Origin of the sequence: Lutibacter sp. HS1-25 (assembly GCF_004121075.1) — a bacterium.
In the GTDB taxonomy this organism is placed as follows: domain Bacteria; phylum Bacteroidota; class Bacteroidia; order Flavobacteriales; family Flavobacteriaceae; genus Lutibacter.
Genome location: NZ_RHLN01000135.1, coordinates 1 through 57,671, shown reverse-complemented (window position 1 = coordinate 57,671; position 57,671 = coordinate 1). Strand labels below are relative to the sequence as shown.

Below are 57,671 nucleotides of genomic sequence, written 5' to 3'. Positions count from 1 at the left end.
ATCTTCCTTTAAATGCGTTAAATAGTTTCTTAATTGCATAGCACCTACAGAAAAACTATCCGTTTGGTTGTTGATATGTTCTTTACCAAATAAAACTTTTGCGCCAATAACTTCAGCAATTTCTTTTACTGAAGGATTTTTTAGCGAGTTGATCATTGGAATGATACCTACATATACATCAGCAGGTAAATTGGCTTTTAAATCTTCTTTGGCAATTGAAATGTTGTGTTCTTGAATTTTATTACCAATAACGGCTAAAACTTCAACTTCTCTTTCTTTAAAAGCATCATAAACAATTTGCAATCCACCTGTAAATTCGTCTAAAGTTTTACCTACACCGCTTGATACAATAACAACAGGAATTCCTAAATTTTTAGCAATTTCAACATTGTAATTTAATTCGATAGCGCTTCCTTCACCAGAGAAATCACTTCCTTCAACCAATACAAAATCATTTTTTTCTTCTAAGGCTTTGTATTTGTCTATAATAACATCAAACATTTCACCTTCTTTACCTTTGTTTCTTTTACTAAGATATTTCTTATTTGTAAAAGCATAGCATTCTTCTGGCTTAATGTCTAACTGAAAATGAGAAATAATGGTGTTGATATGGTTATCTTGTTCACCTTCTTCCAGGTCTTTGATTATAGGTCTAAAATATCCTACTTTGGCAGTTTTGCCTAACAGCATACGCATCAAACCCAAAGCAACGATAGATTTACCACTATCGGCTTCGCTTGTTGCAATATAAATTGCTTTGTTCATTTTTTTATAAATTTTTTTGCAAATATAAACCAAACAGGTAGGTTAATTTTTAAATCTGACTAAAAATTTAGTGATTTTTGTCACGTTTTTCGAAAAAAATTGAATATTATCTTCCTAAAACGCTGATCTTATAAATAATCCATATTGAAATTGAAAATAGGATTCATTTATTTAAGTTGAAAAAGCCTAAGATTTTTTAAATTTATTAACTATTTTTTGAAGAAAAGTGCTGTTTTGATTCTCGTGATATCCGTTTGCATATTTTCCGTAACCATATCCGTAACCATAACCGTATCCATAACCATACCTAGTTTTGATTTTGAAATCGTTTAAGACCACACTGATATTTGAAACTTCATTTTTCTTGTATTTTTCGTGTATCATTTTAAGCATTCCTTTTTCAGAATAATTTTGACGTACCACATAAATAGAAGCATTTACATATTTTAACAAATCTAAAGGATCACTAACCAATCCTAATGGTGGTGTATCTAAAATAATGTAATCGTATTTTTCTTTTAAAGTAGCGATTAAAAAATCGGTTTCATTACTTATTAACAATTCAGATGGATTTGGAGGCACTGGACCAGAAGTAATGATGTCTAAATTTTCGATGTGTGTTTTTTGGATAATATTTTCAACCGTTGTTTCGCCTATTAAATAATTTACCACACCTATTTTATTTGTGAGTCCAAAATCGTCAAATATTTTTGGTTTTCTTAAATCCAAGCCTACTAAAACCGTTTTTTTACCACTCAATGCAAAAACAGTTGCCAAGTTGATAGAAATAAAAGTTTTTCCTTCGCCACTTACCGACGAGGTTACCAATATTGTTTTAGAATTGTCTTTAATACTTCTGTTGAATAAAAACTGGACATTTGAACGCAAGGCTCTAAACGATTCAGCAACGGTAGATTTGGGATTGTTAAAAACCGCCAAATTGTTTTCAGAAGTACTATTTCCTACAACGCCTAAAATTGGAATTGGAGAAATACGCTCAATATCTTCAACAGCGTGTATTTTGGTATCTAAAATTTCTAAAATAACAATTACAAAAAGCGGTAAAATAAGTCCTAAAAGTAAGGCTATCATATAATTAAACTGCACTCTTGGCAGTATAAAACCTTGACCCGTATCTTTTGCCGAGTCTAAAACGGTAATGTCAGACACGGTAGCTGCTATTGCTATTTCAGCTTCATAACGTTTTTGCATTAAAAACACAAAATTTGACTCGGTTAACGAGTACTTACGTTGGTAGTTTAATAATTTTTGCTCTTTATTAGGCAATTTAGCCAATTCGTAATTGTAATTGTTTAATCTTCTTTCGCTGTTATTTAAAGTAACCTGTGTTGCTTGTTTTAATGATGAAAGGTTTTCTAACAATACCGTTCGGGCAGTTTCAATTTCATCATTAATTAATTTTATTGAAGGGTGACTTGTAGTTACTTTATTTGATAATTTTTCTTTTTCAATAGACAAACGGGTTAACTCGCCCACCATTTTTGAAATAGATCCATCTTCAATATTGATAATTGCAGGTGCTGGTATTTTAGAATAATCGGAATTAGACTGAATGTAGTCTTCTAAGTTTTCAAAATAAGCAATTCTATCCGTAAGTTGTTTTTGCATTTGATCCAAACCTGTAGTTTGAGAAAAAATTACACCACCTTCAGCAGATAAATTATAAATGGAATTTTCTTGTTTAAATTTACTGATATGATTTTCAATTAACTTTAAACTATCTGAAGTATTTCTAAATTGTGCATCAATAAAAGCCTTGGTATTGTAAGCATAGTCTGTTTTTTGCTCCAATTCACTTGCAGCCAAAACCTCAATAGTTTTATTCAAATAATCTACAATTCTGTTTTTATTTGCACCCGACAAAGAGAGTTCAACCAGTGAAGTTCCTGCCAAACCATTGGCTCTTACACTTTGGTAACTGCTAGCAACCTGACTAACGGTGTTTAATTGTATATAATAAGTGCTGCCTTTTGCCTGACTTAATGTATCGGTTCTAACTATTTGCGCTTTTAAAAATGGCAAATTGATGTATTCATTGACAGAAAATTCCTGATAAAAAGTTTGAGCAGGCGTTGTAAATGCAGTTGTTTTTTCGTTTTTATAATTGATTAGGTTGTAATTTACATCGGCTAGAAAATCTACCGTAAGCCCAAAACTTTCTTCATCAATAAAATCAATTTTAATTAAAGTGTTTAGCAATTGAAACTGATTAGGCTGTAACTCAATTTTAAAAGGTGTTTTACCGTAAACATCTTCTTTTCTAAACCTTCCATCTTTTAAATAGTTGATATAAAATGCCAGTTCTCTTACAACTGTTTCGTTGTGAGAACGAGATGTCAATGCTTTTCTAATAGATTCAACTTTATCACTAACACCACCCCAGTTAAATGCAATATTTGTACCTGTTGAAAATAGTGGATTTTGTTTTTCTTTAACCGCAATGGTAGCAGTTAAACCATATTGTTTTAGCGCAGATAAGTTATAATAATAAGCAATACCCAAAGCTATTAAAACGGTTAAAACAAACCATTTCCAGTTTGCCAGTATGCGCAATAAATAGTCCTTTATATCAGAAACATGCTCTTTTGAATTTTCAATAAATTTGAATTGATTATCCATATTTTTTTATAATGATTTAACCAATAAGTAAGTTGTAACGCCCAAAGTAAAAACAGAAATAATGGTAGTAAAGGTTTGCAAACCTGTAGTACCTACCCCCCAAGTTTTTTGTTTTAAAGGAGCTACATAAATAATATCGTTGGGTTGTATGTAGTAATTATCAGATTCAAACACATCCATTTCTAACAGGTTTACCCTATATTTTTTTACACCATCCAGTGTTTTTCTAATAATTACAACATTTGCTCTGTCTCCATATACTGTAAAATCTCCTGCACTTGCAATGGCATCAACAATGGTAACTTCATTTTGCGATAGGTTAACCGTTCCTGGTGATCCAATTTCACCCGTAATAACAAAATTAATACCCGCTAATTTAACCGTAACAAAAACCGAATCTACATTTTTTAAATACTTTGTCAATTCCGATTCAATTTTTTCGCGTACTTCTTTGGTGGTATAACCCAATACATTTAAATCACCTATGTACGGAATTCTAATATTACCGTGATTATCTACCGAATACCCTGTGTAATAAAGTTGTCCACCACTGGCCGAAGTTGAATTGCTAGATTGGCTGTTTTTAAAAAGTGCAACTATTTCAGGATTTTCAGCTTTGATATCTATGTATAAAATATCATTAACCTGTAAGCGATATGGCTCATTGTTTAGTTTATACAATTCGGATTTACTTGCTGGTTCACCTTGAAAATAGGTCAATTTTTTTGATGAAATACACGACGATAAGAAAATAAATATAAATAGGTATAAAAATAAATTCTTCATAAATAACAATGAGGTAAGCGCAAATATAATTTTTAATGGTGTATTAAAATAATTTTTCTATTATTTTCGCCGTAAATATAACCTTATGTGGTTTAAAATAAAATCATATTTTCACTTTTTAATAAAATCCACCAATCAACATGGGGTGCACTCCCCTTTTGTGTATCATTTAGTAACCAATTGTTTTTACAAAAAAACAAATACAAGCCACCTAAAAATATTTAAAAAAGTTAAAAACTGGCTACATTTAAACAAAACAACAATAACAGTTTCAGATTTTGGCAAAGGTTCTAAGGTGTTTAAAAGCAATCAACGAAAAGTAGCTGAAATAGCAAAAATAGCAGGTATCTCAAACAAAAAAGCGTTTTTATTAATGCGAATTTGCACCTATTTTAATTTTGAAAACATATTAGAAATTGGTACTTCTGTTGGTCTTGGCACTGCAGCCATAAGCATTGGCAACAACACAGCTAAAATAACAACACTTGAAGGTTGTAAAAATACAGCAGCAGTTGCTCAAAAAGTATTTGAGCAATTTAATTTTAACAATATAAAATGTATTGTGGGCAATTTTGATAATACACTGCCTTTAATTACAAAAAACAAGCAATTAGATTTGGTTTATTTTGATGGCAATCATCAAAAAGAACCTACATTAAATTATTTTAATGAATGTTTAAAAGCGGCTCATAACAATACCGTTTTTATTTTTGATGATATTAACTGGACAAAGGAAATGCAGGAAACTTGGGAAATAATTAAAAACCACCCCAAAGTATCGGTTACCATTGATACCTATTTTTGGGGATTTGTATTTTTTAGAAAAGAACAAAAAAAAGAACATTTTACCATTAGAATTTAGGATTAAATTGAATTCGGTTTTTTATAGCTCCTAAATTTTTAAACTTTGTATCTTTGCGACTTTGATAAAAGACACTTAAATTTTTACTATGAAAATATATACCAAAACAGGTGACAAAGGACAAACTTCTTTATTTGGCGGTACAAGAGTTCCAAAATACAATATTAGAATAGAAGCTTACGGAACTACAGACGAGCTAAACGCTTATATTGGCTTACTTAGAGATCAGGATATAAACAACCATATAAAAGAAATACTACTTAAAATTCAGCACGATTTATTTACACTGGGTGCCATGTTGGCAACACCTCCAGAAAAGGAATTGTTAAAAAGTGGCAAAGAGCGTTTGAAAATTGAAAAAATTAATGAAGCAAAAATTGAATTGCTAGAAAATGAAATAGATGCAATGAATGAAGAATTACCTCCTATGACTCATTTTGTTTTACCTGGCGGAAATCCAATTGTGTCATATTGTCATATTGCACGTTGTATTTGTAGAAGAGCAGAACGTATTACCACCCAATTGAGTGATGAAAGTACTGTAAACCCACAAATTTTAATGTATTTAAACAGACTCTCAGATTATTTATTTGTATTGGCACGAAAATTGACATATGATACTAAATCTTTGGAAATTAAGTGGATTCCAGAGAAAGAAAACTAAGTTCTTTTATATTTTAGAAAAAAATCAAAAACTTCTTGTTTTTGTGCTTAAAAAAATTATTTTTGCAGAAACATTAAAATAACCAGATTATGTATTGGACATTAGAATTAGCGTCGTATTTAGCAGATGCGCCTTGGCCAGCGACAAAAGATGAATTAATTGATTATGCAATTAGAACTGGAGCTCCTTTAGAGGTTGTTGAAAACCTTCAAGAAATTGAGGATGCTGAAGAAAATTTCGACTCAATTCTTGAAATTTGGCCAGACTATCCATCTGAAGAAGATTATCTTTGGAATGAAGATGAATACTAACAAAAATTAAAATTTTAAAGTCTCTAATGAGGCTTTTTTTTTGCTTTTAAAACTTTAAAAAAAATATAGAATTTAAACTATTTACGTTAAATTCGCACACATTAATAACGCACCTTATTACACAACAATTCGTGTAATTTAGATTTATATAAAAAACCATGAGTATCCTAAATTCTATCCTTAAAGCATTTGTAGGTGACAAATATAAACAAGATTTAAAATTACTTCAACCTATTGTAAAAGAAGTAAAAGCTTTTGAAAGCGAAATATCTGCCCTAACAAATGACCAATTACGTGAAAAAACAGCCTATTTTAAACAAAAAATACAAGAGGCAACACACCCATTTACTTCTCAAATTAAAATTCTAAAAGAGGAAGCCGCAGCTGCCAACATTGATAGAAAAGAAGAAATATATACAGAAATTGATCAATTAGAGCAAAATTCATATGAAGCTTCTGAAATTGTTCTGAAAAAAATTATGGCTGAAGCTTTTGCAGTTATTAAAGAAACTGCAAAACGTTTTACCGAAAACAAATCAGTAACCGTTACTGCAACTGCATTTGACAGAGAACTTTCTTCAAGAAAAAGCCATATTACTTTAGATGGCGAAAAAGCCATATGGGCAAATTCTTGGGATGCACAAGGAAAAGAAGTTACCTGGGATATGATACATTACGATGTACAGTTAATTGGTGGAGCTGTTTTACACAGTGGTAAAATTGCCGAAATGATGACTGGAGAAGGTAAAACCCTGGTTTCAACTTTGCCTGTTTATTTAAATGCATTAACAGGAAATGGGGTTCACGTTGTAACAGTAAACGATTATTTGGCTAAACGTGATGCTGCCTGGATGGCTCCTATGTTTGAATTTCACGGCTTAAGTGTTGATTGTATTGACCACCACCAACCAAATTCTGACGCAAGAAGAAAAGCATACAACTCAGATATTACTTACGGTACAAATAACGAATTTGGTTTTGATTATTTACGTGATAATATGGCACACTCGCCAAACGAATTGGTACAAAGACCTCATAATTACGCAATTGTAGATGAGGTGGATTCTGTGTTGGTTGATGATGCGCGTACACCGTTAATTATTTCAGGTGCTACTGCAAATGCTGACCGTCACGAATTTAACGAACTAAAACCAATGGTAGACAAAATTGTTTCTACGCAACGTAATTTACTTACAGGTGTTTTAGCTGAAGCCAAAAAATTAATTAGTGAAGGAGACACCAAAGAAGGTGGTTTTTTATTGTATCGTGTATACAGAGGTTTGCCAAAAAGCAAAGCATTGATAAAATATTTAAGTCAGGAAGGTATCAAGCAATTGTTACAAAAAACTGAAAATTATTATATGCAAGATAACAATCGTGAAATGCCAAAGATTGATGAAGCTTTGTATTTTGTGATTGATGAAAAAAACAATTCTATTGAATTAACAGACAAAGGAATTACGTTTTTATCGGGTGATGGTGGTGATGAAAACTTCTTTATTTTACCAGATTTAAGTACAGGTCTGGCTCAAATTGAAAAAGAAAATTTAAGTACCGAAGAAACAACGGTAAAAAAAGAATCATTGTATGAAGATTTTAGCATAAAAAGCGAAAGAATTCACACAATGAATCAACTTTTAAAAGCATACACTTTATTTGAAAAGGATATTGAGTATGTAATTATGGATGATAAAATTAAAATTGTTGATGAGCAAACAGGCCGTATTATGGAAGGCCGTCGTTACTCAGACGGTTTACATCAGGCCATTGAAGCAAAAGAAAATGTAAAAATTGAAGCAGCTACACAAACATATGCTACGGTAACATTGCAAAATTACTTTAGAATGTACCGCAAACTTTCGGGTATGACAGGTACTGCCATTACTGAAGCTGGTGAATTTTGGGATATTTATAAATTAGATGTTGTTGAAATACCTACAAATGTACCATTGGTACGTAAAGATCGTGAAGATTTGGTATTTAAAACCAAACGCGAAAAATACAATGCGGTTATAGACGAAATTGAAAAATTAGTAAAACAAGGTCGCCCTGTATTGGTGGGTACAACTTCTGTTGAAATTTCAGAATTGTTAGGAAGAATGCTTTCAATCAGAAAAATCAATCACAATGTATTAAATGCCAAATTACATAAAAAAGAAGCTGATATTGTTGCACAAGCAGGTCAACCAGGTGTTGTAACCATTGCAACAAATATGGCTGGTCGTGGTACAGATATTAAATTAACTGAAGCTGTAAAAGCTGCAGGAGGTTTGGCAATTATTGGTACAGAGCGTCATGATTCTCGACGCGTTGACCGTCAGTTACGTGGTCGTGCTGGTCGTCAGGGAGATCCTGGTTCTTCTCAATTTTATGTTTCGTTAGAAGACAATTTAATGCGTTTATTTGGTTCAGAACGTATTGCAAAAATGATGGATAGAATGGGATTGGAAGAAGGCGAAGTTATTCAGCATTCTATGATTACCAAATCTATTGAAAGAGCCCAACGCAAAGTTGAAGAAAATAACTTTGGTGTTCGTAAACGTTTATTAGAATATGATGATGTGATGAACTCTCAACGTGAGGTTGTTTATAAACGTCGTCGTCATGCATTGTACGGAGATCGTTTACAGGTTGATATTGTAAATATGATTTTTGACACTTGCCTTTCTCTTGTTCGTGAAAACAAACCTTCAAATGATTTTCAAAATTTCGAATTCGAATTGATTCGTTTTTCATCAACAAGTTCACCTTTTACTGAAGAAGAATTCAAATCTAAAACAGAACAGGAAATTACAGATGGATTGTTTGATGTAGTTTATAAACATTACAAAGAAAAATTAGAGCGCAGTGCCAAAGCTGCATACCCTGTTATTAAAGATGTTTATGAAACGCAAGGCGACAAATACGAACGAATTGTTGTGCCTTTTACCGATGGAACAAAAGAATTAAAAGTTGTTACCAATTTAAAAGAAGCTTACGAAAGTGAGGGTAAAGTATTGGTTACAGATTTTGAGAAAAACATAACTTTGGCCATTATTGATGATACTTGGAAAGACCATTTACGTCAAATGGATGAATTAAAACAATCGGTTCAAAATGCAACTTATGAGCAAAAAGATCCGTTGTTGATTTACAAATTTGAATCTTTTGAGTTATTTAACAGTATGTTAGATAAGGTAAATAAAGAAGTTTTATCTTTCTTATTTAAAGGAAAATTACCATCACAAGATGCAAATCAGGTTTCACAAGCACGTGAGCAAAAACGCGAGAAAGTTCAGTTGAGCAAAGCAGAATTTAATAGTCCAACGCAACAAGCACAAACCAATCAAACACAACAACCTCAAGTAGTTGAAACCATTGTACGCAATGAACGTAAAATTGGTAGAAATGAACACGTTACACTTAAAAATGTAATGACTGGCGAAAATAAATCAATGAAATTTAAACAAGCTATTCCTATGTTACAAAAAGGTGACTGGGTACTTGTTGAAGAATAAATAATAATAACGATATGAAAATACTTGCAATTGGAAAAAACTATGTAGCCAATAAAGATGAAATTAGTGGCTTAAAAAATGGACAACAAATTATCTTTTCTAAACCTGAGTCTAGTTTGGTAAAAGACAATAAAGATGTTGTTTATCCATCATTCACCAAAGAATTAATTTACGAAGCTGAGTTGGTGTTGAAAATTGGTAAAACTGGCAAAGAAATTTCTGAAGCTGATGCGCCATCTTATATTTCTGAAATAGGAATTGGGATAGATTATACTGCTAAAGATGTATTTAATGCAATTAGAGAGTTTAAAGGACCTTGGGATTTAGCAAAAGGTTTTGATGGTGCTGCACCAATTTCTTCATTTAAACCAGTATCAAATTTTGCCGATTTAGACAATATTAATTTTGATTTGGTTATCAATGGTGAACAAAAACAAGTTGGAAACACCAGTTTAATGATTTATAATTTTGCTGAAATTATTGCTTATGTTTCTAAATTTATGACACTTGAGCCAGGTGATTTGATTTTTACAGGAACACCAGCAAGTGGCACAGGTCCTATATTTAAAGGTGACCATTTACAAGTATCTATTGAAAATGAATTGTTGTTAGATTTTAAAATGATCTAAAATACCATATCAAACAAAAAAAACCAGCTAAATTTAGCTGGTTTTTTTTTAAATTTCTTTTTTCCTGTCGTACGGAATGCTTTTTAAAATATGCTTAATAGCAGCAACACGTGCGTATGTTTTTTTATTGGCTCTAATTATTCTCCAAGGCATACCGCCTTGTTTGGTATTTTCAAACATTTTGCTTTTATAGGCTGTATAAATATCCCATAATTCTTGTGCTTTCCCATCAACATCTGTCATTTTCCATTGTTTCAACGGGTTGTCTTTGATATCTTCAAAACGTTTTGCCTGTTCTTTTTTTGAAATAGACATATAGATTTTAACCAGTCGTATTCCTGAAGCAGCAATCATACGTTCAAAATCATTTACCTGATCCATAAATATTTCATACTGAGCAGGCGTACAAAAACCATTTACAGGTTCAACTACTGCCCTATTGTACCAGCTTCTGTCAAAAAAAACAATTTCACCCGCTTTTGGAAACTGAATTACATACCGTTGAAAATACCATTGGGTTTTTTCATCTTCAGAAGGTTTTGGTAAGGCAACAATTCTTAAATGACGAGGATTCATTCTTTCAGTAATACGTCTAATAGCCCCACCTTTACCTGCGGCATCTCTTCCTTCAAAAATTACAATAATGCGCTCACCTTCATCAATTGCCCAAGACTGCAAACGAATTAATTCGACTTGTAATTTTTTTAATTTTTTTTCATAATCAACAAATCTAATGGCCTTTTCTAAATTATAAGGTTCTTTACACAATATTGCTTTAAGACCTTTATAAGTGTTAAGTAGATTAACATCCTTTTGATTTAAAATAAATTTTTCTTCCATAGCTAGTCTAATTGTCTTGATGAACGGTAATATCTCATTATAATGTTAGGATCGGGTAAAATATCGGTCAGAGCTTCATCTTTACCATCGTAATTAAACTGAGATAAAACATAGCGAATACTTTCTAATCTTGCTAATTTTTTATCATTTGCTTTAACTATAATCCACGGGCTGTAACTTGTGTGAGTTTTACTAAACATTTGTTCTTTATAATGTGTGTAAACATCCCACAATTCTTGTCCTTTTTTATCTACAGGACTAAATTTCCATCTTTTTAAAGGTGTAGACAATCTGGCATTAAAACGCGTCAATTGTTCTTCTTTTGATATTGAAAACCACAATTTAATAATAACAGCACCATCTTCATAAAGCATATGCTCAAATTCAGACACCTGTACCATAAAATTTTGATATTGAGGTTCTGTACAAAATCCCATAACAGGCTCTACAACAGCCCTATTATACCAACTTCTGTCAAAAAATACAATTTCACCAGTATTTGGTAATTCTTTAATATACCTTCTAAAATACCACTGCCCACGCTCTATTTCTGTAGGTTTTGTTAAAGCTACAACGCGCATAGCTCGTGGATTTAAATGTTCTGTAAATCTTCTTATATTTCCTCCTTTTCCGGCAGCATCACGACCTTCAAAAATAACAACTACACGCTTTTTGTGTTTAACAACCCATCTTTGCAACTTCACCAGTTCTATTTGTAACTTTTGCAATTCGCTTTCATAAAACATTGCGTTACTAAGTTTTTCTAGTGGTATGTTTTTTTGTTTTAAGACTTTTAAAAGTTCTTGATTAGAATTTATTTTCTCAAATTCTTCTTTTGTTATTTTTTGAGTTTGATCCATATTATCAATCTTTTTCAATAGTTATACATTCTGTAGGATTGTTTGAAATTTGTAATTTCGCATCGGATGGAGAAATATAAGGAATTCCCAATCCTAATCCTCGCAAAATAAACAATAATCCTATAATTACAATAAAAACAGGTATTGCTTTTTGAATTTTTGCTCTAATTGATAAATTTATAAAATTTCCCAACAAAACAGCTGCAGTCATCATTGGAACAGTTCCCAAACCAAAAAGTGTCATATAAAAGGCACCTTGAATGGCATTTCCTGTTGAAATTGAGCCAATTAAAGCCATATAAACCAAACCACAAGGTAAAAATCCGTTAAAAAAACCTATTAAAAACAAGGCTTTATTTGATTTTTTGGTTAAATAAGAACCTAATTTTTGTTTTACCTTTCCAATAATTTTGTACAAAGGTTTAGAAAAATTGAATTTGTTAAAAGTACTGGCAGGAATTAGTACCAAAGCAATCATAATAGCACCCATTAAAATGGATAAACGCTGCTGAAAACCTGCTAAATAAAGACCTTTACCTATAAATCCAAATAGCAAACCAATTATTGAATAACTCAATAAACGTGCGAAATGATATAAAAATATTTGAAAAAATGCAACTGATTTGGAACTTCTATTTACTGGAATCACAAATGCGATTGGTCCACACATACCAATACAATGAAAACTTCCGGCCAATCCTAGCACAAATGCCGTCCATAGCATATTAATAAATTATTTTTTCTTTATAGAGATAAGCAGTATTATTAACAAACCAATCAATTTTAACATCCCACCTACCTTTTACCAAATTGGCATCTTTTATCAATAAAGTGTTTGAACTTAATTCAATAGGCAGTGTAAAATCTATTTTGTTATTTGACAGTCTTTGAAATGAAATAGTTCCTGTAATTATTTTTGGATCAAATTCTGAAGGAAAAGTAATAACAATGCCTTCAGACGTATTTTGAATAGAAATATTTTCTTTTAAGGCAGCTCCTTCATTTTGCTTGTCTATCTCTTGCTGATAGTTTAACTCATCTTTATAATAATTTTCAGAAACCAAATGGTGGTCATATTCAGGTAAAAAAGTTACCTTATAAACAAATGAAAGTATAAAAATTACAAAAGATGCAATTGCAATAATAATACCTGTTGGCCAACTTATTTTAAATTTCATGGTATATTTTTTTAACTTCTTTTAGTAAAAACTTATTTTATAATAATAGGTCCTGAAAAATTAGTTTTGGTTTTATCTATTAGTTTACCTCCTGAATAAATTCCAATTTTTAAGTTTTCTTTTGACGAATTTAAATCTTTTTTATCTATTTCAATAAATAAAGTTCCTTCTTTCAAACCTTGCTTCGGAATATTTAAATGTCCGCCAACCATATCAACAGTTCCTTTGTGTGAAATTAATTCAATAGAAACATCATTGATGTCCTCTGTAGTTTTGTTGATCAGCTTTACAGTATACACATTTTTAATAGTTGTTGCAGTAGATTGAAATGTTTGCCCTGGTAATCTTAATACAGTTGCTTCTACATCGTTTCTTAAAAACAGCATTGTAATTAAAACGCCAACCAATATGGTTAAAATTACTGAATAGGCAATTAAACGTGCGTTGAACTTGAATTTTTCTTTTTTCTCAATATCATCTTCAGAAGCATAACGAATCAAACCTTGTTCAAAACCAGATTTATCCATAATTTCATTACAAGCATCGATACAAGCGGTACAATTGATACATTCTAATTGAGTTCCGTTTCTAATATCTATTCCTGTAGGACAAACTTGCACACACTGTTTACAGTCTATACAATCACCATGACCAAGTTCATCTCTATTTTCTTCTTTTCTTAATTTTTTTCTTCCATTTTCACCTTCTCCTCTAACAAAATCGTAAGCTACATTGATGGATTTATTGTCTAACAAAACACCTTGTAAGCGTCCGTACGGACAAACAATAATACAAACCTGTTCTCTAAACCACGCAAAAACAAAATAAAACACAGCTGTAAACGCCAATAATTTTACAAGCATCCCAATATTTGCTGAAGGACCTTCGTTTATATATCCTAAAACTTCATCGGATCCTATAATATAAGCCAAAAACACATTAGAGATTAGAAAAGAAATTAAAAAAAACACAAACCATTTTAGCAGTCTTTTTCTAATTTTTTCAGCATTCCAAGATTGTTTTTCAAGTTTCATTTGTTTAGACCTGTCGCCTTCAATTAAATATTCTACTTTTCTGAAAACCATTTCCATAAAAATAGTTTGCGGACAAATCCATCCACAAAAAATACGACCAAAAACAACCGTAAATAAAATAACAAAAACAACACTTACCAATAGTGAAATGACCAGTAAATGAAAATCTTGAGGCCAAAATGGAAAACCAAATATGTGAAATTTACGTTCAATAACATTGAACAGTAAAAACTGATTTCCCTTAATTTTAATAAAAGGAGCTGAAAGCAGAAAAGCCAACAAACCCCAACTTACAAGGGTTCTATAGTTGTATAATTTTCCTTTTGGCTTTTTTGGATAAATAAATTTTCTTTTTCCTGATGCATCTATTGTTGCAATAGAATCTCTAAAACGTTCGTTTTCTTGTTTCTCCATAAGTTTATAAAAAAAAACTGTTTTTTAATTTTTTTGGCTTCTGTAAATTTACAGTTAATTACTTAACTTGATTCAACAAAAGTTACAAAAAAAATCAAAAAACAGTTTCATTATTGTGATTAAAAAAGGCAAAATTAATTTTTGCCTTTTTTAAATATTTACTCTTGAACTGTCGTTTATTCAACAGCAGCTTCTTCAGTAACTTCTGGCCAAATAATATCTCCTTCTGCAGCTTTTGGATTTGCAGGAGTTGTACCTTGCATAGAAATAATATAACTTGCTAATTGAATTCTTTCGTCTCTACTAATCGTACTTTCCCAAGCAATCATACCTTTACCCGGTCTACCTCCTTTAGAAATTGTATTGAAAATATTTTTAACACCACCACCCAATATCCAAGTGTTATCTGTTAAGTTTGGACCAATACTTCCACCTAAATCAGCTAAATGACAAGCAAAACAAGTTTTTTCAGTAAACAAAGCTTTTCCTTTTGCAATACTTGCTTCATCAGTAAGTGCAACAATATTAGAATCGTCAAATAACTGAGGATTTGCAGCCTTATAAGCTTCAACTTCGGCCTTTCCTTCAGCTACAGCAATTGAATATTCATTTGCTTGATTGTAATCGTCTGGGTTTGTCAACACCTGAAAAACATAAAATGCACTAATGGCAATGGTAATATAAAAACCATACAACCACCAAGGCGGCAATACATTATCAAGCTCTTTTATACCATCATAATCGTGGTCAAGTAATATATCTTCTTCTGTTCCTAAATCGTGAGCCTTCGTCATAGATTTCATAAATCTTTTCCAGCCCGATATCTTTTCTGAATTTTTATTCATGGTTAATTTCTTTAATATTAGTATCGTTATCTAAAGGTAACTGACTTACTTCATCTATACTTTTTTTTGGTAATTTGAAAACAAAAATGATCATTGTAACAAAAACTGTAAAAAATAACAACAATGAAATAATTGGGTAAATTTCTACCCCATCAATACCGTCGAAATTATGTTTTATAAATTTTAACATGGCTATTATTTTTGAGCTGTATTACCCGCTTTAATATCTGTACCCAAGCGTTGTAAATAAGCAATTAAAGCAACAATTTCTTTATTTTGAATGTTACTTGAACCGTAATTTGTTACAAACTCAGGATCTTGACCTAAATTAGCTACAATTCCTTTTGCTTGCTTCATTAATTGCTCTTTAGCACCTGCAATATCTTCAGCAGTATAAGGAACACCTAATTTTACCATTCCTTCCATTTTGTTTTGAATATCAGATGCATTCAAATCATTTTTAATCAACCAAGAATAACGAGGCATAATAGAACCAGGAGATGTTGAACGTGGATCAGACATATGGTTAAAATGCCAGTTGTCATTGTATTTTCCACCAACTCTGTGAACATCTGGACCTGTTCTACGAGATCCCCATAGGAATGGGAAATCATATACATATTCTCCTGCTTTTGAATATTCACCATAACGCTCAACTTCTGAACGGAACGGACGAATCATTTGCGAGTGACAGTTGTTACAACCTTCACGAATATAAATATCTCTACCCTCTAACTCTAAAGGAGTGTATGGTTTGATACTTGTGATTGTAGGTACATTAGATTTTACCAAAAACAATGGTACAATTTCTACCAAAGTACCAATTAAGATGGCAACAGCTGTTAATATAGAAAACAAAACAACTTTACGTTCTAACCAAGTATGAAAACCTTCACCAGCAATACGTTTACCACTAATTTTTTTCAATGGTGCAGCTTCTGCCAATTCATCTTCAACAGGAGAACCAGCTTTAGCCGTTTTAATAACGTTGATAGCCAATAAAACAAAACCTGTTAAGTACAATGTACCTCCAATAGCACGCATTGCGTACATAGGAATAACTTGTGTTACAGTTTCTAGGAAGTTACCGTAAACCAATGTACCATCAGGATTGAATTGTTTCCACATAAATGCTTGTGTAAACCCTGCAACATATAATGGAATAGCATAAAATAAGATACCTAAAGTTCCCAACCAAAAATGTGTATTTGCCAGTTTTCTTGAATACAATGGCGTTTTCCAAAGTTTTTCAGCCAACCAGTAAACAATACCAGCAATCATAAATCCGTTCCAAGCCAAAGCTCCAATATGAACGTGACCTACAATCCAGTCTGTATAGTGCCCAATTGCATTTAAGTTTTTAAATGACAACATAGGACCTTCAAAAGTTGCCATACCATAACCAGTAATTGCAACTACAAAGAATTTTAACACTGGATTTTCGCGCACTTTATCCCAAGCACCACGAAGTGTTAACAATCCGTTGATCATACCACCCCAAGAAGGGAATATCAACATTACAGAAAATACGGTTCCTAAAGTTTGAGCCCACTCAGGTAAAGCTGTATATAATAAATGGTGAGGACCCGCCCAGATATACAAGAAAATCAAAGTCCAGAAGTGAATGATAGACAATCTGTATGAATATACAGGTCTGTTTGCTACTTTAGGAATAAAATAATACATTAAACCCAATACAGGTGTGGTTAAGAAAAATGCCACCGCATTGTGACCATACCACCATTGTACCAAGGCATCTTGCACACCAGAGTAAATAGAATAACTTTTGAAAGCCGTAATAGGCATTTCTAAATTGTTAAATATATAAAGAACAGCAATGGTTATTAAAGTTGCAATGTAAAACCAAATAGCAACATAAATATGACGTTGTCTTCTTTTTAAAATAGTACCAATAAGGTTAATTCCAAAAACAACCCAAATTAAAACAACCATAATATCTATAGGCCACTCTAATTCTGCATATTCTTTTGATGAAGTAAAACCTAAAGGCAAGGTAATAGCTGCAGCTACAATAATAGCTTGCCATCCCCAAAAATGAATTCTACTTAAAACGTCGCTAAACATTCTTGCTTTTAACAGTCTTTGGGTAGAATAATAAATTCCAAGGAAAATTCCGTTACCAACAAAAGCAAAAATAACGGCATTTGTGTGTAAAGGTCTTAAACGACCAAAACTTAACCACGAAATGGCATTGTCTGCTCCTGCAAATTCTAATAATCCTGGGAAAACAAAAAGTAGCGCTACCAATAGCCCTACTAACATTCCTACAACTCCCCATAGAATTGTAGCCCAAAGAAACATTTTTACGATTTTATTATCATAATAAAACTGTTCTTTTTCCATACTTGTTTTGATTAATTGTTAGTTATTATTTAGTTTGTTTTTGTTTTTTATCAGTAACCAATTCATCATCAAACAACATACGAACCGAAGGCGTGTAAGTATCTTCATACTGCCCCGATTTGACTGATTTGATAAATATAATGAAAAAAAACACTGCAACAACAATACTTACGCCTATTGTTATGTAGACAACTTCCATTTTAGTTACTTGATTTTTTAGTTATTTAATTTGAAAACAAATATACATTTTAGATTCGAAAAAAAAATGATAATTGTCATATTATACCACATCCAACTATTCAATTTACTAGTTTTTAAAGCTTTCTTGAAATGAAATTTGTAACTAATGTTACAAACACCACAATTGATATAGAACTCAAGGGCATTAAAATCGCTGCTACAACCGGTGTTAATTGTCCTGTTAAAGCAAAATACATTCCAATTACATTGTAACAAAATGAAATGATAAAACTCATTTTAATTACTGCAATTGTTTCAACAGACAATGCAATAAATGCAGGTAATTTATTAAATAATTGTGCATCTAAAATGGCATCACTGGCTGGTGAAAATACATTCACATCTTCAGAAATAGCAACACCAACATTGCTTTGTGCCAAAGCACCTGCATCATTTAAACCATCTCCAATCATCATTACTTTTGCACCTTGTTGTTGCATATTTTTAATAAACTCCAATTTATTTTCGGGTTTTTGATTGAATTCAAACTGGGTATTTGGAGGTAATATTTTTTCTAAATACGGCTTTTCACCTTCATTATCTCCAGACAAAATAACCAATTTGTATTTTTTTGAAAGCGTTTCAAAAACTTCTTTTACACCCGTTCTATAACTGTTTTTAAAAATATAACAACCTTTAAAATCGTTGTTTATTTTAATGTAGATAGAAGTTTCATTGTTGTTAATTAAATTGCTGTCTACAAAACTTGCTGATCCCAATTTGATATCGTAACCTTCAATTTTAGCTTCAATTCCCTTTCCAAGAATTTCATCAAAATACAGCGGTTCAACATTTAAAGTGTTTTCTGAAATAAAACGATATAACAACCTGCTTAACGGATGATTAGATGCTCTTAAAACCGTTTTTACAGCACTTAATTCGCTGTTATTTAAAACTTTTCCTTCATAACTAATTTGCGTTTTGTCGCTAGAAGTAATCGTCCCTGTTTTATCAAAAATAATGGTGTCTATTTTTGAAATATTTTCAATCGTTTCCGCATTTTTTAGGTAACATTTTTTATACCCAAAAATCCGCAACATATTTCCTATTGCAAACGGTGCAGATAACGCCAATGCACAAGGACAAGCAATTATTAAAACTGCTGTTACAACATTAAATGTCATAGACGGATTGGTAAAATACCAATAAATACCAGCAAATAAAGCAATGGCTAAAATGGCTATCGTAAAATATTTACTAATGGCATCTGTAATATTTTTTATGGTAATTTCGTTTGTTTTGTTAAAAACATCGTTGCTCCATAATTGTGTTAAATAGCTTTGAGACATTGTGTTTACAACATCCATTTCAATAGCGCCCGTAGTTTGTTTGCCGCCAGCAAATAATTTATCGCCAGATTGTTTGATTACAGCTACCGATTCTCCTGTTACAAAACTATAATCTATTGCTGCATTTCCAGCTATTAAAATACCATCAACAGGTATCAACTCTTCATTTCTAATTAATAACCGATCTCCTTTTTCAATATCTTTAACGGGAATGCTGGTTTCCTTACCATTTACTATTTTAGTTACCGCAATTGGGAAATACGATTTGTAATCGCGCTCAAACGATAAAAAGTTATAGGTTTTTTGCTGAAAAAATTTACCCAACAATAAAAAGAAAACCAAACCAGCCAAACTATCAAAAAATCCAGACCCAATATTAAGTATAATTTCAAAAGTACTTCTTAAAAACAATACAGAAATACCTATGGCTATGGGCACATCAATATTTAACATTTTATGCTTCAAACCTTTATAAGCAGCAATAAAATAATCTTTTGCCGAATAAAAAACTACTGGAATAGCCATCACAAACATCAACCAGCGAAATAAAAACTTGTACTTTTCTAACCAAAAATCATCTGCACTCAATTCAAAATATTCAGGAAAAGACAATAACATAATATTGCCAAAAGAAAATGCAGCTATGGTTAACTGATAAATGAGCGTTTTGTCTATTTTTTTATTTTTAACAGCATCATCATCCAAACTTATGTATGGCTCATACCCTATTGAAGTAATTAACTCAACCAATTGTTTTAAGTTAACGCGTTCATTTTTAAAGGTAATACGTATTTTTTTTGTTGGAAAATTAACCATAGATGTGGTAACACCATTGTTTAATTTACTTAAATTTTCCAACACCCAAATACAAGAACTACAATGGATACTAGGAATAAAAAATTCTACTACAGAAATATCACCATCATTAAACTCAACCAGCTTATTTACAATTGATTCATTTTCTAAATAATTGTATTTCCCTTTTATATCTGTTGGAATTGTTCCAGGACTTGTTTCAAAATCGTAATAACAACTCAATTCGTTGCTATTTAAAATTTCATACACGGTTTTACAACCATTACAGCAAAAGGATTTCTCATCAAAAGAAATTTCGTTTTTGTTACAATCTAATCCACAATGATAACAATTGGTATCGCTCATTTATTTCTAATTTCGTTGACAAAAATATTCAATTATTTTCACACAATTATGACAAATATCATTAATTTTATTACCTTTGACACTAAACTAAAACGTACTATTAACTATGTCTTCAAATTGCAGACAATGCATTATCAAAAGATTTAATGCACTTAAATCATTGACGCATGATGAATTGGAAAAATTTTCTGATCATAAAACCACCATTTTGATAAAAAAGGGTGAAAATTTAATGACAGAAGGGAATCCTATCAATGGACTGTATTGTATTAGAGGCGGAAAAGCTAAACTTACCAAACTGAATACCAATGGTAAAGAGCAGATTATTAAGTTTGTAAAAGATGGTGATATTTTAGGTCACAGATCTATTTTAAGCGATGAACTGGTTGGTTTAAATGCCATTGCTTTGGAAGATATGCACGTTTGTTTTATTCCTAAAGGAGATATATTAGATACTATTAAAGAAAACAATAATTTTTCTTTACAAATGATGCGAAACATTTCGCACCAATTAAATGAAGCCAATACTTCTATTTCTCAAATGGCTCAAAAGCCTGTAAAAGATAGATTGGCAGAAACTTTGGTTCACCTTGAAGACTTATTTGGAGTTGATAACGAAGGTTGTATTGACGTTATTTTGACCAGAGAAGAAATTGCAAACACAATTGGTACTGCTACAGAATCAGCCATTAGATTGTTATCAAACCTTAAAAAAGAAGGTATCATTGATTTAATTGGTAAAAAAATCAAAATCATAAATAAAAATATGCTTAAAAATTTATCTGAAGGATATTAGATAGCATTCCTATTGATTTACCCGTAATACATTACAATTTCAAAGATTGTCATTCTAAACTTTTGACAAATAAATTGAATTGTTTTAAAACTAAAAAAAAGAACACTGAGCTTGTAAATAAACTCGATGTTCTTTTTTTTTATAACAGCAAACAGGCTATAAATTATGCTTTTTTAGCCTTAAACATTAAGTATAAACCTATTAAAATCAATGGAATACTTAATACCTGCCCTGTATTTAAATCTAAAAACCAATTTTCACCACCTTCAACCTGTTTTTCTTTAAAGAACTCAACTACAAATCGTGCTGACCACATTAATACAAAATACAAACCGAATATATATCCGATTTTTTGTTTTTTATCAGTTTTCCAATATATAAACCATAATATAGCAAATATTACAACATAACTAATTGCTTCATATAATTGAGCCGGGTGACGCGGAAAATCTTCTCCAAGCCTTTGAAATACAAAACCATAATCTGAATTTGTTGGTTTTCCAATAATTTCAGAATTCATTAAGTTTCCTAAACGAACAAAAGCACCACCAATTGAAGAAACAACTACCACCCTATCTAATATGTACAATAGTGGCTTTTTAAGAATTTTTTTACTGTAAAAATACAATCCTATAATTATTCCGATGGCAGCTCCGTGACTTGCCAAACCTGCAAATCCGGTAAATTCAAATTTTGGAGAAAAACGAAATGGTAAAATAACTTCCAAAGGTTTTTCGAACAAAAAAGCAGGATCATAAAATAAGAAATGCCCCAAACGCGCACCAATCAATGTTGAAATTACTACGTAAATAAATAAGGAATCTAATTTTTCAAGCGGAATTTTATCTTCAATAAATATTTTTTTCATCAAATGCAATCCAAGCATAAATGCAATTACAAACATTAAACTGTAGTATCTAATTGCAAAAGGACCTATCTTAAAAATTTCTGGTGAAGGATTCCAATCTATATAATTTGCGATCATTTTTATTTGGTATTTATCCCATTAATCCTTCTCAAAGGGAAGGAAACAACTGGATTCGAATTTAATTTTTAAACTTTTATAATGTAAAATTTCATCAACTTTTCAACCTTTACGGGGTTTGGAAAATTACGGAACAGGATCATATCCTTTTCCACCCCACGGATGGCAACTTCCAATTCGTTTTATAGCAAGCCATCCACCTTTAAAAACACCATATTTTCTCAAAGCTTCTAATGAATAACTTGAGCAGGTAGGTGAATACCTGCAACTTGATGCTGTGTAAGGCGATATTGCTGCCTGATAAAAACGAATCAGCCAAACAAAAGGAAGTGACAATATTTTTGAGATACTTTTCAAATTAGTTTACAGAAAAAGTTGTTCCCTCTTTCCCATCTTTTAATTGAATGCCCAAGATAGCCAATTCGTCTCTAATTTTATCAGACATTGCCCAATCTTTATTGTCACGTGCATCTTTACGCATAGCAATCAACATTTCTACAACACCCGATAATTTGTCTGAACTGTCTTCTTGTAATTCATTTTTCAACCCTAAAACATCAAAAACAAAAGCGTTAAAAGTTGATTTTAAAGTTGCCAAATCTTCAACAGAAATGCTTTCTTTTTTATCAAGTAACAAATTCACAAATTTAACAGCTTCAAACAAATGCGCTATTAAAACCGGTGTATTAAAATCATCATTCATTGCATCGTAACATTTTTGTTTCCACGCATTGATAGCTATTGATGACGTTTTACTTGTTTCAATTTTATCCAAGCCACTTAAGGCTTCCATTAATTTTATATAACCTTTTTCTGAAGCTTCCAAACCAGCACTTGTAAAATCAAGAATACTGCGGTAATTGGCTTGTAACATAAAAAAACGAGTTGCACTTGGCGAAAATGCTTTGCTAAGAATTTTATTATCACCCGAAAATATTTCGTTTGGCAAAATATAATTCCCTGTTGATTTTGCCATTTTCTGACCGTTTAAAATCAACATATTGGCGTGCATCCAATAATTAACAGGATATACACCATTGTTAACTTTAGATTGTGCAATTTCACATTCGTGGTGCGGAAATTTTAAATCCATTCCACCACCGTGAATGTCAAAAGTTTCACCTAAATATTTGGTACTCATAGCACTACACTCTAAATGCCAACCAGGAAAACCATTGCTCCAAGGCGAAGGCCAACGCATAATATGACGTTCATCTGCTTTTTTCCAAAGCGCAAAATCTTGTGGATTTTTCTTTTCTGATTGTCCGTCTAATTCTCTTGTATTGTGAATAGAATCTTCAATATTTCGACCAGAAAGAATTCCGTAATGTTCTTTTTCATTGTATTTTAAAACATCAAAATACACAGAACCATTTTCAACATAAGCAAAACCTTTTTCAATAATATCTTTAATAATTTCAATTTGCTCAACAATATGACCCGTTGCAGTTGGCTCTATACTAGGCGGTAAATTATTAATTGTTTGCAATGTTTCATGAAAATCAACCGTATAACGTTGCACCACTTCCATTGGTTCAATTTCTTCTAAACGTGCTTTTTTAGCAATTCGATCTTCACCTGCATCTGCATCATTTTCTAAATGTCCTGCATCTGTTATATTGCGAACATAGCGTACTTTATATCCCAAATGTTTTAAGTAACGAAAAATCATATCAAAAGACATAAAAGTTCTAACGTTTCCTAGATGTACATTGCTATAAACAGTAGGTCCACAAACATACATACCAACTTTACCTTCTATTAAAGGTTTAAAAATTTCTTTAGATTTACTCAAAGAATTGTAGATTTTAAGCTGATTTGTTTTGTATAACTCCATACTTTGCTGTTTTTTTTAAGTGTGTAAAGATAATAACAAATACTTAATGTAAAAATTTAAACCTCATTGGTTTTTAAGTATATTCATACCAATATAAATATCGCTCCTTATTTACAACATTCTCCCAATCTTTATTATTTTATCTCAATAAATATTATAATTTTGCCTTTTCGTACCTATAATGTATAGATAAATTAATTGAACCTGCACTAACTAAAATAAATGAAATACGAATTTACAATAGTTGTTCCTGTATATAATGAAGAGGATAATTTAAAGCGAGTTGAAAAATCACTAACTGATTATATAAAAATTGCCTCTAAAAAAACAAAAATTCTTTTGGTTAATGATGGAAGTCAAGACAATAGTCAGGCTTTAATTGAAGAAATTTGCAACCATAATTCGGACTTCACTTATATTCAATTTCAACAAAACTGTGGTTTAAGTGCTGCTATTTCAGCAGGATTTGACAATACAGATACTGAATTGGTTGGTTATATTGATTCGGATTTACAAACAGATCCTAACGATTTTAATTTATTGTTGGCTGAAATTGAAAATTACGATTTGGTAACCGGTGTTAGGTCTAACAGAAAAGATTCGTTTGTAAAAAACATGTCTTCAACCATTGCAAATGGTATTAGACGCGCTTTTACCCACGACGGAATGGATGATACGGGCTGCCCGTTGAAGGTTATTAAAACTGAATATGCTAAAAAAATTCCAATGTTTAAAGGATTACATCGCTTTTTACCTGCAATGATTTTATTGCAAAACGGAACAGTAAAACAAATTACTGTTCAGCATTTTCCACGCATTGCCGGTGAAGCAAAATTTGGACTGTGGAACAGGTTGTTAGGTCCTTTAGTTGATTGTTTTGCTTATTTATGGATGAAGAAAAAATACATCAATTATAAAATTGCAACCAAAGGTTAATGAGTAGCTGGATTATTTATACTATAGGTTTTTTTGCACAACTTTTATTTTCTGGAAGACTTGTTTTACAATGGATTTTATCTGAAAAAAGTAAAAAAGTATTGACTCCTAGCCTATTTTGGTGGTTGAGTTTACTGGCTTCATTTTTACTTTTTGTGTATGGTTATTTGCGTGAAGATTTTGCCATTATGCTTGGGCAGGCACTTACCTATTTTATTTATATTAGAAATTTACAATTACAAGGTCAATGGCAAAAAACGCCAAAAACTTTACAAATACTTTTGTGGATTTTTCCGTTGTTGTTAGTTATTTATTCATACAACAACAATAGCTACGACATAGATAAGCTTTTTAGAAACGAAGCTATACCAGTTTGGTTGTTAATTTGGGGTATTATTGCTCAAATTATTTTTACTTTACGTTTTGTGTATCAATGGGTTTATTCTGAAAAAAAGAAAGAATCCTCTTTGCCTTTTGGTTTCTGGCTGTTGAGTTTAATAGGCTCAATAATGATTTTAATTTATGCCGTATACAGAAAAGATCCTGTTTTATTGGTTGGTCATTTAATGGGAGCTGCCATTTATTTTAGAAATATTCTGATTCTAAAAAAACAAGAATAACAAACCTTACATCATGAAAAATAAACTTTACATACTATTGGTTATTGCCTTTTTAGCACTAACTGTTATGCTTGGCAACTGGGGTTTAACAGATAGTAGCGAAGCACGTTATGCGCAAATTGGCAAAGAAATGTTTGTAAATAACGACTATATAAACCCAACATTATTGGGTATCAAACATTTACACAAACCGCCAGTTACTTATTATATAACTGCGTTTTCTTATCAGATTTTTGGGGTCAATGAATTTGCAGCTCGTTTTTTTATGCAATTGGCTTTGGTTTTACAAATTTTATTGGTTTTTAAAATCGCTTTACTTTTATATAAAAACGAAAAATTAGCGTTTACAGCTGCACTTATTTATTTTTCGTTGCCCATAACTGTTATTGCAGTACGAACCTTAACTACAGATGCCTATTTAACTACTTTTATTTTAGCTGCCATTTTTAGCTGGCTGAAGTACAAAGAGGATCAAAAATATTATTTGTTGTATTTGTTTTATTTCTTTTTAGGACTCATTTTCGAAACCAAAGGACCTGTTGGTTTTGTTGTTCCTTTAACTTTTGTAATTACTCATAAAATTATAAACAAAGAAAAAATTGAATTGTCTATCCATCAATTTTTAGGTTTTTTACTATTTCTATTGGTTTCAGCAAGTTGGTATATTGCAGCAATTCAAAACAACGAAGGTTTGTTTGACTATTTCTTTAACAATCAATTGGTTGAAAGAGTTGCCGAAAATAAATTTAAAAGAGGAAAGCCATTTTATTATTATATTTTACTAATGCCTTTAATTGGTTTGCCTTGGCTTTTTTACTTGCTATTTTACTTCAAAAAAAATCTAAAAACGATTTTTAATGAAAAGAAAAACGATTTTATTTTACTGATTACTTTTTTGGTGTTGTTTGTTATTTTATCAATCTCAACTTCAAAATTAATTTTATATGTACTTCCACTATACTTTGTAATTGCCATATTTTCAGCAAAATACATTAGTGAATGTAGCGAGAAAACCATCAAGATTTTAAAAAATATTTACATCATATTAATTTCAACAATCACTTTTTCCTTATTCATTTTATCATTTTTTAATTTTGAATTAAGGGTCAATCACTATTTTGCTGTGCTTGTTTTGGTAATATTTGCAATTGTAAATTGGTTTTTAAATAAAAAAATAGCGAATAGTAATTATCTTAAACCGGCCTATTTTGGTGTTGTTTTTATCATTTCAATAATGATGTCGGCCAATTATTTATTTAAAGATAACGAACTTAAAATCAACTCTGTAAAACCTTTGGCTGCATTTATTGAGCAGCAAGGTAATCCAAATTCCGAAGTGATGGTTTACAATTATTTATTGCCTTCGCTTTCATTTTATTTAGATAAAGAAATTACAACCATCAACCACGGAAGATATACCACGCAAAGAGAAGTTCAGTTTGAAACCAACAACCTTTGGAAAAAACATTTAATCAATTATTTTGATACTGAAGACAGGGCTCGCATTTTGAATATGGATGTTGAAAAACCAACCTATTTAATTAAAAGAAAAAAAGATGTTTTTCCAGATACTTTGCAGGTTTTTGCAAATAAATTAAAAAACAAAAAGGACTTTGAAACGTTTGAATTGTACTATTAATTTAATTGAATTTTATGATAAAAACAATTGAAAAATATCCGGTTTTAAGTCTTACCATATTGGTATTACTTATGTTATTGGTACATTTAGACGTACCCAATTTAACCATTATGGAAGCTCGAAATTTTATTTCGGCACGTGAAATGGTACAAGACAACAACTGGCTATTAACTACTTTAAACGGTGAAGCTCGATACCAAAAACCACCATTACCTACTTGGTTAACTGCAATCTCTGGTATTTTATTTGGTATAAACAGCCTGTTTGCTTTGCGATTACCAGCAGCGCTGATGGTTTTGTTTCTTGGGATTTTCATTTATTTTTTCTCTTCAGAATTAAAACTGTCGAAAGGTCAAAGTTTTAGAAATAGTTTGATTGTAGTAACTTCTTTTTATGTAATTGGCATTTTAAACGAAGCACCTTGGGATATTTTTGCCCACGGTTTTATGATGGCTGGTTTGTTTTACCTATTTCAGTTTTTTTCAAAAAATGAGCAATTGTGGAAAAATGCTTTTATTGCTGCTTTTTTTGTGGGACTTTCAATTTTAAGTAAAGGTCCTGTGTCTTTATTTGCGTTGTTTTTACCTTTTATAATTGCTTACGGAATTATTTATAAATTCAAAAATTTCAAACAAAAAGTAGCGCCCTTTTTAGCATTTATCTTGTTATTTATAGCTATTGGAACTTGGTGGTTTATTTATGTACGTTTGGCAGATCCAAAAGCATTTTTAGCCATAGCAGCGCGTGAAACTGGCAATTGGAGCAGTTATAATGTAAAACCTTTTTATTATTATTGGAGCTTTTTTGTACAATCTGGCTTGTGGACAATCCCTGCGTTTATAGGTTTGTTATATCCTTATATTATCAAACGTGTAGAAAATAAAAAAGCCTATCGGTTTACATTTTTATGGACCATTATTGCGGTTGTTTTACTATCTGTAATTCCTGAAAAAAAAGCACGTTATTTAATGCCTGTTTTGATACCATTGGCTTTAAATACGGGGTTTTACATACAATACCTTATCAAATCTTTTTCTAAAATTACAAACAAAAAAGAAACAATTCCTGTATATTTTAATTTTGGATTGATTGCCTCTATTGGTGTAGCTTTTCCAGTAATTTTATACTTTATTTTGAAGAATGACATTCAATTGTATTTGTATAATTACATTTCAACATCAGTTGCATTACTTGTTATTGGGGTGTTGATGTTTAAATATTTGGCAGCTAAAAATTTAAAAAATGTATTTTATTTAAGCATTTTATTTATGGCCTCAATTTTGGTTTTTGCAATACCAATTTCTAAAATTTTCAATAAAAATGAAGCTTATAATTCTATAAATAACTTACACAAGTTAGAGAACAGTAACCATTTAACTACTTTTTCTTTAGGAGAAATTACACCGGAAATGTTGTGGGATTACAATGGGAAAATTAAAAATATTTATGAAAATGACATAGTCCATTTTCCATCAGACAATCAATTCGGATTGCTTGTTCCACCTGGAGATATAGAACGTGTTGTTTTAGATTTAAAACAAGATTACAATTACAAACTAATAGCAACTTACAATGCAAATGTAGGTTCAAAACAAAAAGACAGACTGATTAGAGAATACTATATTATATCAAAAAAATAATTACTTTTGACCTATGAAAACACTTACTAACATTGATAAAATTGCTGCTTTATTTTTAACAATTATTTTTGCATTGGGAATTTATTTTGCCAATACAGACCTTTTGTTCTTTGACAAAGTTTATACCGTTGAAGATGGTTTTGTTGAAAATGGATCTGCTATATTTTTACTTTCATCGAGTATTTTATTGTTAACCCGATTTTTTAAACTTTTTAGCAGTAAAAGCACTACATGGAAAATAGGAATTGCAGCTATGGCTTTGCTTTTCTTTTTTGCTGCTGGTGAAGAAATTTCTTGGGGGCAACGTATTTTTAACATTGAATCTTCAGCATATTTTTTAGAAAACAATGCTCAGGGAGAAACCAATTTACACAATATGGTAGTTGGTGGTACAAAAATTAACAAACTGATATTTAGCCAGTTACTAACCGTAGTTTTGGTTATTTACTTAATTATAACACCTTTTTTATACAGAAAATACGAATGGGTTAAAAATTTAGCCAACCTGTTTGCTGTGCCTATTGTTCAATGGTATCAAACAATTTATTTCTTGGCAGGAACCGTTTTACTAGCTTTTATTCCTTCAAACAGAAAATGGGAAATTTACGAACTTGCTTTTAGTGTAATATTTTTATTGATATTTTTAAATCCGTTGAACAAATCTATTTATCAGAAATAGTTTCAAAATATTTTTTAAAAACTTGCTTCAATAAAAAACAGCAAAGAAAACCGTAAAAACCACCAATAAAAATTCCTGTTAACACATCTAACGGAAAATGTACACCAATATAAATTCGGCTATAACTAACCAGTAGTGACCAAAATATTAATATTGGTAATAGGTATTTTAATTGCTTTTTAAATAACATTCCAAAAAATATGGCAATTGCCATTGAATTGGCTGCGTGTGCTGAAAAATAAGAAAAACGACCACCACAAGTGGCTTTTACCAAACGCACCAAATGCGCAATAGTATCATCGTGACAAGGTCTTAAACGTTTAAATCCGTATTTAAACAAATTACTTGTTTGGTCTGTAACTGTAATTAATAAAGCTACAAAAACAAGAACAACCATTGTTTTTTTAAATCCGTAATATTTATATGAAAAATACAATAACAACAAATACAATGGAATGGCACTAAATTTATTGGTTATAAAAAGCCAAAAACCATCCCATTGAGTTGTTCCTAAATTATTTAGAAAAATTAATAGTTCAATATCTTTTTGTATCAATATATCTAGCATCAAATCTATTTTTTATTGTTTGTCCATTAACTCAACTTCAAAAACCAAATCGGTACTTGGCGGAATCAAACCTCCTGCTCCCTGTTTTCCATAACCCAAATGAGATGGTATAAAAAGTATGGCCTTATCACCTATTTTCATTTGTTGCAAGCCTTCGCTAAAACCGGCAATCAATCGTGCCTCTGGACTGTATTCAATAGTAAATGGTTTATAACCATTTTTTTGATCTCTCTTTGCATCGTAAACACCGTAAGCTTTTGCAATTTCAGCAATACTTGTTTCAAATAATTTACCATCAGAAAAATACCCCGCATAATTTACACTCACTTTGTTACCAACTTTAGGTTTTTGACCATTTTTAGTTTCAACAATAACCATTTTTAAACCAGAAGGATATTCAGTAGCTTTTGGATAATTTTCGTTAAATTTTTTCATTGTTGCAGCCAAAGCAACTTTCAATGCTTTGTCTTTTTTAATTTTCTCTTCCAAAATAACCTTGTAATAATTTGAAAATACTTTGTTTGCTTTGAAAGATTTAGCTGCTTTACCTACCTTAATAATTTCAACTTTTTTAATGGTATCATATTGAACAATAGAATCTACCACTTGTTGTCCGCTTTCAACATTTCCAAAAACAGTATGTGCACCATCTAACCAAGGTGTTTCTTTATGTGTAATAAAAAACTGACTTCCATTGCTGTTTGGACCTGAATTTGCCATAGACAAAACACCTGCTTTAGCATGTTTTAAAACCAAACTATCTCCTACATACTTAGGAAATTCATCATTAAAATTATATCCAGGATTGCCTTCGCCAGTACCCAAACGATCGCCACCCTGTATCATAAAATTAGGGATTACCCTATGAAAAATAGTTCCGTTATAATATGGTTTACCCTTTAAAGAATCTACTACAAAATCGTTAGTACCTTCTGCCAAAGAGACAAAATTAGCAACAGTTACAGGTGTTAACTCAAATTCTAATTTTAATAAAATTTCTCCCCTATTGGTTTCTAAGTTTGCATATAAACCATCGTTTAAATGAGCGTATTCAGTAGGTTTACAGGCGCTTATTATCAAAGACAATATAATTATTAAGACGTAAGTATTTTTCATTGAATTATTTGATTTTATTAAAAAAAAATATCCTGTGAATATACATACTTTTTAGGTATATACATGCACAGGATAAAATATTTTGGGTTGTATTAGTTTGCTACTTCAATCAACTCAACTTCAAAAACCAATGGATCAAATGGTCTAATTACACCACCACGAGGAAATGCACCATAAGCCAAATCTTGAGGAATAAAGAATTTGTATTTTGAACCAGTAGACATTAATTGTAAACCTTCTGTCCAACCTTTTATAACTTGACTTACACCAAAGCTTGCAGGCTCACCTCTTTCAATAGAGCTATCGAAAACAGTTCCATCAATTAAAGCACCGCTATAGTGTACTGTTACTTTAGATGTTGCTGATGGTTTTTCACCAGTACCTTCTTTTAAAACAATGTATTGTAATCCGCTTTCAGTAGTTACAACACCTTCAGCATCTTTATTTTGCTCTAAAAACTTTTCACCTTCTAATTTAACTTCAGCAAATTCTTTTTCTACTTTTGCCAAAGCTTCTGCTCTTTGTTTTTCTTGTTGCTCAGCTTGTTTCTTTTCAAAAAATGGTCTTAAAACATTGTCAATATCTTTTACTTCTACCAATAAATTTAAAGAATCCATTCCACTGTTAAAACCTTGGATAAAAAGTGCTCTATCAACATCAGAGAAATTTGTTCTTAATTGACTTCCTAAAGCCAATCCGTAAGTATAACTTGCTGAATCTATTTCAGTTTTTAATTCTTTTTTTGTAACCTGACTGTTACAAGATACCATTGTTATAACAAATGTTAAAACAAAAACTAATTTAATTACTTTCATTTTTTTTATTGATTTTTATTAATTGAACTTTATATATTAATGATTGATTAATACCTATTTTATTTTGGTCGCCAGCATATCCGTAAACTTTGTGAGATGGAAACAAAAAAGTAACCACATCACCCTCATGCATTAATTTTAATCCGTTACGCAAGCCTTCAAGCAATTCTTGTTTATCTACAACATACGATTGCAATCCTATTTCTTGAGCACCATAAATTAAATTATTTTCGACATTAAAAACGTCAAATGTATACAAAATTTTGTCACCAACTTCAGGTAACTGTAAATTTGTACTTTTTACATTGTATGTATACCAAAATCCGTTTGGAGAAGCTATGTATGCTGTTAATGAATCTTTTGCCATCAAAGCTTTAAAAACAGCTTCTTCATTTTTAATAATTGATTTATTTAACAAAATGGATGTTTCATCTTCACTAACTGTTTTTATGGATACAGGCTTTCTAGGTTGAGGATTCATACAAGAAATAAGCATCCCTATTGCAAAAAATAAAACAATTTTAGTCTTCATAAGAATTTAATAATTCACTTTTATATGAAGGAAGAATACTTAAAAAATTTGAAACGGTAGCGTCTAATGAAATTTCAGACCTACCACCAGCAGCATTGTCATGTCCGCCTCCATCAAAATGCGCTCGGGCAAATTTATTAACAGAAAATTTTCCTTTAGAACGCAAAGAGATTTTTACAATTTGCTGATCAACATCTTCAATAAAAATGGCTGCAAAAATAACCCCATTTAAAGAAAGTGCATAATTTACAATACCTTCAGTATCTCCTTTTTCGTAATTAAATTCATTCAATTCGGCTTGAGACAAGGTAATATAGGCAGTTTTCAAATTTTGAATTACAACCATATTACTCAATGCACGTCCTAACAACTGCATACTTCCGTAAGAATTGTTATCATATACATTGTTGTGAATTCGAGCGTTATTAGCACCTTTTTCAATTAAATCGGCTACAATTTTATGGGTGGTACTTGTTGTTGAAGGAAATCTAAATGAACCCGTATCTGTCATAATTCCAGTATATAAACAGGTTGCAATATTTGCGTCTATGGCTTCAACATCATCTAATTTTTCTAAAAAATGATAAACCATTTGACAAGTAGAACATATTGAAACATCTGAATACAAGTACTTTGCAATAGCATCTGGCTCTTGATGATGGTCTATCATAACAAACATTCCCATAAAACCTTCCAAAGTGTTTTGCATATCACTACCAACACGATGCAAAGCATTAAAATCTAATAAAAATATTATAGAAGCTTCATCAATAGCGCTTTTTGATTGCCTGTTTTGCATATCAAATTTTAACACATCTTTAGAACCTGGCATCCATTTTAAAAAGTAGGGATAATCATTTGGAGCTACAACAGTAGCGTTGTGTCCTTTGTTTTTTAAATAATGATAAATCGCTAAACTTGAACCTATTGCATCTCCATCAGGATTTCTATGCGGTACAATTACAATGTTTTTAGGACTAGCAAGTAAGTCCTTTATTTCATTTATTTCACTTCTATTCATAGGTAGCAAATATACTATATAATCCCATATTTCATCCTATTAAACATGCAATTTTGTTAAGTTTTTTGTTAAAAAAATAGATTATAAAAATTCACCTATTAAAAAATTCACATATTCGCAAAACCACTCATTTTATCAATAAATACGTAATAAATATGCATTAAATACCTAATTTTTAACACATAAAAATGTACATTTGTTTAGATAAAATTAAAAAAATGGCAACAAACAGAACATTTACAATGCTTAAACCCGATGCAGTTGAAAAAAATTACATTGGACCTATATTAGAAAAAATTACAGCGGCTGGATTTAAAATAATAGCGATGAAAATGACGCGTTTAACAGAGGCTGGCGCAAAGCAATTTTATGAAATTCATAAAGACCGACCGTTTTACAATGATTTGGTGAAATTTATGACCAGAGGTCCTATAGTTGCCGCTATTTTAGAAAAAGAAAATGCAGTTGCCGATTTTAGAGTTTTAATTGGCGCAACCAATCCAAATGATGCTGCCGAGGGAACCATACGTAAATTGTATGCAGAATCTGTAAGTTTCAATGCCATACACGGTTCTGATAGTGATGAAAATGCAGCTATTGAAAGTGCTTTTCATTTTTCGGGAAGAGAAATATTTTCTAATTAAGTAGTTTAAAATAAAATATTTTATTAAAAAAGCCCAATCATTATTATAAAACAATTGGGCTTTTTTATTTATATACAATGTAGTACTTAACTTAACAATATTTTTGAAATCAACTGCTCCCCCAACTCTTCATTCATCATTTTTATAATTTTCTCTTTTCCATAGCTCAATTCTTCTCTTAAAACCGAAGATTTTAAATTAACAATCAATGTTTTTCCTTGTAGCTCAATATGATGCGTATAAGAAACCACGCCATTACCCATTAATTTAGCCCAAGCTTCTTTAACAGAGATTTGATTCATACCTTTGGTTAGTTTATTTTCTTGAATTACATCTTTCATTAAATCCTGAATAGAGTAAAATTCATTCAATCGCTTTGCCATTATAGTTCAAATATTTTAAAAGATTGATTTGTTTTTTTTACGACTTCTTCTGTTCTACCTCGGTGTGTATCACTAATAAATAATTGTCCAAATTCATCATTATTCACCAAATTTATAATTTGCGCTACACGTAAATCGTCTAATTTATCAAAAATATCGTCGAGCAAAAGTATGGGTTTTACATGGACTTTTGTTTTAATAAAATCAAATTGCGCCAATTTTAACGCAACTAGATATGATTTTTGCTGACCTTGAGAGCCAAACTTTTTAACAGGATAACCATCAATTTCAAAAAGTAAATCATCTTTATGAATACCAACGGTTGTATATTGTAAAACACGGTCTCTTTCTAAACTTTCAGCAAACAAGGTTGGTAAATCACCTTCTTCAAGTTGTGTTTTATATACTAAGTTTACCTGCTCTTTGCTATTTGATATCGCCTCATAACGTTTTTTAAAAATTGGTATAAAAGCCTCTAAAAATTCTTTTCGGCAGTTATAAATTTCTAAACTATACCTATTTAATTGCTCATTATACACATTTAAATTAACAGCATCAAAAGTTCGGTTGGCAGCAAAATATTTTAGCAACGAATTGCGTTGTGTTAGTACTTTATTATAACTAATTAAAGCTTGCAGGTATTTTGGATTAGACTGACTAATTACGCCGTCAATAAATTTTCTACGCGTTTCACTACCTTCAATTATCAAATCACGATCGGCTGGTGAAATAATAACCAGTGGTAAATAACCAATATGATCTGAAAATTTCTCGTACAATTTACCATTTCGTTTGATTACTTTTTTATGTCCACGCTTCAAACTACACACAACAGTATCTGTTCTGTCGTTAATTTGGTAATGTCCTTCGATCATAAAAAACGCTTCCGAATGCCTAATTATTTGTGTTGAAACAGCATTAAAGTAACTTTTTGCAAAAGAAAGATAATAAATTGCATCTAAAACATTGGTTTTACCAACACCGTTATCACCAACAAAACAATTTATTTTACCCTCAAAATCAAATGATTGCGACTCAAAATTTTTAAAATTTACCAGTGTTAATTTTTGTAAATGCATCTATATTTTTTGAAGCTATAAAATTATTGAAAATAAATGAAAATTTAGAGACAATTGCATTTTTACTTTCCAATTAAAAATTCTATTTTTGCGCCTACAAATTTTATAACAAATGGCAACATATAAAAAGACTAGTGGTAAAAAGAAAGAAGTTCAAGAAAACGCTTTAGACCACTCAACAACAGCTGAAGTATTTAACACATTAGATGAAACTGCTTCTAAATCTGAAAAATGGATTTTAGAAAATAGAAAAATAATTTTCTCAGTAGTAATTGGTGTTGTAGCTGTTATATTGGGATATTTAGCATTCCAAAAATATGTACAGGCTCCAAAAGAAAAAGAAGCCGCAAACGAATTGGCTTTTCCAAAAGTGTATTTTGAAGAAGCAATTAATAGCAATGTAGCTGTTGATTCGTTATTTACTTTGGCTTTAGAAGGTGCAGACGGTAAATATGGTTTTATTGATGTAGCTGATAAATTTAGCGGTACAAAAGCTGGAAATTTAGCAAACTATTATGCTGGTATTTCTTTCTTGAAATTAAAAAAATACCAAGAAGCTATTGCTCATTTAGAGAAATTTTCATCAAACGATGAATTGTTAGGTCCAATTGCAAAAGGTGCTATTGGTGATGCTTTTGCTGATATCAACCAATTAGATGATGCATATGACTTTTATATGCAAGCTGCAGCTTTAAAAGATAACAATTTCTCTTCTCCTCTATTCCTTTTTAAAGCAGGTAATATTGCTTTGGAATTAGGTAACTTTGGAAAAGCTAAAGATGCTTTTACTAAAATTAAAAATGATTATCCAACTTCAGATGAAGCTAGAAATATAGATATTTATATTAATAAAGCAGCATTTGCATCAAACAACTAAGTTGTAATGGCAACAACAAATTTATCACACTACGATAAAGCAACAATCCCAAACGCGAGTGAATTTCGGTTTGGGATTGTTGTTTCTGAATGGAATCCTGAAATTACTGAAAACCTGTATTTAGGTGCAGAACAAGCTTTAATTGAAAACGGAACATTACCTGAAAATATCATTCGCTGGGATGTACCTGGTAGTTTTGAACTTATTTATGGGTGCAAACGAATGGTAGAAACTCAAAAATTAGATGCTGTAATTGCTATTGGCAATGTAATACAAGGCGAAACAAAACATTTTGACTTTGTTTGCGAAGGTGTTACACAAGGCATTAAAGATTTAAATATAAAATACGACACACCTGTTATTTTTTGCGTTTTAACCGATAATAACAAGCAACAATCTCTTGACCGCTCGGGTGGAAAACACGGAAATAAAGGTATTGAATGTGCTATTGCAGCTATTAAAATGGCAGCTTTAAGACAGTTTTAACACCCTAATTATTCACAAAACTTGACCATAACTCAATTATTGATTATTTTTGAGTTTAATTGTTCAATCTAAATTTATGTTTGGTAAATTATTCAAGCCTCGTGCTCACTATGTTTTTGATTACAAGCCTCGTTATTATAACGAGCGAAAAGAACGTTTGCAAAATTTGGAAGAAAAATACCACGGAGACAAAAATTTAACTGATGACAGTGCCAAATTAAGACTTACTAAAAACAATTTAAAAAACGATTGGGTTAAAAATAAGCGAAGTGCTACGGACAGATCTTCAAACTTAAGATTGGCAATTATTATTGCTATTTTGGTTGGATTGGCAGCTTATATTTTTGATTTACACTCTTTATTATAATGTCCGATATTATTCAGTTACTTCCTGATCACGTTGCAAATCAAATTGCAGCAGGTGAAGTCGTTCAACGACCAGCATCTGTTGTTAAAGAATTGTTAGAAAATGCCATTGATTCTGGCGCAACAAACATCAAATTAATTGTAAAAGATGCAGGTAAAGCTTTGGTACAGGTTATAGATAACGGTATTGGAATGAGCCCTACCGATGCACGATTGAGTTTTGAACGTCACGCAACTTCTAAAATAAAAAAAGCCGAAGATTTATTTAATTTACACACCAAAGGTTTTAGAGGCGAAGCATTGGCATCTATTGCCGCTATTGCACATGTCGAATTAAAAACAAAACAAGATCAGCAAGAAATTGGTACTTATATAAAAATTGAAGGTAGCGCTGTTACCCTTCAAGAAAATGTTGCTACTGCAAAAGGAACTTCAATTTCAGTTAAAAATTTATTTTACAATATTCCTGCCCGAAGAAATTTTTTAAAATCAAATACGGTTGAAACACGCCATATTGTTGATGAATTTCAAAGAGTTGCTTTGGCTCATCCAAACATTTCATTTTCATTTTATCACAACGAAAATGAAATTTACAATTTAATAACAGGTAATTTACGCCAACGTATTGTTGCTATTTTTGGAAAAAAAACCAATGAAAAACTGGTTCCTATTGAAGAAGAAACAGCTATTGTAACCGTACAAGGTTTTGTAACAAAACCCGAATTTGCAAAAAAACAAAGAGGTGAACAGTTCTTTTTTGTAAACGATCGTTTTATAAAAAGTACTTATTTAAACCACGCAGTTACCAGTGCTTTTGAAAGTTTGATTTCAAACGGACAGTTTCCAACCTATTTTTTATACTTAACGGTACCTGCCGATAGCATAGACATTAACATTCATCCTACAAAAACTGAAATTAAGTTTAACGACGAAAAAACATTGTATGCCATTTTACGTTCTACCATAAAACATAGTTTGGGTCAATACAACGTTGCGCCTGTATTGGATTTTGAACGTAGTGCATCATTTGACACACCTTACGATTTTAAAAATAAAAACACTTCAACACCAAGGGTTAGCGTAAATCCGGATTTTAATCCGTTTAAAACCGAAAAACAAAATTCAATTAATTTTCCATACAAGCGTGAAACTACGCAACAATGGGAAAGTTTATATACCGGAATTGATGTTGAAAATATAGAAGTTGAATCTACTTTGGTAAATTCTAAACTGTTTTCAGAAACTTCAACCAATAGCAAAACCTATCAAATTCATAATAAATACATTGTAAGCAGCATCAAATCTGGGATTGTTTACATCCATCAAAATTTAGCACATCAACGTATTTTATACGAAGAATTTTTAGAAAATATTACGGTAAAAGAAGCTTTAAGTCAACAATTATTGTTTCCTTTAGAAATTCATTTCAATAAAACAGATATTATTTTAATTAAAGAAATAAAAGAAGATTTAGAGAATATTGGTTTTTTATTTGACAAGATTTTAGACGATACCATTGTTATTAAAGGCATACCGGTTACCATTACTGAAAGTCAAATAAGTAGCATTATTGAGCAGCTATTGGAAGACATTAAAAACGATGTGCCAGATGCCAGTTTTAGCCAGCTCGATGTAATGGCAAAAAGTTTGTCTAAAAGTTTGGCCATAAAAACCGGCACAAACATAGAATTAAAAGAACAAGAAGAAATAGTAAACAAATTGTTTAATTGTAAACAACCCGATGTATCACCATTTGGAAAAACTACTTTTGTAACTATTGATATTGATGAAATAGATAAAAAGTTTAACAATTAACACGGTTAAAAAATAAAAATATGGGAAGAATGACCGAAGCTGTAAAGCACTTAATAATTATAAATGTCATATTTTTTATTGCCCCTCAATTAATACCGAATTTAGGGTTGCAAGAAATGTTTGCCTTGTATTTTCCTGAAAATCCAAAATTTGGTTTCTGGCAATTTTTAACCCATATGTTTATGCACGGCAGTTTTATGCATATTATGTTTAATATGTATGGCTTGTGGGCTTTTGGAACGCCTTTAGAACAAATGTGGGGGCGTAATAAATTTATATTTTTCTATTTCTCTGCAGGTTTGGGTGCAGGTATCATTTACACTTTGGTTAACTATTATCAGTTCAATTCGGTTTACGATCAATTGGTAAATATAGGTTTGTCTGCAACTGACATTCAACATATTTTAGAAACGGGAAGTTACAATTCTGAAATTTTAGGTGCTGTTTCTGAAAGCGATTTATCCGAATTTTTTGCCACTTACCATACTCCTGCTGTTGGTGCTTCTGGTGCAATTTACGGAGTTTTGGTGGCGTTTGGAATGATGTTTCCTGATGCAAAACTGGCATTGATATTTTTCCCAGTACCAATTGCAGCAAAATATTTTATTCCTTTGATTATATTGGGTGATTTATTTTTTGGACTCACAAGTTACTCTATTGGCAATGTGGCGCATTTTGCCCACGTTGGAGGTGCTTTGATCGGATTTATAATTGCTTGGTATTGGAAACAAAACCAATTTAACAATAAACGCTGGAACTAAATTGAGCTTTATAAACGACATAAAACAAGCGTATTACAATGCAAACATTGTAGAAAAAATAATATACATCAATGTATTTTTATTTTTAATCACTTATATTTTTACTGGATTTGTTATTGAGTGGTTTACTTTGCCTAGTAATTTTACAGCGTTTTTATACAAACCCTGGACACTAATTACCTATGCTTTTATTCACCAACGTTTGTTTCATATATTGTCTAACTTATTGGTTTTATACTATATAGGAAACTTATTTTTAGACTTTTACAATAAAAAGCAATTTGTAAACTGTTATTTTTTAGGTGGTATTTTTGGAGGCTTGGTATTTTTAATAAATTATTACATTTCTAACAAGTATGGAGATCCTTTAGGTGGTGCATCAGCAGCTGTTACTGCTATTTTTGTTGCCATTGCTACTAAAATACCACGCTACGCGCTTCAATTGCGCTTTATTGGTAGTGTAGAATTATGGGTTTTAGCTACCATTTGGGTAGTTTTAAGCATTTTACAATTGGCTGCCATAGACAATGGTGCTGCCCTAGCCCATTTAGGTGGTGGAATTTTTGGTTTTGTTTATGCCAAACAATTAGAAAAAAACAATGATATTGGCAAATGGTTTGAAGCAATACTCAATTACTTCTCCAAATTAACAAAATCATCAAAAAAATCAAATTTAAAAACAGTTTACAAATCAACCAACAGAACCCAATCTACTGATGTTGAAAAATCTAAACAACGTAAAATAGACGATATTTTAGATAAAATTAGCAAATCGGGATATGAAAGTTTAACAAAAGAAGAAAAAGATTTTTTATTTAGAGCTGGAAAAAAATAGGCAATGAAAAAGTTAACGCTATTTGATAAGTTGATACTTTTTATCAATATAATATTGGTAATTGCATTGCTTTTTTCATTTTTAAGCTATTATATTTCTCCAAATTCATTCCCAATTATTTCTGTTTTAAGTCTTGCTATTCCAATTTTTATTGGTTTAAATCTTATTTTTATCTGCTATTGGATTCTCCGATTTAAATGGCCTTTTTTAATTTCTGCTTTTGCCTTATTGATTGGTTTTCAATATGTTTCTGTACTTTATAATTTTAAAGAAAAAACCGTTTTACTAAACGATGATCTTAAAATAATGAGTTATAATGTACGTATGTTTAACTTTTACAAATGGATTGATAAAGAGCATATTGATAAAGATATTGTAGATTTTGTAAATGCAAAAGACCCAGATGTTATTTGCTTTCAAGAATACCACGAACTGGTTAAATTACATTTAGATTTTCCTTACAAATACTTAGAAATTTATAATAAAAGTAACCATACCGGTCAGGCTATTTATTCCAAATATAAAATTATAAATAAAGGCTCTTTAAATTTTTCAAAAACAACAAACAACGCTATTTTTATAGATATTTTAAAAGGAAAAGATACTTTAAGAATTTACAATGTTCATTTAGAATCGTTAAAAATCAATCCTGAAAAAGAAGAATTAACAACAGAAAATTCAGAAAGATTGAAAGTCCGACTAGAAACCGGATTTAAAATTCAGACGAATCAGGTCGATTTGATTTTACAACACCAAAATCAAATAAAGCACAAATCGGTTATTTGTGGCGATTTTAACAACACCGCATTTTCCTGGGCTTATAAAAAATTAAAAACCAATAAAAATGATGCTTTTGAAGAAGCTGGTCAAGGGTTTGGAAGTACGTTCGATTTTAAATTTCCAATCCGAATTGATTTTATTTTAGCCGATGAAACCATTGAAATCAATAATTTTAAAACATATAATGTAAAATATTCGGATCATTTTCCAATAATGACCCGTCTTAAATTTTAATTCAGCGCAGTTTAAAACTAAAAAAATTAGTCTTTAAATTGTTCACTATAAATATTTCAACTTATGAGAAAAATTAGTTCCCTCCTATTTATTTTAACCTGTTTTATAGGTTTTTCACAACAAAAAGAATTGAGCATAGAAAATGCTGTATTGGGTTATTACAATGGATTGTACCCAGCATCATTGTCTAATTTAAACTGGGTAAACAATACCGATTTATATGTTTACGAAAAAGACAATGCACTTGTTTTTACCGATGCAAAAAACAACAAAGTAAGCGAAACACTTCCTTTAGAAACTTTGCAAACTACCTTTTCGAACTTGAAAAGTATCCCTAGAATTATGCATATTTCTGCAGAAGAATTGATCTTTGCAGATGGCAATCAAATAGAAATCTACAATTACAAAACCCATCAAAAAGCAGGATTGGTTTCTTTTGATGAAAATGCTGAAAATACCGAATACAATGTCAAGGCCAAAGCAATGGCTTATACCATAGATCATAATTTATACGTTGGCACTTCAACAAATCCAAGAATTGCAATTACCAACAATACCGATAAAAATATTGTTAGCGGTCAGGCAATTCACCGTAGTGAATTTGGAATTGTAAAAGGTACTTTTTGGAGTCCTGAAGGTAATTACTTGGCTTTTTATCAAAAAGATGAAAGCAATGTAACTGATTATCCGTTGGTTGACATTAACACTTACCCTGCAAGTTTAAAAAACATTAAATATCCAATGGCTGGACAAGGAAGTGAAAAAGCCAAAATTGGAATTTACAATTTGGAAAAAAATAAAACTGTTTATTTAAACATTGATACTTCAGACGAGCATTATTTAACCAATTTATCATGGACTCCAGATGAAAAATATGTATTGGTTGCTGAAGTAAACAGAGGTCAAAATCATTTATGGTATAACTTATACAATGTTAAAAATGGTAAAAAAGTAAAAACCCTTTTTGAAGAAACCAACGAAAAATGGGTTGAACCAGAATTTGATGCCGTTTTTTTACCTAAAAGCGATGACGATTTTTTATGGTTGAGTGAGCGCGATGGTTTTATGAATATTTACCAATATACAACAGATGGAAAATTGGTAAAACAGCTGACAAAATTTAATTGGGTTGTAACAGGTATTTTAGGTTTTGATGATAACGGTAAAAACGTATTTATTACAGGTACTGGTAAAGACCCAAGAGATTCGCATACTTTTAAAGTGAATTTAAAAAATGGAGAAGTAACTAAATTAACCACTACAAGCGGTACACATTACACCAAATTAAGTAGCAATGGCGATTATTTAATAGATAATTACAGTAGTTTAACAATACCAAAAAACATTGATATTGTAACCACTAAAAAGGGTAATTCTAAAACTATTTTTAGTGCTGAAAACCCTTTAAAAGACTATCAATTAGGAACAACCGAGTTTTTAACCATCAAAGGAAGTGACAATACCGATTTGTATTGTCGTATGCTTAAACCTGCCAACTTTGATGCTTCTAAAAAATACCCTGTAATGATTTATGTATATGGCGGTCCGCACGCGCAAATGGTAACAAATACCTGGTTAGGCGGTTCGTCGTTATGGATGGATGCTTTTGCAACCAAAGAAAATTACATTGTATTTACTTTAGACAACAGAGGTTCAGCCAATAGAGGTTTTGCTTTTGAAAGCATTGTTCATAGAAATTTGGGTGATTTAGAAATCGAAGATCAACTAAAAGGTGTTGATTATTTAAAATCTTTAGACTTTGTAGATGCAAACAGAATTGCTGTAAACGGTTGGAGTTATGGTGGTTTTATGACCACAAGTTTGATGTTAAGAAACCCTGGTGTATTTACAACTGCTGTAGCTGGCGGACCTGTAATTGACTGGAAATTTTACGAAGTAATGTATGGCGAACGTTATATGGATACGCCACAGGAAAACCCTAAAGGTTATGAAAAAGCAAAAGTAGCTAACTATATTAAAAATTTAGATGGCAAGCTTTTAATTATTACTGGTAGTGTAGATCCTGTTGTTGTACCGCAACACAGCATGTCGTTGTTACAAGCTGCTATCAAAGAAAATGTGCAAATAGATTTCTTTAGCTATCCTATGCACGAACACAATGTGTATGGTAGAGACAGGGTGCATTTAATTGAAAAAATGATGCAATATATTGTTGAAAATAATAAATAGTAAGTTATAACGCGTTATTCTAAACTTGCTTCAGAATTACATAACACTATAAAATAGTTTCCTTATGATAAAAACCTGAACCAAGTTTAGGGTGACGTGATTTTAGTAAGACTATTTTTTCAACTTTCAAAAACAAAATTAGATATGATTTTAATTAGCGAAGACAAAAATTCAAAAGTTACCATTGAAAAAGGTGAATTGGTAAGTTACCTTGTTAACAATGAAGAATTAATTCATCAAAAAGGAAATCCAGGTTGGCGCAATTCAGATACAGAAATGTTTCCTATTATTGGTCCAACTGAAGCATTGAATTTTACAGTTGCTACGCCTAAAGGAAATTACAATCAAGATCAGCATGGATTGTTGAGAGAATTACAATACGCATTAGAAAGCAACACCGAAAACAGCTGTGTTTTTGTAAAAAAATATGCAGCTTATACTGCTGTTGAAAACTCAAAATATCCCGAAAAATCAACTGTAAGGTTGTTATCGTGGCCTTATAGCTTTACCTTTAAAAAAAGTTACCAATTAAGCAATGCCAATTTAAAAATTACTTTTGAAATTAAAGCTGAAAAAGGAATGCCTTTTATGTTGGGCTATCACCCTGCCTTTATGTTAAACGGCAATTTAGATGAACTTGTAGTGGCTAACAAACAACAAATTAGCATACCTGAAATTCAAAAAGGTGGAGATACCGCTTATCCTGTTTTAAATACTGCTGAAATTTCATTGGTTAAAAAAACAGGCAGCAATATCAATATCAAAACCAAAGGTTTCCATAATTTTATGTTGTGGACTCCTGCTAGTAATATGTTGTGTATAGAACCTATTACGGCTTATCCTTATACTGGTGGCGAAATGCTTTCAAAAGACCTATTTAATACTTCAAATGGACTTGATATTTTTGAAGTAGAAATTATTCCTTTTTAGCATTTATTATTGTTTCCTGATAGATTCCCGCCGTCACCCTCAGCTTGACTGGGGGTCTTTATCTTTGAAACTTATAACAAAAAGATTCCTCACTAGCGCTCGTTTATAACGAGTGCCCACTTATAAATTGGAAGATGATTTATAACGTTTGTAACGCAGGTTATAAATAATTGAAATAATTAGCCGCGTTACAAACACTTTGTGTTTTTTTTCAAAAGTTAAGTTGGTACTCGTCGCAGACGAGCACCAGAGGAGAATAAAAACTTATTTTGTTTTATTAAACATATATCGAGCAATCTTCCATTCTCCATCTAATTTTTCAAATACAAATAATTCTCTATTTGTTTCAGGTACTACTACTCCATTTGCGTGTATTTTAACTGTACCGTTTGAACTAGTTACTGCAAAAGCCATATTTCCATCTACTCCAATTTCTTCAATATGAAATTCAATATTTAATTGAATTTGAGAAAAAACATACTCGTAAGATTTTAAAATACCTTCAGAACCAATTCCAGACGGTGCTTGGGTTGGCATAAAAATTCCATCTTTTGTATAAAGACTTTGAGCCAATTTGGCATCTGAGTTGTTCAATGATTTTTGATACTCGTTTAGTAACGCTTCTATTTTTTGTTTTTCTTGTTTTTCCATGATTTCTGTGTTTTTTGTCGATTTATTATTTAATTCTTGATTTCTATTTTCATTGCAAGAAGTCATAATTGTAATGACAAATACTGCTATTATTATTTTTTTCATTTTAAATTGTGTTTTGTTTAATCCATTTATCAAGTGAGGTAAATTCTTCTGTGGCAATCTCTCTTGCCAATTTAATTTGTTCTTCCGAGTCTGGCCCCATATAGGTATGAGCTTCAAAATAGGCTAGCATTTGCGCAATTTCTTCTGCTCCTTCAAAAAAGGTAGAAAACACTTCCACAGGAACTTGATTGAAACTGTAATCTTTTCCATTTGCCTTTAAAGCATCTAAAATATCATTAAAGCTATTGAACTCTGTAGCTAGTGATAAATAACTACCATTACCAACTTTGTTAGGGTTTAAAAATGAACCTGCAACTACTTTACCTAAGTCATTGATATCCGACATATGAATTCCTTTTACCTTAGGATCAATAGACAATGTCCATCCTTTACTACCATCTTGCTGTATTTGTGCCGCCATTTGCCCAATAAGGTTTTGAAAATAAAAAGGTGGTTGTACAAAAGTGTAGTTTTCAAATCCGGCCTCTTTTACCAAAGCATCTACTTTTGCTTTGCCTGTAAAATGAGGAACATTAAATTTTCCATTACTTATTTTTTCTACATCTGGAAGTGTAGACCAAATAAAGTGATTTACACCTGCTTCTTTTGCTGCTTGTATGGCTATTTTACCTTGAGCTATTTCATCTGCACCTTCCCAAAAATTTGTAACAACAAAAACGCCATATGAATCTTTAAAAGCTGCTGTTAATGAATTTAAGTCAGTTAAGTTAGCTTTTACCACTTCATCTGCTTTACCTAAATAATTGTCTGTATTTCTTGAAACAGCTCTAACTTTAAATGTACCTTCTTTTATCAATGCATTTACAACACCTTTACCTTGTGAACCTGTTGCTCCAATTACTGTAATTGTTTTATTTTTCATCTTTATTTATTTTGAATGTTTATAACAATACAAAGATGAGGAGTATAAAGAAGGTTTACCTATAAGATATCTTAAGAAAGCTTATTAATGTATATTAAGATTTTGCTATTTTTTTTCTAATAGCACTAAGAAACTCGGGGGTTACACCAAGGTATGAAGCTATTTGGACGTTAGAAATACGATTAAAAAATTGAGGATACCTTTTTAGGAAGTCCAAATAGCGTTCTTCAGCAGTTGAACTAATATTTTGAATGGTTCTTTTCTGCAAACCAATCATGGCATTTTCTGCAAGCACTCTAAATATTCTATTAAACTTTGGATAATCAACAAAAAGTTTTAGCTGATCCTCTTTATTAATTTGAAGAATAACGGAGTTCTCAATCGCTTCTATGTAAAGCTTACTGGGCTCTTCAATATGAAAACTACTGATATCTCCAATCCACCAATTTTCAATGGCAAATTGTAGGTTGTGTTCTTTGCCATTAGCATCAATAAAATACATTTTAAAACAACCTTCAAGTACAAAGGTATTGTGTTTGCAAATTTCTCCCTCTTGAAGAATAAACTGTCTTCGTTTAATTCTTCTTTCTTTGAAAACATTTTCTACAAAAGTTTCCTCTTCATTATTTAGCGAAAGAATATTGTTAAAGTAGTCTATAAGTGGTTTTGTATTCATTTTAATTCGCAAAAACAACTATTATTTATATGCTCTCTATCACTTGAAAAATCCGATATTTTTGAATTTAGCAAATCGTTTGTTGTTTATACTAGTTCAAATGTAAGCATAAATTTTATGAGGTAGGATTGAGCATTAAGTAAAGTTTAGCAAACATTTTTAGTAATGGAACGATAGCGTGTGATAAAAATTTATGACTGATCGTTAAGAAAATATGGTGTTTAGTTGATTAATGTCCATCGCCATCATCGTGATTTCCACTATTCATTTGTATTACTTTATGTATTTGTTGGTTCAAAGTTTCTACTCCATATTCAATTCGTTGAGCATCCGATATTTTTGAGGTATCAATTAGGGCAATTCTCCAAGGTTCGTCGTCCTTTTTAAAATATTGAGTTCCATAAATTTGAGGTTCTCCTTTGCTTAATAAATAGCTATCTGTAGCTGCAGCATAAATCCATTTATTAATTGTTGAATCTAAATCAATGGCTTTTTTCATTAATTTTACTGATTTTTCATAATGGGTGGAATCATTTCCGTGTAAAAAAACCATTGCAGCATTCCTATAATCTCTTGCAGTTATTATCTTATTTGATTCTAAAATTTCATTTACTTTTATTCTTCTTAAACTATCTCTTTTACCAACTTCGAGCCAATCTATATTATGATCATTTCGGTCAGATTGGTCACTTATGTATATACCAATTAATTCTGTATTGTCTGATTCAAACAGTTGCTTTTCAGTTGCTGATTTTTTTTCGTTTTTACAACTAAACATTGTAATTATTAAAATAAAAGTGAATATTCTTTTCATAAAATTTTTGTTGTGCCTAATTAGTTATATAAAATTTGTTCGACTTAAAAATCTGAGATTTTTGAAGAAAATAAAATTAGTAATTTTAGTAATAAGAAACATTCTAAATTAGATAAAAAAGCACCGCTCCCGCGCGAATCCTTTCGCGTGGTTTTATAATTTAAAATTTTGAAAAACACAAACATCACCTAACAAGCCTTTTTCACCAGCATAATCTGCAGCACTACTATACTTGTAGTCTTCTGGTCTAAAAACGATTCCTTCTTCAACTGGATTATTGTGAATGTAATCAATTTTTTGCTGGATAACTTCATTACTCCACAACTCAATTGGTTTATTGTCATGTCTCCAAAACTGATAATTGGTTGTATTAGAACTTTTTTCTGCTTCTTTCTTAAAATAATCTAACAAAAATTCTTTTCTGCTTTCTCTTGAATTTTCTTGTATAGCTTTTATAACGTTTCTACTTGTAAATCTTTTAAAATCTCCTAATAAAAGTTCGGGGTTTTGATTTTCTATACTTCTAAAAATTAAATGTACATGATTTGTCATTATACACCAAGCATGAATTTCCATTCCTTTTTTTTGTTGACAAAATTCTAAACTTTCTAAAAGTAAATCTTTATACTCATTTCTAGTAAAAACATCTAGCCAACCTACCACAGCAAAACTCAAAAATACAAACCTTTTGGATTATGGAATTTATAATTTCTACTCATGGCTGATTTTTTATCAAATATAATAAAATCAATTTTTAATTTAGAACAGCCACGCGAAAGGATTCGCGCGGGAGCGGGGGAAAACATAATTTACCCAATTAATTAAAAAAACAACATCAAAAAATTATAAATACACCTCTAATTTATAGGTACAAACTAAAAGGTTATAACTTAATAACAAAAACTTTCGTAAATACCTTAGAACATGCTATATTTCGCCTCCAAATCATAATCACATTTTATTGCCAAAAGGATTTCTACAATTAAATTGAAAGCTTACTATGTTAAGTAGAATTTCTTAAATTGATGTAAAACTATTTTTTTATATTTGAAAGTGTAAATGAGTGGTTAATATGGATGGTTCATTTATTAGAGAATTAAATTTCTCCTAAAAAAATCGTTCTAAAGAACGTTTTAAATTATAACATATGACAAAAAATTTACTTATTGAAGACCAATATAAAAGAACAAGTTTATTTGAAAAAGAAAATGTGAATTATTTGGTTCGGGTTTTAAAAAGATTCAATACCGTTCCAAAAATAAACAACATAAATATCATTACATCTACCAGTCAGCCTAATGTATTTAAAATTGTACCAAATAAATCTATTATAATAGGAACTTCATTTTTAAATCAACCTGTTTTAGCTTTGGTTTATTTAAGATATGGTATTGAATGGCAATTGTGGTACAAAGCCCTAAATGAAGACAAAAAGGATACTGTTTTATGTGATATTTCGGCTCTTGAAGCAACTCGAATATTTTATAAGTTATTGCCTAAAGATGATAAAGAAAAATTAGAACCTATTGACTGCTTTTTACTTAATTTGATAAAAAAAGACGAACAGTTAGATACTGAATCGCTATTAAATTATGAAGGACTTCAACAGTTTCATGGCTTAATTAAAACAAACAATGTATTTAAAGAGTCTTGGAAACCTATTGTTGAAAACCTTGCCAAACCAACTGAGTATTTATTAATGTCTGGTGGAGATCTTAGATTAAATATTGATGAAATTCAGTTGTTAAACAAATATGGTTGTAGACCATTCCCCAGACCAGAAGCTTTTACGTTTGCCTCATCAACAGCAACTAGCGTATCTAATTTTGCATTTGATAAGACCGATAAAACCAGAAGCATTTTGATTAAAAATAGCTTAAAAAATGGTTTTAAAAATACAACCATCGAGTTTTCTGAATTGCTAAAAAACAATCTTAAAAAAACTTTCAGATTAAATAATGAAAGTGAAATTATTTTTTCACCATCAGGTACTGATTCTTCACTTCAAATTGCAGCGATTACTCAAATCACTTCTAATAAAGAAATTACCCATGTTTTGGTGGCTTCAGATGAAACCGGAAGCGGTGTGCCTTCAGCATTAAAAGGCTGTCATTTTGAAAATACAACTGCACTAAATTTCCCTATTAAAAAAGGTGATAAAATTGAAGGATTTAGAGATGTTGATTTGATTGAAATTCCTTTTAAAAATGAACATGGCGATTTAAAATCGGCCGCTCAAATGGATGAGGAGGTTTTTGAAGCGATTTCAAAAACCAATAAATTAGGTAGACATGTGGTATTACATACAATGGATCAATCTAAATTAGGGTATCAATCTCCTAGCGCCGAAATGATAAAACGTTTGAATAAACTAAAGAATTTATCCATACAAATTATTGTTGATGGTTCTCAGCTTAGGTTAGACCCAAAAGACTTACAAAATTATTTAAATAAAGGCTATATTGTAACTATAACTGGCAGTAAATACTTTACCGGACCTCCATATTCAGGAGCCTTAATTCTTCCTAAAAATGTAAGTAAGTTAATCCGTTCAGTTAAAAAAACATTGCCAAGTGGCTTAACTCAATATTACAACCATTCTGATTGGCCTACATCTTGGTCATGCTCTGATAACTTATCTGACGGATTTAATTATGGTTCTTACATGCGTTGGAACGCAGCCATAGTTGAAATGGATAGGTATTACAAAACACCTGTTTTATATAGAAATATGGGTATTGAGATGTTTTGTAATTTTGTTGAAGATTCTATAAATGAAGCCTCTTTTTTAGAACCTATATACGGCAATGAAACAAATAAAAACACTTATAATAGTGAAGAGTTTGGATTAAGAAGTATACGTACTATTTTTCCTTTTTTTATATTACAAAACAACAAAGTTTTATCGGTTAACAATGTAAAAAAGCTCTATATTTTGTTGAATTCTGATTTATCGGATAAGTTTAAAGATGCTCCTTTAGAAATTATTAGACTTGCTAGTCAAAAATGTCATATCGGACAAGCTGTTAACGTAAAGTATAGCAACGAGATAGAAAGTGCTATTTTAAGAATTAGTTTAGGCGCACGTGTAATTTCTGAAAGTTGGGTAAACAGAGATATTAGTATCTTTTTTAGAAATATAGAAAATCAAATGAACCAAATTACTGTAATTATAAAGAAAATAGAATTGATTCTTAACACTCCTGATTTGCTAGATTAAAATACAAATATTCAATCCTATGTTTTTAAATTACACCCTTTACGAGATAGTGTTATATAAAAAATCCACAATCAAAGCGTTTATCTTTGGTTGTGGATTTTTAAACTTTAAGACTATTTTTTAAAATAAATCAGTTTTTAAAACAGCTCCGTTACTAGCATTTGTTACCAATGCTCTGTATTGTTTAAGCCATTTTGAATTTAATTCTTTTTTAATTGGAACAAATGCCGCTTTTCTTTTAGCAATTTCATCATCGCTTAAATTTACCGATAAAATATATTGATCTACATCAATATGAATTTCATCACCATCTTTAAGCAATCCAATCATACCACCTTCAGCAGCTTCCGGACTTACGTGTCCAATACTTGCACCTCTGGTTGCACCACTAAATCTACCATCAGTTATTAACGCTACTTTATCACCAAGTCCCATTCCCATAATTAATGAAGTTGGAGCTAACATTTCTTGCATTCCTGGACCTCCTTTTGGACCTTCGTATCTAATAACAACAACGTTACCAGCTTTTACTTTACCACCTAAAATACCATCAATACATTCTTGTTGTCCATCAAAACAAACAGCAGTACCTGTAAAAACTCTTTCACCAGTAATTCCAGCTGTTTTAATAACGGCGCCTTCTTCAGCCAAGTTTCCGTATAAAATAGCCAAACCACCTACCTTTGAGTATGGATTGTCTATTGTATGAATAATATTGGTATCTTTTATAAAAGCATCTTTTATTTTTTCTAAAACTGTTTCTCCTGTAATTGTAAGATTGTCAATTAACACATCATCTCCCCTTTTAGTCATTTCTTTCATTACAGCATTTACACCACCTGCAGTATTGATATCTTCCATATGTACGGTTGATAAACTTGGTGAAATTTTAGCGATATGAGAAACTCTTTTTGAAATACTATTGATATCTTCAAGATTAAAATTCACATCAGCTTCTTTGGCAATAGCCAACATATGTAAAACGGTGTTAGAACTTCCTCCCATAGCCATATCAACAGCAAATGCGTTTCTAACAGCATTTTCATTCAAAATATTTCTAAGTTTGAATTTTTCAGTTTTAACTTTGTCTTTAGCAATCTCACAAATTCTTCGCGCAGCTTGTCGGTAAAGTTGTTCACGTTCTTTTGTTAAGGCTAAAATAGTTCCGTTTCCTGGCAATGCAATTCCCATTGCTTCCATTAACGTATTCATAGAGTTTGCAGTAAACATTCCAGAACAACTTCCACCACTAGGGCAAGCGTTACACTCAATGTCATTTAACTCTTCATCTGTCATTTCACCTGCTTCGTGTTTACCTACAGCTTCAAAAGCAGTTGCCAAATCAATAGGTGTACCATCTTTTGTATAACCTTTTTTCATTGGTCCACCACTTACAAATATAGTTGGCACATCAACTCTTAATGCACCCATAATCATACCTGGTACAATTTTATCACAGTTTGGAATAGCGATCATTGCATCTAATTTATGCGCATTCATAACTGTTTCAATAGAGTTTGCAATAATTTCTCTTGAAGGTAATGAAAAAAGCATTCCGTCGTGTCCCATTGCAATACCATCATCAACACCAATGGTATTGAATTCAAAAGGCACACAACCATTTGCTTTAATTTCTTCTTTAATAACCTTCGACACTCTGTTTAAAAAGAAGTGTCCCGGAATAATTTCAATAAAAGAATTTGCAACCCCTATAAATGGTTTATCAAAATCTTCATCAACCAAACCTGTTGCTCTAAATAATGATCTATGTGGGGTTCTTTGATGTCCTTTTTTTACTTCATCGCTTCTCATAATATTTTCTCTAAATTGTAATTACTTTCTTTTTATTTTTAATAATCTATTACTCTTATACAGTGTACATTGTTGTTTTTATAAAATGAAACCCATTTTTTCAATTTTATATTATTTAAAAATCGAACATTTTTAAGCCTGTAAATGTATTAGCAGGATTTAGTTTCATTTTAAGTTTCCAAATTTAAGCATAAATTTTATATTGTGTAAACCTAAATCAATTAGAATATATACGCTATATAAATAAAGAAAATTTGATTTAAATAGTCTTTTTTATTCTTTTCGCCAACGTTAGCTTGACTAGAGAGTTAAGCATTGAAACTTCAAGATAAAAGATAAACGAAAATGTAGTTATAAAGGGTACTAACTTTATAATGATATTTAAATACAAAAGGTGTTAATTTTTAACTATTAATTTCATAAAATTTCAATAAATTAAAAATATCTAACACATTTATAACGGTTTAAAAAGCGAATATTATAGCTAAAATCATAAGAAACAGAAAATTCATGAATACCACCAGTTGCACCTATTTTACTTGTATTAAAATCGTATGAATAACCAAATTTAAAACCTTCCCATTTTACCCCACCAAACACATCAAATGAACTTAAAAAATCATTACTTAAACCTGTTTTTAAAGGATTTGTAGCTAATAAAAAACCTAGTGAAAACCTATTGTCAAATACATATTGACTACCAATATCAAGCCTGCTATATTTAGATTGCATCATAAAATTGGTTAAAAAATAAACACTGTTTTTATCTGAGAATTTATTGTTAGAAAACCTATAAAGTGGGAATTCTATATTTGCATGTGCTGAAATAAATATATCTAAAGGTGTATTTCCATCTTGTGTCATAGATATATTTGGTCTATTTAAATGACGAACTGTAAGTCCGACCCAAGAGTTTTCATTATTAAATAACAATGAAGAACTAAAGTCAAAAAACGTTCTGGTTTCATTTAAAGCAATGGGATCATTTGTAACAGGATTTATAAATCCTGTATTTATATTAATTTGATCTTCCAATAAAAGATTTTGAAAACCAAAATCTTTAAACCCAAAACCCACAGAAACACTTGGCCTTACAAACCAATCTTCATTTAATTGAATTGCCAGTGCATAGTTTAAATTTATTTGATTAAAGTTGTATTTTGATTTACTTTCTGTATGGTTTAAAAACGTTACACCTAAACCACTTTTTACACCTTCAAACCAAGTATCTACATAAAGAAAATTCGTATTAACTTCAACCCCAAAATGAGTCCATTGTGAACGATGTATTACACCTAATTTAGTGCTTCTTAGCGCACCTGTAAATGAAGTGTTAATTGTTTCAGGCACCAAAAATGTTTGTGTAAAAATTGGATCTTGAGCATAAATTTCTCCAAAAACAAATAGTGCTAGTATTAAAATATATTTCATAAAATCTTATTTAAGCAATGTTATTGGTGTTGTTTCTTGAATCTCTTTGCCATAAAATGACGTACCTTTAACAACCATTATATAATTTCCATTTTCAGCTTCAGTACCTTTAAGCAATCCATCCCAACCTTTTAATGCTAATCCTTCTTCCGAATAAATTAATGAACCCCAAGTATCATAAATACTCATTTCAATAGCTATTAAACCTTTATACTTTGGTCTAATTACATCATTAATACCGTCATTATTTGGTGTAAAACCTGTCGGATTAATTAATTCATAACCTTTTGTGATTGCTAATGTTCTGCTATATGAATAGGTACATCCAACTGCGTACTCAACAGTTTGAGTAACCACAAATTCATCTTCATAAGTATAAGTATGTATTGGATTTTCTTCATATACAATTAGAGATCCATCACCAAAATCCCAACGAATTGAAACATAATCCCCAGTTGATTTATTTGTAAATTGTATTGGATCATCAATTGATAATGTTTGATATTTTTCAATTCCAAAAGAGGTATAGTCAAATGATTGATTTCCAATATAAGGTATGTTTACGGTAAAGTTTTCTTTATAACTACAGCCTTGTGAATCTGTTATTTCTACGCTATAAGTACCTCTTTGATCTGTTGTCATTATTTCATTATTAGAGCCAGAGATAACACCCCCAGACCAATTAAATGTATATGGAGGAAAACCACCAGAACCCATAGCGATCGTTTCCTGACTTATTTCTTTCAGTTCACAGGCTGCTTTAACGTTTTCTGTAAGAGCAATTGCTAAAGGTTCTTGTCGTATAACATTAAACTGCTTAGTTTCTGAACACGCGTGAGCATCTGTAACTGTTACCAAGTAATTACCAGGAGGAATATTCGTTAAATCTTTAGTTGTTGCACCATTACTCCAGTTAAAACGATACGGTAAAGTTCCACCAACAACTTGCAAATCTATGCTACCACTATTTACAATGGTACAATCTGTTGCATCTTCTACAATGCCATTCAATGAAATTTGTAAAGGTTCAATAATGGTAAAACTTGCTGTTATAGGACATTGATACGTATCACTATCGGTTAATAAAACAGTATAAGTCCCTGCTGTAAGATTGTTTCTTTGAATACCTGCACTGCTATCATCATCCCATTTAATTGTTAGCGGAGAAATACCGCCTACAATATTTAAATCAATAGAACCATCATTTTCGCCAAAACAAGATATTTGAGTAACCAATGGATCTATATAAAATATAGGCTGTGTAATTTCAATCGTTTCAACTTTTTCACAACCATTCTGATCTTCAACTTTAACCGTATAAATTCCTGCGGAAAGATTATTTTGAGTAAGTCCATTTCCTAAATTACTCCAACTAATCATATAAGGTGCAACACCTCCTTGAAGTGCTATTTGAATACTACCATCATTTGCACCATAACACGTAACATCGGTTTTTGTAACATCAATAATTATTTCTGTTGGCTGTGTTAAAGTAACACTTGTTTCCTGTGTACACCCTAGAGCATCTGTAACAGTAACTAAATAAGTACCTGCAATTAAGTTTGAAATGTTTTGTGAATTACTTGTAAATCCGTTTGGTCCAACCCAATTGTATTGATATTGATAAATACCTGGTGAAATTTCAAAGGGTGTACCTCCAAAAACCGCTATTTCAATAGCACCTGTACTATCTCCAAAACACAAAATATTTGTTGAAGAAATAACATTAGTAGCTAATGGGCTAGGTTCTGTCAAAGTAAACGTTTCTGAAATAATACATCCGTTTGCATCAGTAATAACTATATGATACGTTCCTGCTCCTAATGCAGTTTGGTCTTCAACTCCTTGAACAATTCCTGAACCATCAGTTGTTGTCCAATTATAAATAAATGGTGCGGTACCTCCATTTGTTGTTATACGTATTTCACCATCACTTCCATTATAGCAAGAAATATTTTTTTCGCTATCAGCTGTTATCAATAATTCATCTGGTTCTGTAATTAAATAATCTTGTGAGAAAGGACAACCTCCTGCGTCATTTACTTCTAAAGTATATATTCCTGGTTCTAAATTATAAATGTTTGAAGATGTTGATGAAAAACCGTTTGGACCACTCCAAGTAATTTGATAAGGTACTCCTGAACCAAAAGGAATTCCTCCACTTATAGTAGCTTCTAATGAAGCATTGTCTGAACCAAAACAAGAATTATTTTTAACAATTACATTTGCCGAAATAGCAGGGTTAACAGTAACTGTAACATCAAAACTAGTTCCCAGACAATTTCCAGACTGTGGTGTAACGGTATATATTGCGGTTGCAGGAACATCAATATTATTTAGCAATGTCTGACTAATGATACTTTGAGGGATCAATTCTTCACTTGCACCTGTAATAGATCCTGTAGGAGTTATTACTGGTAATGACCAAGTGTACATAGTACCTGTAGGAACAATATTGCCTGAAATTAAAGAAGGGTCATAATTAAAGGAATTGCCACTACAAATAGTAATACTCCCTGAAGAAATATAGGGCACTGGACTAACTTCAACAGAAACAATATTTGAAACTAAATCGGAACAACCTCCCGAAGGAAATTCAATAATCACATAATAATAAATAGTCCCTACTGTATCAGTTGGCGGGTCATATGAAGCCGTGTTAGCTCCAGTGATAGCTGTTCCGCCAGTAGTAGTATCTACACTGTTTTCATACCATTGATAAGTTGGTGTACCCACACCATTCGTATAACTTACAGCCAATTGAGTCGCTGTTCCACCTTCACAAATAATACTTGATACAGGTTGAGAAGTAATGGTTGGTGCTGCATTTACAATAACTGCGGCAGTATCACTAACAGTGCTACATCCTGAAGCAGGCTGACTCACCTCCACATAATAATACATAGTTCCAACAGTTGCAGTTGGTGGTGTCTAAGTTGCATTGGTTGCACCTGATATTGGTGTCCCTCCAGTATTAGAATTTGTGTTGGTTGCATACCATTGATATAAATAATCTGTCCCTACACCACCTGATGTGGTTACTTCTAAAATTGTTGGAGTTACATTCTGACATAGTTCTTGTGATGCTATTGGCTGGGTATCTATAACTGGATCAGCAACAACAGTTACTTGATAA

At 31.1% G+C, this 57,671-nt stretch carries 54 protein-coding genes (1 of these 54 running past the window's edge); 22 read left to right on the top strand and 32 right to left on the bottom strand.

Going from position 1 to position 57,671, the window contains the following annotated elements:
• The 3 genes from pta to EC396_RS13150 all read right to left on the bottom strand — a co-directional run.
• Positions 1-765 carry the 5' end (the start) of a phosphate acetyltransferase gene (gene pta / locus EC396_RS13160; RefSeq protein ID WP_129367062.1) on the bottom strand. Its footprint begins 1,329 nt before the window's first position, so 765 of the gene's 2,094 nt are visible here — the first part of the coding sequence; it begins with the start codon at positions 763-765; its stop codon lies beyond the left edge, outside the window.
• 186 nt (positions 766-951) lie between these two features.
• Positions 952-3,405, bottom strand: coding sequence for an exopolysaccharide transport family protein (locus tag EC396_RS13155; RefSeq protein WP_129367061.1), 2,454 nt, complete (start codon positions 3,403-3,405; stop codon positions 952-954).
• 6 nt (positions 3,406-3,411) lie between these two features.
• Complete coding sequence (locus EC396_RS13150; RefSeq protein ID WP_129367060.1) at positions 3,412-4,191, bottom strand: polysaccharide biosynthesis/export family protein; 780 nt, start codon at positions 4,189-4,191, stop codon at positions 3,412-3,414.
• Between the two features lie 85 nt (positions 4,192-4,276).
• On the opposite strand from EC396_RS13150, the gene EC396_RS13145 reads away from it, so the two are divergent.
• The 5 genes from EC396_RS13145 (at position 4,277) to EC396_RS13125 (ending at position 10,154) form a co-directional block, all read left to right on the top strand.
• Positions 4,277-5,053, top strand: coding sequence for an O-methyltransferase (locus EC396_RS13145; protein ID WP_129367059.1), 777 nt, complete (start codon positions 4,277-4,279; stop codon positions 5,051-5,053).
• Positions 5,054-5,141: 88 nt separating this feature from the next.
• On the top strand, positions 5,142-5,717 hold the full coding sequence (locus EC396_RS13140) for a cob(I)yrinic acid a,c-diamide adenosyltransferase (protein WP_129367058.1): 576 nt from the start codon (positions 5,142-5,144) through the stop codon (positions 5,715-5,717).
• An 89-nt stretch (positions 5,718-5,806) separates the two neighbouring features.
• The gene (locus EC396_RS13135) at positions 5,807-6,028 is read left to right on the top strand and encodes a DUF2795 domain-containing protein (RefSeq protein ID WP_129367057.1); all 222 of its coding nucleotides are present in this window, start codon (positions 5,807-5,809) and stop codon (positions 6,026-6,028) included.
• Between the two features lie 158 nt (positions 6,029-6,186).
• The gene (secA, locus tag EC396_RS13130; protein ID WP_129367056.1) at positions 6,187-9,525 is read left to right on the top strand and encodes a preprotein translocase subunit SecA; all 3,339 of its coding nucleotides are present in this window, start codon (positions 6,187-6,189) and stop codon (positions 9,523-9,525) included.
• A 14-nt stretch (positions 9,526-9,539) separates the two neighbouring features.
• Positions 9,540-10,154 (top strand): fumarylacetoacetate hydrolase family protein, encoded by a 615-nt coding sequence (locus EC396_RS13125; protein ID WP_129367055.1) that lies wholly within the window; start codon positions 9,540-9,542, stop codon positions 10,152-10,154.
• Between the two features lie 48 nt (positions 10,155-10,202).
• On the opposite strand, the gene ppk2 (EC396_RS13120) is transcribed toward EC396_RS13125, so the two are convergent.
• The 10 genes from ppk2 (EC396_RS13120) to EC396_RS13075 all read right to left on the bottom strand — a co-directional run bounded on the left by ppk2 (EC396_RS13120) (position 10,203) and on the right by EC396_RS13075 (position 20,379).
• The gene (ppk2, locus tag EC396_RS13120) at positions 10,203-10,994 is read right to left on the bottom strand and encodes a polyphosphate kinase 2 (protein ID WP_129367054.1); all 792 of its coding nucleotides are present in this window, start codon (positions 10,992-10,994) and stop codon (positions 10,203-10,205) included.
• 2 nt (positions 10,995-10,996) lie between these two features.
• Positions 10,997-11,854 carry a polyphosphate kinase 2 gene (ppk2, locus tag EC396_RS13115; RefSeq protein WP_129367053.1) on the bottom strand — a complete coding sequence of 286 codons (858 nt, stop codon included), beginning with the start codon at positions 11,852-11,854 and terminating at the stop codon, positions 10,997-10,999.
• Between the two features lie 4 nt (positions 11,855-11,858).
• Positions 11,859-12,578: a sulfite exporter TauE/SafE family protein gene (locus EC396_RS13110; RefSeq protein WP_129367052.1), complete on the bottom strand. Its 720-nt coding sequence runs from the start codon at positions 12,576-12,578 to the stop codon at positions 11,859-11,861.
• Position 12,579: 1 nt separating this feature from the next.
• Positions 12,580-13,032 (bottom strand): FixH family protein, encoded by a 453-nt coding sequence (locus EC396_RS13105; RefSeq protein ID WP_129367051.1) that lies wholly within the window; start codon positions 13,030-13,032, stop codon positions 12,580-12,582.
• A gap of 32 nt (positions 13,033-13,064) precedes the next feature.
• Positions 13,065-14,480: a cytochrome c oxidase accessory protein CcoG gene (gene ccoG, locus EC396_RS13100; RefSeq protein WP_129367050.1), complete on the bottom strand. Its 1,416-nt coding sequence runs from the start codon at positions 14,478-14,480 to the stop codon at positions 13,065-13,067.
• Between the two features lie 176 nt (positions 14,481-14,656).
• The gene (locus EC396_RS13095) at positions 14,657-15,325 is read right to left on the bottom strand and encodes a cbb3-type cytochrome c oxidase N-terminal domain-containing protein (protein ID WP_129367049.1); all 669 of its coding nucleotides are present in this window, start codon (positions 15,323-15,325) and stop codon (positions 14,657-14,659) included.
• On the bottom strand, positions 15,318-15,515 hold the full coding sequence (locus EC396_RS13090) for a CcoQ/FixQ family Cbb3-type cytochrome c oxidase assembly chaperone (RefSeq protein ID WP_129367048.1): 198 nt from the start codon (positions 15,513-15,515) through the stop codon (positions 15,318-15,320). The genes EC396_RS13095 and EC396_RS13090 overlap by 8 nt, the downstream gene beginning before the upstream one ends.
• A 5-nt stretch (positions 15,516-15,520) precedes the next feature.
• The gene (gene ccoN / locus EC396_RS13085) at positions 15,521-17,689 is read right to left on the bottom strand and encodes a cytochrome-c oxidase, cbb3-type subunit I (protein ID WP_129367047.1); all 2,169 of its coding nucleotides are present in this window, start codon (positions 17,687-17,689) and stop codon (positions 15,521-15,523) included.
• Positions 17,690-17,714: 25 nt separating this feature from the next.
• Positions 17,715-17,888: a cbb3-type cytochrome oxidase assembly protein CcoS gene (ccoS, locus tag EC396_RS13080; protein ID WP_129367046.1), complete on the bottom strand. Its 174-nt coding sequence runs from the start codon at positions 17,886-17,888 to the stop codon at positions 17,715-17,717.
• A 115-nt stretch (positions 17,889-18,003) separates the two neighbouring features.
• The gene (locus EC396_RS13075; RefSeq protein WP_129367045.1) at positions 18,004-20,379 is read right to left on the bottom strand and encodes a heavy metal translocating P-type ATPase metal-binding domain-containing protein; all 2,376 of its coding nucleotides are present in this window, start codon (positions 20,377-20,379) and stop codon (positions 18,004-18,006) included.
• A gap of 106 nt (positions 20,380-20,485) precedes the next feature.
• On the opposite strand from EC396_RS13075, the gene EC396_RS13070 reads away from it, so the two are divergent.
• Positions 20,486-21,175, top strand: coding sequence for a Crp/Fnr family transcriptional regulator (locus tag EC396_RS13070; RefSeq protein WP_129367044.1), 690 nt, complete (start codon positions 20,486-20,488; stop codon positions 21,173-21,175).
• A gap of 163 nt (positions 21,176-21,338) precedes the next feature.
• Here the strand turns inward: EC396_RS13070 and lgt are convergent, their stop codons facing one another.
• The 3 genes from lgt to cysS form a co-directional block, all read right to left on the bottom strand.
• Positions 21,339-22,160, bottom strand: a complete 822-nt coding sequence (gene lgt, locus EC396_RS13065) for a prolipoprotein diacylglyceryl transferase (protein ID WP_129367043.1) — start codon at positions 22,158-22,160, stop codon at positions 21,339-21,341.
• A 126-nt stretch (positions 22,161-22,286) separates the two neighbouring features.
• Entirely contained in the window at positions 22,287-22,517 is a 231-nt protein-coding gene (gene yidD, locus EC396_RS13060) for a membrane protein insertion efficiency factor YidD (RefSeq protein WP_370276498.1), read from the bottom strand.
• A gap of 1 nt (position 22,518) precedes the next feature.
• Positions 22,519-23,997: a cysteine--tRNA ligase gene (gene cysS, locus EC396_RS13055; RefSeq protein ID WP_129367042.1), complete on the bottom strand. Its 1,479-nt coding sequence runs from the start codon at positions 23,995-23,997 to the stop codon at positions 22,519-22,521.
• Between the two features lie 222 nt (positions 23,998-24,219).
• Here cysS and EC396_RS13050 point away from each other — a divergent pair, with 222 nt between their 5' ends.
• From EC396_RS13050 to EC396_RS13030, 5 genes are read left to right on the top strand one after another with little or no spacing between them, the layout of a single operon-like run.
• On the top strand, positions 24,220-24,933 hold the full coding sequence (locus tag EC396_RS13050) for a glycosyltransferase family 2 protein (RefSeq protein ID WP_129367041.1): 714 nt from the start codon (positions 24,220-24,222) through the stop codon (positions 24,931-24,933).
• On the top strand, positions 24,933-25,553 hold the full coding sequence (locus EC396_RS13045; protein ID WP_129367040.1) for a lipid-A-disaccharide synthase N-terminal domain-containing protein: 621 nt from the start codon (positions 24,933-24,935) through the stop codon (positions 25,551-25,553). Before EC396_RS13050 ends, EC396_RS13045 begins: the two co-directional genes overlap by 1 nt.
• A 13-nt stretch (positions 25,554-25,566) precedes the next feature.
• Positions 25,567-27,192 carry a glycosyltransferase family 39 protein gene (locus EC396_RS13040; protein ID WP_129367039.1) on the top strand — a complete coding sequence of 542 codons (1,626 nt, stop codon included), beginning with the start codon at positions 25,567-25,569 and terminating at the stop codon, positions 27,190-27,192.
• Positions 27,193-27,206: 14 nt separating this feature from the next.
• On the top strand, positions 27,207-28,832 hold the full coding sequence (locus EC396_RS13035; RefSeq protein WP_129367038.1) for a glycosyltransferase family 39 protein: 1,626 nt from the start codon (positions 27,207-27,209) through the stop codon (positions 28,830-28,832).
• A gap of 13 nt (positions 28,833-28,845) precedes the next feature.
• The gene (locus EC396_RS13030; RefSeq protein WP_129367037.1) at positions 28,846-29,511 is read left to right on the top strand and encodes a hypothetical protein; all 666 of its coding nucleotides are present in this window, start codon (positions 28,846-28,848) and stop codon (positions 29,509-29,511) included.
• Here the strand turns inward: EC396_RS13030 and EC396_RS13025 are convergent.
• From EC396_RS13025 to EC396_RS13005, 5 genes are all read right to left on the bottom strand, one after another.
• Positions 29,495-30,079 (bottom strand): phosphatase PAP2 family protein, encoded by a 585-nt coding sequence (locus EC396_RS13025; RefSeq protein WP_129367036.1) that lies wholly within the window; start codon positions 30,077-30,079, stop codon positions 29,495-29,497. The genes EC396_RS13030 and EC396_RS13025 overlap by 17 nt on opposite strands.
• A gap of 12 nt (positions 30,080-30,091) precedes the next feature.
• Entirely contained in the window at positions 30,092-31,195 is a 1,104-nt protein-coding gene (locus tag EC396_RS13020; protein WP_129367035.1) for a peptidylprolyl isomerase, read from the bottom strand.
• 92 nt (positions 31,196-31,287) lie between these two features.
• Complete coding sequence (locus EC396_RS13015) at positions 31,288-32,010, bottom strand: FKBP-type peptidyl-prolyl cis-trans isomerase (RefSeq protein ID WP_129367034.1); 723 nt, start codon at positions 32,008-32,010, stop codon at positions 31,288-31,290.
• Complete coding sequence (gldI, locus tag EC396_RS13010; protein WP_129367033.1) at positions 31,997-32,542, bottom strand: gliding motility-associated peptidyl-prolyl isomerase GldI; 546 nt, start codon at positions 32,540-32,542, stop codon at positions 31,997-31,999. Before gldI ends, EC396_RS13015 begins: the two co-directional genes overlap by 14 nt.
• A complete protein-coding gene (locus EC396_RS13005) occupies positions 32,532-33,563 on the bottom strand; it encodes a bifunctional oligoribonuclease/PAP phosphatase NrnA (protein WP_129367032.1) in 1,032 nt (343 codons plus the stop codon). Before EC396_RS13005 ends, gldI begins: the two co-directional genes overlap by 11 nt.
• 218 nt (positions 33,564-33,781) lie before the next feature.
• On the opposite strand from EC396_RS13005, the gene EC396_RS13000 reads away from it, so the two are divergent.
• Positions 33,782-34,207 carry a nucleoside-diphosphate kinase gene (locus EC396_RS13000; protein WP_129367031.1) on the top strand — a complete coding sequence of 142 codons (426 nt, stop codon included), beginning with the start codon at positions 33,782-33,784 and terminating at the stop codon, positions 34,205-34,207.
• Positions 34,208-34,293: 86 nt separating this feature from the next.
• Here the strand turns inward: EC396_RS13000 and EC396_RS12995 are convergent, their stop codons facing one another.
• A complete protein-coding gene (locus EC396_RS12995; protein ID WP_129367030.1) occupies positions 34,294-34,590 on the bottom strand; it encodes a DUF721 domain-containing protein in 297 nt (98 codons plus the stop codon).
• Positions 34,590-35,669: a DNA replication/repair protein RecF gene (locus EC396_RS12990; protein ID WP_129367029.1), complete on the bottom strand. Its 1,080-nt coding sequence runs from the start codon at positions 35,667-35,669 to the stop codon at positions 34,590-34,592. The genes EC396_RS12995 and EC396_RS12990 overlap by 1 nt, the downstream gene beginning before the upstream one ends.
• Positions 35,670-35,781: 112 nt before the next feature.
• Here EC396_RS12990 and EC396_RS12985 point away from each other — a divergent pair, with 112 nt between their 5' ends.
• The 9 genes from EC396_RS12985 (at position 35,782) to EC396_RS12945 (ending at position 44,943) form a co-directional block, all read left to right on the top strand.
• A complete protein-coding gene (locus EC396_RS12985; RefSeq protein ID WP_129367028.1) occupies positions 35,782-36,546 on the top strand; it encodes a tol-pal system YbgF family protein in 765 nt (254 codons plus the stop codon).
• 6 nt (positions 36,547-36,552) lie between these two features.
• Positions 36,553-37,032 (top strand): 6,7-dimethyl-8-ribityllumazine synthase, encoded by a 480-nt coding sequence (gene ribH / locus EC396_RS12980; protein WP_129367027.1) that lies wholly within the window; start codon positions 36,553-36,555, stop codon positions 37,030-37,032.
• 76 nt (positions 37,033-37,108) lie between these two features.
• Positions 37,109-37,399: a hypothetical protein gene (locus EC396_RS12975; protein WP_129367026.1), complete on the top strand. Its 291-nt coding sequence runs from the start codon at positions 37,109-37,111 to the stop codon at positions 37,397-37,399.
• Complete coding sequence (gene mutL, locus EC396_RS12970) at positions 37,399-39,213, top strand: DNA mismatch repair endonuclease MutL (RefSeq protein WP_129367025.1); 1,815 nt, start codon at positions 37,399-37,401, stop codon at positions 39,211-39,213. The genes EC396_RS12975 and mutL overlap by 1 nt, the downstream gene beginning before the upstream one ends.
• A gap of 20 nt (positions 39,214-39,233) precedes the next feature.
• Positions 39,234-39,974, top strand: coding sequence for a rhomboid family intramembrane serine protease (locus tag EC396_RS12965; protein ID WP_129367024.1), 741 nt, complete (start codon positions 39,234-39,236; stop codon positions 39,972-39,974).
• Between the two features lies 1 nt (position 39,975).
• Positions 39,976-40,809, top strand: a complete 834-nt coding sequence (locus EC396_RS12960; RefSeq protein WP_129367023.1) for a rhomboid family intramembrane serine protease — start codon at positions 39,976-39,978, stop codon at positions 40,807-40,809.
• A 3-nt stretch (positions 40,810-40,812) separates the two neighbouring features.
• Positions 40,813-41,823: an endonuclease/exonuclease/phosphatase family protein gene (locus EC396_RS12955; RefSeq protein ID WP_129367022.1), complete on the top strand. Its 1,011-nt coding sequence runs from the start codon at positions 40,813-40,815 to the stop codon at positions 41,821-41,823.
• A gap of 63 nt (positions 41,824-41,886) precedes the next feature.
• On the top strand, positions 41,887-44,013 hold the full coding sequence (locus tag EC396_RS12950; protein WP_129367021.1) for a DPP IV N-terminal domain-containing protein: 2,127 nt from the start codon (positions 41,887-41,889) through the stop codon (positions 44,011-44,013).
• Positions 44,014-44,157: 144 nt separating this feature from the next.
• Positions 44,158-44,943, top strand: coding sequence for an aldose 1-epimerase (locus EC396_RS12945; RefSeq protein WP_129367020.1), 786 nt, complete (start codon positions 44,158-44,160; stop codon positions 44,941-44,943).
• Between the two features lie 264 nt (positions 44,944-45,207).
• Here EC396_RS12945 and EC396_RS12940 read toward each other — a convergent pair whose 3' ends face one another.
• The 5 genes from EC396_RS12940 to EC396_RS12920 all read right to left on the bottom strand — a co-directional run bounded on the left by EC396_RS12940 (position 45,208) and on the right by EC396_RS12920 (position 48,747).
• A complete protein-coding gene (locus EC396_RS12940; protein WP_129367019.1) occupies positions 45,208-45,699 on the bottom strand; it encodes an SgcJ/EcaC family oxidoreductase in 492 nt (163 codons plus the stop codon).
• Position 45,700: 1 nt separating this feature from the next.
• The gene (locus EC396_RS12935; RefSeq protein WP_129367018.1) at positions 45,701-46,582 is read right to left on the bottom strand and encodes an NmrA/HSCARG family protein; all 882 of its coding nucleotides are present in this window, start codon (positions 46,580-46,582) and stop codon (positions 45,701-45,703) included.
• A 94-nt stretch (positions 46,583-46,676) separates the two neighbouring features.
• Positions 46,677-47,258, bottom strand: a complete 582-nt coding sequence (locus tag EC396_RS12930; RefSeq protein ID WP_129367017.1) for a Crp/Fnr family transcriptional regulator — start codon at positions 47,256-47,258, stop codon at positions 46,677-46,679.
• Between the two features lie 229 nt (positions 47,259-47,487).
• Positions 47,488-48,072, bottom strand: coding sequence for a DUF6624 domain-containing protein (locus tag EC396_RS12925; RefSeq protein ID WP_129367016.1), 585 nt, complete (start codon positions 48,070-48,072; stop codon positions 47,488-47,490).
• A gap of 153 nt (positions 48,073-48,225) precedes the next feature.
• Positions 48,226-48,747 (bottom strand): transposase, encoded by a 522-nt coding sequence (locus EC396_RS12920; RefSeq protein ID WP_370276493.1) that lies wholly within the window; start codon positions 48,745-48,747, stop codon positions 48,226-48,228.
• 472 nt (positions 48,748-49,219) lie between these two features.
• On the opposite strand from EC396_RS12920, the gene EC396_RS12915 reads away from it, so the two are divergent.
• On the top strand, positions 49,220-51,292 hold the full coding sequence (locus tag EC396_RS12915) for a hypothetical protein (protein ID WP_129367015.1): 2,073 nt from the start codon (positions 49,220-49,222) through the stop codon (positions 51,290-51,292).
• 120 nt (positions 51,293-51,412) lie between these two features.
• Here the strand turns inward: EC396_RS12915 and ilvD are convergent, their stop codons facing one another.
• From ilvD to EC396_RS12895, 4 genes are all read right to left on the bottom strand, one after another.
• Positions 51,413-53,104: a dihydroxy-acid dehydratase gene (gene ilvD / locus EC396_RS12910; protein ID WP_129367014.1), complete on the bottom strand. Its 1,692-nt coding sequence runs from the start codon at positions 53,102-53,104 to the stop codon at positions 51,413-51,415.
• Between the two features lie 435 nt (positions 53,105-53,539).
• A complete protein-coding gene (locus EC396_RS12905; protein ID WP_129367013.1) occupies positions 53,540-54,535 on the bottom strand; it encodes a PorP/SprF family type IX secretion system membrane protein in 996 nt (331 codons plus the stop codon).
• A gap of 6 nt (positions 54,536-54,541) precedes the next feature.
• On the bottom strand, positions 54,542-57,439 hold the full coding sequence (locus tag EC396_RS12900) for a PKD-like domain-containing protein (protein ID WP_129367012.1): 2,898 nt from the start codon (positions 57,437-57,439) through the stop codon (positions 54,542-54,544).
• Positions 57,440-57,466: 27 nt separating this feature from the next.
• The coding region (locus EC396_RS12895; protein WP_164975300.1) for a hypothetical protein at positions 57,467-57,671 on the bottom strand (205 nt) is incomplete at its 5' end.

Bases quoted from the DNA above. Each gene is read 5' to 3' on its own strand.
- EC396_RS12900 (WP_129367012.1), bottom strand. From the start codon at position 57,439: ATGTATTATTATGTGGAGGTGAGTCAGCCTGCTTCAGGATGTAGCACT.
- EC396_RS12990 (WP_129367029.1), bottom strand. From the start codon at position 35,669: ATGCATTTACAAAAATTAACACTGGTAAATTTTAAAAATTTTGAGTCG.
- EC396_RS12935 (WP_129367018.1), bottom strand. From the start codon at position 46,582: ATGAAAAATAAAACAATTACAGTAATTGGAGCAACAGGTTCACAAGGT.
- EC396_RS13040 (WP_129367039.1), top strand. From the start codon at position 25,567: ATGAAAAATAAACTTTACATACTATTGGTTATTGCCTTTTTAGCACTA.
- EC396_RS13025 (WP_129367036.1), bottom strand. From the start codon at position 30,079: ATGCTAGATATATTGATACAAAAAGATATTGAACTATTAATTTTTCTA.
- EC396_RS13050 (WP_129367041.1), top strand. From the start codon at position 24,220: ATGAAATACGAATTTACAATAGTTGTTCCTGTATATAATGAAGAGGAT.
- EC396_RS13030 (WP_129367037.1), top strand. From the start codon at position 28,846: ATGAAAACACTTACTAACATTGATAAAATTGCTGCTTTATTTTTAACA.
- gldI (WP_129367033.1), bottom strand. From the start codon at position 32,542: ATGAAGACTAAAATTGTTTTATTTTTTGCAATAGGGATGCTTATTTCT.
- EC396_RS13155 (WP_129367061.1), bottom strand. From the start codon at position 3,405: ATGGATAATCAATTCAAATTTATTGAAAATTCAAAAGAGCATGTTTCT.
- EC396_RS13140 (WP_129367058.1), top strand. From the start codon at position 5,142: ATGAAAATATATACCAAAACAGGTGACAAAGGACAAACTTCTTTATTT.
- EC396_RS13090 (WP_129367048.1), bottom strand. From the start codon at position 15,515: ATGTTAAAATTTATAAAACATAATTTCGACGGTATTGATGGGGTAGAA.
- ribH (WP_129367027.1), top strand. From the start codon at position 36,553: ATGGCAACAACAAATTTATCACACTACGATAAAGCAACAATCCCAAAC.
- EC396_RS12930 (WP_129367017.1), bottom strand. From the start codon at position 47,258: ATGAATACAAAACCACTTATAGACTACTTTAACAATATTCTTTCGCTA.
- EC396_RS13135 (WP_129367057.1), top strand. From the start codon at position 5,807: ATGTATTGGACATTAGAATTAGCGTCGTATTTAGCAGATGCGCCTTGG.
- EC396_RS13000 (WP_129367031.1), top strand. From the start codon at position 33,782: ATGGCAACAAACAGAACATTTACAATGCTTAAACCCGATGCAGTTGAA.
- ppk2 (WP_129367053.1), bottom strand. From the start codon at position 11,854: ATGGATCAAACTCAAAAAATAACAAAAGAAGAATTTGAGAAAATAAAT.
- EC396_RS13005 (WP_129367032.1), bottom strand. From the start codon at position 33,563: ATGAATAGAAGTGAAATAAATGAAATAAAGGACTTACTTGCTAGTCCT.
- EC396_RS13035 (WP_129367038.1), top strand. From the start codon at position 27,207: ATGATAAAAACAATTGAAAAATATCCGGTTTTAAGTCTTACCATATTG.
- EC396_RS13045 (WP_129367040.1), top strand. From the start codon at position 24,933: ATGAGTAGCTGGATTATTTATACTATAGGTTTTTTTGCACAACTTTTA.
- EC396_RS12985 (WP_129367028.1), top strand. From the start codon at position 35,782: ATGGCAACATATAAAAAGACTAGTGGTAAAAAGAAAGAAGTTCAAGAA.
- EC396_RS13095 (WP_129367049.1), bottom strand. From the start codon at position 15,325: ATGAATAAAAATTCAGAAAAGATATCGGGCTGGAAAAGATTTATGAAA.
- mutL (WP_129367025.1), top strand. From the start codon at position 37,399: ATGTCCGATATTATTCAGTTACTTCCTGATCACGTTGCAAATCAAATT.
- EC396_RS13105 (WP_129367051.1), bottom strand. From the start codon at position 13,032: ATGAAATTTAAAATAAGTTGGCCAACAGGTATTATTATTGCAATTGCA.
- EC396_RS12945 (WP_129367020.1), top strand. From the start codon at position 44,158: ATGATTTTAATTAGCGAAGACAAAAATTCAAAAGTTACCATTGAAAAA.
- ilvD (WP_129367014.1), bottom strand. From the start codon at position 53,104: ATGAGAAGCGATGAAGTAAAAAAAGGACATCAAAGAACCCCACATAGA.
- EC396_RS13125 (WP_129367055.1), top strand. From the start codon at position 9,540: ATGAAAATACTTGCAATTGGAAAAAACTATGTAGCCAATAAAGATGAA.
- EC396_RS12975 (WP_129367026.1), top strand. From the start codon at position 37,109: ATGTTTGGTAAATTATTCAAGCCTCGTGCTCACTATGTTTTTGATTAC.
- EC396_RS12955 (WP_129367022.1), top strand. From the start codon at position 40,813: ATGAAAAAGTTAACGCTATTTGATAAGTTGATACTTTTTATCAATATA.
- EC396_RS12905 (WP_129367013.1), bottom strand. From the start codon at position 54,535: ATGAAATATATTTTAATACTAGCACTATTTGTTTTTGGAGAAATTTAT.
- ccoG (WP_129367050.1), bottom strand. From the start codon at position 14,480: ATGGAGAAACAAGAAAACGAACGTTTTAGAGATTCTATTGCAACAATA.
- EC396_RS13110 (WP_129367052.1), bottom strand. From the start codon at position 12,578: ATGCTATGGACGGCATTTGTGCTAGGATTGGCCGGAAGTTTTCATTGT.
- lgt (WP_129367043.1), bottom strand. From the start codon at position 22,160: ATGATCGCAAATTATATAGATTGGAATCCTTCACCAGAAATTTTTAAG.
- EC396_RS13150 (WP_129367060.1), bottom strand. From the start codon at position 4,191: ATGAAGAATTTATTTTTATACCTATTTATATTTATTTTCTTATCGTCG.
- EC396_RS12995 (WP_129367030.1), bottom strand. From the start codon at position 34,590: ATGGCAAAGCGATTGAATGAATTTTACTCTATTCAGGATTTAATGAAA.
- EC396_RS12940 (WP_129367019.1), bottom strand. From the start codon at position 45,699: ATGAAAAAAATAATAATAGCAGTATTTGTCATTACAATTATGACTTCT.
- EC396_RS13015 (WP_129367034.1), bottom strand. From the start codon at position 32,010: ATGAAAGTAATTAAATTAGTTTTTGTTTTAACATTTGTTATAACAATG.
- EC396_RS12950 (WP_129367021.1), top strand. From the start codon at position 41,887: ATGAGAAAAATTAGTTCCCTCCTATTTATTTTAACCTGTTTTATAGGT.
- secA (WP_129367056.1), top strand. From the start codon at position 6,187: ATGAGTATCCTAAATTCTATCCTTAAAGCATTTGTAGGTGACAAATAT.
- ccoS (WP_129367046.1), bottom strand. From the start codon at position 17,888: ATGGAAGTTGTCTACATAACAATAGGCGTAAGTATTGTTGTTGCAGTG.
- ppk2 (WP_129367054.1), bottom strand. From the start codon at position 10,994: ATGGAAGAAAAATTTATTTTAAATCAAAAGGATGTTAATCTACTTAAC.
- EC396_RS13145 (WP_129367059.1), top strand. From the start codon at position 4,277: ATGTGGTTTAAAATAAAATCATATTTTCACTTTTTAATAAAATCCACC.
- cysS (WP_129367042.1), bottom strand. From the start codon at position 23,997: ATGGAGTTATACAAAACAAATCAGCTTAAAATCTACAATTCTTTGAGT.
- EC396_RS13075 (WP_129367045.1), bottom strand. From the start codon at position 20,379: ATGAGCGATACCAATTGTTATCATTGTGGATTAGATTGTAACAAAAAC.
- EC396_RS13070 (WP_129367044.1), top strand. From the start codon at position 20,486: ATGTCTTCAAATTGCAGACAATGCATTATCAAAAGATTTAATGCACTT.
- EC396_RS13020 (WP_129367035.1), bottom strand. From the start codon at position 31,195: ATGAAAAATACTTACGTCTTAATAATTATATTGTCTTTGATAATAAGC.
- EC396_RS12915 (WP_129367015.1), top strand. From the start codon at position 49,220: ATGACAAAAAATTTACTTATTGAAGACCAATATAAAAGAACAAGTTTA.
- EC396_RS12925 (WP_129367016.1), bottom strand. From the start codon at position 48,072: ATGAAAAGAATATTCACTTTTATTTTAATAATTACAATGTTTAGTTGT.
- ccoN (WP_129367047.1), bottom strand. From the start codon at position 17,689: ATGGAAAAAGAACAGTTTTATTATGATAATAAAATCGTAAAAATGTTT.
- EC396_RS12965 (WP_129367024.1), top strand. From the start codon at position 39,234: ATGGGAAGAATGACCGAAGCTGTAAAGCACTTAATAATTATAAATGTC.